Here is a 57,671-nt window from a genome sequence, read left to right on the forward strand (position 1 = left end):
CGATCATCTATCCGTTCTTTGCCGGCGGCTATCAGCTGACGGTGATCCGCGACGCGCTGATCTTCGGCCTTTTCGCGGCGAGCCTCGACTTCTTCTGGGGCCGCACCGGAATCCTGTGTTTCGGCCACGCCGCCTTTTTCGGCATCGGCGGCTACATCATGGCGCTGGTCACACTCAATGATGCCATCCCCTTTGGAAGCTTACTCGGCATCATGGGTGCGGTGGCGGGTGCGGCCTTCGTCGCCGCCATCATCGGCTACTTCCTGTTCTTCGGCGGCATCCGTGGCAGCTATTTCACCATCGTCACGCTGGCCATGGGCGTCATCTGCCAGCAGGCCGCGGTCTCCTGGAGCTCGGTTACCGGCGGCGACAGCGGCCTGATCGGCATCCCGCCGATCGAGTTCGATCTTGGCGGGCTGCACGTCGATCTCAGCCAGGATCTGCCCAGCTACATCTTCGTCTCGGCCATCGTCGCCATGACGGTGCTGGCGCTCTGGTTGATCAGCCGTGGCCGCTGGGGCACGGTGCTGACCGCCATTCAAGACAATGAAATCCGGGCGGCCGCGCTCGGCCACAATGCGCCGTTGCGGCTGCTTGTCACTTTCGTCCTGTCGGCGGCGATCGCCGGCCTTGCCGGCGCCCTCTATGTCTGCATGGCCGGGCTGGTGGCACCCGATCTGTCCGGGCTGCTTCTGTCGACGGAAGTTGTCGTCTGGGTGGCGGTCGGCGGACGCGGCACGCTGCTTGGGCCAGTACTGGGCGCCATCTTCATTCAGCGCGCGCAGCAGACGATCAGCAGCTTCAACCCGAGCCTATGGCCCCTTCTGCTCGGCTGTGTCTTCGTCATCATCGTCTTCGTCCTGCCGGATGGCATCCTGTCGATCTACGCGCGGCTGAAAGGCCTGTTCAAGGGCAGGAGGCGCGCGCAATGAGCGACATCCTGCTGCAGGCTGAAAATGTCGGTATCCGCTTTGGCGGACTGCAGGCGCTGGAGGCTCTGAACCTCACCGTACGAGACAAGGAGCTTTGCTGCATCATCGGGCCGAACGGCGCTGGCAAGAGCACTTTCCTCAACGTGCTGACGGGCACGCTGCGTCCGACCAGCGGCAGCGTGCGCTTCCTCGGCCATGACATCGCCGGACTGCCGCTGCATCGCATCGCCCGGCTCGGCATCGCCCGCAAATTCCAGATACCCTCGGTCTTCCCGAACCTCTCGGTGGAGGACAATCTGAAGGTCGCGCGCTGGGGCGCGCCTTCGCCTGTGCACCCGGTTGGTGAACTCTTGGAACTGGTCGCGCTCGGTAACCGTGCCGCCACGCTGGCCGGCGAGCTCGCGCACGGCCAGAAGCAATGGCTGGAGATCGGGATGGCGTTGGCGATAGAGCCGCGCCTGCTGTTGCTCGATGAACCCACTGCCGGCATGACGCCGCAGGAGACGCTGGCGACGGCGCAGATGCTGCTGCGCCTCAAGGGCGAGTTCTCGATTGTTGCCGTCGAGCACGACATCCGCTTCGTGCGGGCGCTGAACTGCGAGACGTTGGTGCTGCATCAGGGACGCCGGCTGCGCAGCGGTCCTTTCCATGACATCGAGACCGACGAGATGGTCCGCGATGTCTATCTGGGGAGGCGCTGATCATGCTGCGAACAATGGCGGTGTCGGCCGGCTACGGTCTGCTCCCCGTGCTGAACGGCATCGACCTCAGCGTCGCGCCGGGCGAAGTGATCGGCTTGCTCGGCCGCAACGGCGCCGGCAAGACGACGCTGTTGCGCGTCATCGCCGGCGGCTTGCGGGCAAGCGGCGGCGCCATAATCCTCCGCGACCAGGACCTCACCAACGCTCCGGCTTTCCGCCGCGCGCGCGCAGGCATCGCGCATGTGCCCCAGGGGCGCGGGATCTTTAACCAGCTGACGGTGCGGCAAAACCTGGAAGTCGGCACCCGCGCCGCCAAGGACCGTGGCGACGGCGGCATTCCGGCCGACATCTTCGGCTATTTTCCAATCCTGCGCGAACGCGAAGCGCAGGTCGCCGGCACGCTTTCGGGCGGCCAGCAGCAGATGCTGGCGATCGGCCGCGCACTCTGCGGTCTGCCGTCGGTGCTGCTGCTCGACGAGCCCTCGGAAGGCATCCAGCCGAACATCGTGCAGTCGATCGCCGAACTGGTGCCGCGCATAGCCCGCGAGCGCGGCATCGCGATCGTTCTGGTCGAACAGAATCTCGATCTCGTTCTCAAGGCATCGGACCGTTGTCTGGTGATGGAGAAGGGCAGGATCGTCCATGAAGGCGCGCCGGAGGCGTTCGCCGACGAGACCCTGCTCAAGGATTTGTTGGCTTTATAGGGCCCGCCCGAAGCGCGCCTGGACCTGTTGGCTTTGTAAGGCGTGCATGGGGCGCGCCTGGGACTGGAAGGGAACACAACAATGATAAGCAGAAGAACTGTCTTGAAATCCGGCGGCGCCGCGGCCGCCTTCGCCATCGTCGGCGCGCCGTCGATCCTGCGCGCCGCCGACACCGTCAAGGTCGGCCTGTCGATCCCGATCACCGGGCTGCAGGCGATCCTCGGCGAGACGCTGCTCAATTGCTACAAGCTGGCCGCCGCCGAGCTCAACGCCGCCAACGGCATTGGCGGACGCCAGGTCGAGCTCATCATCGAGGACAACCAGACCACGACCAAGGGCTCCATCGACAAGGCGCGCAAGCTCATCAACGAAGACAAGGTCGACGTGATCATGGGCACGATCATTTCGCCCGAACGCAGCGCCACGCTGTCGGTCACCTCGAAGGCCAAGAAGCTGTTCTTCTACCCGACCAATTTCGAAGGCGGCGAATGCAACCGCTACTTCGTCGCCACCGGCCCGATCCCGATGCAGCAGGTCGACCCGATGATGCCGTGGGTGGCCGAGAACCTCGGCAAGACGATCTATGTCATGGCTTCGGACTATGCCTGGCCGCAGAAGATGACCGAGGCGATCACGGCGGCCTATGAGAAGGCCGGCGGCAAGATCATCGGCGCCGACTACTATCCGTTCGGCACCACCGATTTCGGCCCGGCCTTCCAGAAGATCAAGTCACTGAAGCCCGATGTCGTCTGGTCGATGGTGGTCGGCAACGACGCCGTCACCCAGCTCAAGCAGTATCGCAGCTTCGACATCAAGCAGCCGCTGATCGCCCCGCTCGACGAGGTCTTCAACAAGGACGCGCTGCCGCCCGGCGTGGCGGCCGGCACCTATGCGCCGCAACCCTACTGGATGGCGCTCGACAACCCGGTCAACAAGAAGTTCATCTCGAGCTTCCGCGAGAAGTTCGGTCAGGAGAAGATGGTCAACGGCATCGGCGAGGCCGGCTACAACGGCCTGCATCTCTATGCGCTGGCCGCCGAGAAGGCTGGATCGTTGAAGGACGATGATGTGCTGGCCGCGCTGCCGTCGATCGAGTTCGACGCACCGCAAGGCAAGATTCGTGTCGACGCCACCAACAACCACACGCTGTGCCATTCCTATGTAGGCAAGGCGGCGGCCGACGGCATCGGCTACGAGATCGCTAAGGACTTCGGCACCATCGAGCCGGTGACGCCTTACTGCAAGGTGTAGGGTCTTCCGCCCAAGCAATCCTGACGGCGGCTTGTCGCTGCCGTCAGGGCGTCTGCGGCGCTGGCAGCCGCTCGCGCAATTCGTCGACGAGCACCCTGGTGTTTTCGGAATAGTCGATGGGCACGACGACGAGATGCACGCCGCCGCCGGTGAAGGCCTTTTCAAGCGCCGGCCGCAAGTCGGCGATCTCCGCAACCCTGGTCCCCTTGGCGCCATAGGCCTCGGCATACTTGACGAAATCGGGATTGCCGAAGGTCATGCCGAAATCCGGAAATTCGTCAACCGCCTGCTTCCAGCGGATCATGCCGTAGGCATGGTCTTCGAGCAGCAGGACGACGAGGTTGAGCTTGAGCCTGACGGCGGTTTCCAGTTCCTGGCTGTTCATCATGAACCCGCCATCGCCACAGATGGCCATGACACGGCGCTGCGGATAGAGTAGTGCCGCCATCATCGCCGACGGCAAGCCCGCGCCCATGGTGGCCAGCGCATTGTCGAGCAGGATCGTGTTTGCCATGCGCGTCCGGTAGTTGCGCGCAAACCAGATCTTGTACATGCCGTTGTCGAGGGCGAGAATCCCGTCGGCCGGCATCACGGCGCGCACGTCGTGCACGATGCGCTGCGGCGTGAAGCGATCTTCGGTGGCGCGCGCGGCGATCCGGCTCAGAATGCCTTCGCGCAGCGGCAGCAGGGCCTGCGCGTTGGGGATCTTGCCCTCGATGCGGTCGGCCAGCAGCGCCAGCGAAGGGCCGAGGTCGCCGACGATTTCGGCTTGCGGGAAATAGACCTGCTCGACATCGGCTGATTGGTAGCCAACATGAATGACCTTCGGCCCCTTCGCTCCCATGATGAAGGGCGGCTTCTCCACGGTGTCGTGACCGATGGTGATGATCAGATCGGCCTGCTCGATGGCCTCGTGCACATAGTCGCGCTCCGAAAGGGCTGCCGTTCCCATATAGAGCTCCGTGCCGCCGGGCACGGTTCCCTTGCCCATCTGCGTGGTGAAATAGGGAATTTGCGTGCGCAGCACGAACTGCGCGACATCGGGGGTCACGCGCGGTCGCGACGCCGCCGCGCCGAACATCAACAGCGGACGCCTGGCTTCCATGATCATACGGGCGGCGCGATCAAGCGCGCCCGGGCTGGCCAGCGGCAGTTCGACGGGGTGCGTCGGCACCAGCGCGATCGGTTCACACTCGGCCGCCGCAATGTCTTCCGGCAGTTCAAGATGTACGGGGCCGGGACGCTCTTCCTGGGCGACACGGAAAGCTTCGCGCACCAGCGAGGGGATCATCTTCGGCGAGACGATCTGGCGCGACAGCTTGGTCAGCGGCTTCATCGCCGCGACGATATCGACGATCTGGAAGCGCGCTTGCCGGGATGACAGGATGCCCTTCTGGCCGGTGATCATGATCATCGGCATCGCGCCGAGCAGCGCATAGGCCGAACCGGTCGAAAGATTGAGCGCGCCTGGGCCAAGCGTGGTGATGCACACACCTGCCTTGCCGGTGAGCCTGCCATAGGTGGCGGCCATGAAAGCGGCTGCCTGCTCGTGGCGGGTCAGGATCAGCTGGATCGAGGAGCGGCGGATGGATTCGACGATATCGAGATTTTCTTCGCCGGGAATGCCGAAAATCCGTTCGACCCCTTCGTTCTCGAGGGCCGCGACGAACAAGTCCGAACCTTTGGTCATAAACTGTCTCTCCCGCAACATTCCGTCGGCCACCTTCATATGGCATCGGAATGCGACGCCTCAAAGAGGCATCTTCGGCCGCGGGTCAGAGCCGCGTGTTGCAGCTCGCCGCCTTCGGCGATGCGAAAAGTTCCTTCGGCGCGGACCACTGGCTGACGGTCGCGCCGCGCGTGCCGGTGATCAGCGAGCGCAGTTCCGACAGATAGGTCTGCACGAAGAACGAGGTCTGGCTTTCCAGCGGCGTGTAGGGGCCTGGCCGGTAGGCACGGGACATAATGCCGTCGGCATTGTCCTCGGTGATCTTCTTGTCCTGCACCGTGGTGACGTCCCACATCCAGCTGATCGCATCGGCGTCGATGTCGTTATCGGCATCCTTGTCGACGAGCCAGGTCAGGATGACGTCTGTTTCCATGGCGTTGCGCGGTATCATCTGGAACAGCGTGACATAATCATTGGCAGCACTTGCAAACGACAGGCGTCCGAGGCGAAAGCCGCTTTCGCCGCCATCATAGGCGTGACGACCACCCATCAGGCACGAGAGCCCCTCGCCCGTATTGGACAGCGTGTTACGGCCGGAGCCGATCGGCTTGCGGTGCATGGCAAACGGCATCGTGTCGAGGTCGCCTGCTTGCCATGCGCCCTTGTGGAACTCGGCATCGCCGATGACGCTGTGCCAGGCCTCGATTTCGTTCTGCCACTCGACCGCCTTGTCGGCATCGCGGGTCGCGGTCACTTTGACATGGCCGTTGACGCGGTAATATTCGGGATGAGCCGGCCGGCAGTGATAGCATTCGAGAAAATTCTCGAGCACCAGCTTCCAGTTCGCCTTGGTCAGATAATTCTTGCGGGCGACGATGCGTGCACGGTCGAGGCCGTTTTCGCGCAAGCCGCCCGTCAGCCCGTCCGCGACAGGCTGGATGTCGGGCAGCGAACTAGCATCGAGGCCGCAGAAGACGAGGCCGCCGAAACCCTTGCAGGGCACGCGGTGCAGTCCCAGCGCTTCCGGATCGACGCTTGCCGGCAGATCCTGCCGCGACTGCAATTCACCGGTCAGCCTGAACGACCAGGCATGATAGGGGCAGACCAGAAGCTTGCCGCGACCATCTTTGGCGCAGAGCCGCGAGCCGCGATGGGTGCAGACATTGTAATAGGCCGCGATGTCGTCCTCGCCATCGCCGAAGCGCACGACGATGATCTCCTCGTCGAACAGCTGGCGCACGATGTAGCGGCCCTTTTCAGGCACCTCGCTGGCATGGGCGACAAGCATCCATTGGCGTGGGAACCACAAGTCACGCTCCAGCGCGAAGATCGCAGGGTCGGCATAGAAGGCCTGTTCCAGCGACCAGTCCGGACGTTGCCGGTCGATCAGCCTGACGGTCTCGCTTCTGTCGATAGGCTGGCTGTTCGGTGTGTAGGCCTGCACGGCAAACACCTTTCTGCTCGCTGGCGTTAGGATGATTTTTCGATAGAGTGTGCGATGCGGAAAGGCTTGCGGCAAATACAGAAATAATAGACCTCCATATCGAAAAGGCATGAATGCAGGTTCGGATCGTGAAAACCCTCAAGACATCGCTTCCCCTGCTGAACGCCATGGTCGTCTTCGAGGCTGCCGCCAGGCATGGCGGGCTGACGCTGGCCGCGCAGGAGCTCAACATCGCACAATCGGCGGTCAGCAGGCATGTCGCCAACCTCGAGCGCCAGTTGTCGGTCGAGCTGTTCACGCGCAAAGGCAACCGCGTCGCCGTCACCGGGGCCGGCAACACGCTGGCCGAAGCGATCCGCGAGGGTCTCGGCACCATCAGGCAAGCGGTCGAGGATTTGACCGCGCACGACAGCGATACATTCGTGGTCGGCTGCAGCCACGATTTCGCGCAGGCATGGCTGATGCCACGCTTCGACCTCATCACATCGCGGGTGGCCGGCGACCGGGTGCTTTTGCAGACTTCCACCGATTACAGGGATTTCGACCAGCCCGAAGTGGCGCTGTCGATCCGTTTCGGCGAAGCCGGGCAATGGCCCGAATTCGTGGCCGACAAACTGCTCGACGGCGAATGGTTCCCGGTTTGCGCACCGGCGTTCCTGGCGCGTTACCCGGGGCTCGCCTCGGAGGACCCCGAGGCTTTCCTGGCGGTGCCGCTGCTGCACCAAGTGACGCCGCCCGGCGCGATCGACAGTTGGCAGTCATGGATCGGAACCGAGCGGAAACTCGATGGGCCTCGGTTCACCAGCTACATGTCGATGATCCATGAAACCATCGCCGGGCGCGGAGCTGCGCTCGCCTGGGCGGGGTTTGCCGACGAGCATCTGCGTCGCGGCCAGCTCGTCCGGCTGACGAAAACCTCGCGTCGCCACGCCGGCTCCTTCCACATCGTCATGAGGAAGAATGCCGGCCCGGTGGTCAGGGCGGTGGCGCAGGCGCTGCTGGCCAGCGTCGGCGACAGCTAACAGATCAGGCCTCGCGACCAAACCGCGACGCTTCATGACGCGCGCCCCAGGCCGGCATGGCGGCCTCGATCTCGGCCTCCGACTTGAAGGCATCGGAGGCGTAGCGATCGACACGGAACCGCTCGGCGGAAACGAACGGGGTGTGCCCGAGGACCAGTTCGCAGGATAGCCGGCCAAGACCCGGTCCATGGGTGACGCCGCTCTCATTGTCGCCGCCGACGACCACGACATTGTCGCTGCCGGGCACCTTGCCGACGACAAGGCCGTTGTCGGGCGTGTAGCACGGCACGCCTTGCGCCCAGCTCGCGATCGTCGAACCGCGCAGCGGCGGGAACACAGTCTGCAACTCGGCAAGCTCCTGCTCGGAGGTCTCCCGCATCAGCTCGATATTGTGCGGCTGGCCAGGTTCGATCTCGTTGTCGTCGGTCTTGTAGAGAGGTTTGTAATGCCGGCCGGTTCCCCACATGACGGCGCCGAATGTTTCGCGCAGCCACAGCCGCAATTCGCGGCACTGGACCGTGGGAATGGTCGACGGCAGCCCGCGATCGTCGGTGACGATGCGCGTTGCGACGACGCGCAGCAGCGGCAACTTCCAGCCGAGGCCTGACATGACCTGGTTGTTCCAGGCGCCGGCGGCAACGATCACGCCGTCAGCCTCAAGGCTGCCCTGATCGGTCTCGATGGTCACCCGATCGCCGGCATCATGGACGGCCGTTACGCGTGTGCCGCTGCGAAAAACACCGCCGAGCTCGCTGATCTGGCCGGTCAGTACCCCCATCGCCAGCTTGGTGTCGAGCTGGATGCCATGCGGATTGTAGGCGGCCGAATGGACCCGCGCCGGATCGATGAGGCCCTGCATCTTCTGGCCGATCTGCGCGGCGTTCAAATCCTGCATTTCCGGCGGTGCATAAGGAGAGTCCAGCACCGGTCGGACGAAACGCTCGCGCCCGTCCTCGGTCAGCGCCATGACCAAGGTGCCGTTCGGCCGATAGCCGATCTCGACGCCGACCTCGTGCAGCCTGCGATAGAAATCGAGGCCATATTGCTGCAGCTGAAGGCCCTCTTCGCCAAGCGGGATCATGCCGGCGGACCAATGGGAGACGAAGCCAGCACCAGCGCTTGTGGTTGCGGCACCCGGCTGGCCGGCATCGATGACCGTCACTTGGCGCACGCCGGACCGCAGCAAATGGAAAGCCGCGCTGCAGCCGATAATGCCGCCGCCGATCACGGCGATATGCCTGCTATCGCTCCCGCCATGGCTTCCGTTTGAGCTCATCTTTGTTCTCCCTTTTGCCGATGGTCCGGTCGGAGCGACATGCAGCGACGGCGACCATATAGGCCCGTTCGGAGCTGTCTAGACACATGTGTCTGTGGCCTGATACTTGAGGCGCACTGCATCTGGATCGCACGTCCGGAACGCCGCTTGATCCGGCCTTCCGTCGTGTCGGCGTTGCCAAGAGAGTGAGGAAAAAGTGAGCGTTTCGACTGCCGCCAAGGCCATTTTCGACACTGAAATCATATGGGACGCACATTCCGGCTTCATGCCGGACCCAGCTGCGGACCTGAACAATCTGCAGATCTGGCGCGACGCCGGCATCGACTATCTGTCCATCGATGTCGGCTTCGACCTGTTGCCCTGGGAGCAGACAGTGCGGACGCTCGCAAATTTCCGTCACTGGATCCTTGCCAATCCCGAGCACTACACGCTGGTCTCCTCGGTCGCGGAAATCCGCAAGGCCAAGCTCGAGGGCAAACTGGCGATCACCTTCGACATCGAGGGCATGAACGCACTCGACGGCCGCATCGAGATGGTGGAGTTCTATCACCATCTGGGCGTGCGCCAGATCCTGTTCGCCTATAACAGGAACAACCTCGCCGGCGGCGGTTGCCACGATGTCGAGACCAGCCTGACGGCGTTCGGCCGCCAGGTCATCGACGAGATGAACCGACTCGGCATGTTCGTCGACGTCACCCACACCGGCTATCGCACCTCGATGGAGGTGATGGAGTACTCCAACCGCCCTGTTATTTTCTCGCACTCCAACGCCAAGGCCCTGTGCGGCCATGGCCGCAACATCACCGACGAGCAGATCAAGGCCTGCGCGCGCACCGGCGGCATAGTCGCGATCGTAGGGCTCAATCGTTTCCTGGGAGAGGGACGCACGGACTCGGACAGGCTGGCTGACCACATCGAATATCTCGTTGACATGGCTGGCCCAAATCATGTCGGCATCGGGCTGGACTACGCCTTCCCCGTCGACGTCAAAGGCATCGACCGTATCATTTCCGACAATCCGCAATTCTGGCCCAAGAGCGAATATCCGGAAGGGGCGACGACCTACGCGGCTCCAGGTCAGATGCGCGAACTGACCGAGGTTCTTCTGCGCCGCGGCCAGTCCGAGCAGACCGTGCGCGACGTCCTGGGCGGCAATTTCATGCGCCTGGCGGCTGAAATCTGGAAGTAAAGGGAAGCAGAGAGGCGCATCTCCGCTCAAGCACTTGATCCAGGTCCCACCGAATGGCGAGGCCAGGCCGCGCCGTGTGGGCGATCACATTTCGCCCGCCCGCTTGCCAAAGTCGACGCGCCGGCGGGGTCGGAACAGATGTGGAGATTTTCCGCAAGATCGCTCGTATCCAAGATTCGGACATGCCGGCAAAATTTTCGCTAGACATACGTGTCTATTATTAGCAGTTTTAGCTGACCGACACATTCGGCCCGGCTTGGAGAATGGCCAGCGGCCTGAAAACAAGACAACGAAAACAGCAGAGGGGTAGAGCATGTCCATCCTAGCCAACGCCAAGGTTTCGCGCCGCAGCCTGCTTGCCGGAGCCGGCGCTTTCGGCCTCGCCTCAATGGTCAATCCACGAGTTTCCTGGTCGAGCGACGGGCCGATCCTTAAGGTGCGATCCTACGCCGACATCCAGACGCTCGACCCTTGTTTCCGGTTGGCGGCACCCGAAGGCGACATCACCAGCGTCATCTTCGCCGGCCTCGTCGTCACCACGCCGGGCGACAGCTGGGGCTGGCGGCCGATGGCGGCAGAGACGATCAAGCAGCTCGATCCGCTGACCGTCGCCTTCCAGTTGCGTGACAATATCGGCTTCACCGACGGCTACGGCCAGATGACGGCCGAAGACGTCAAGTTTTCGATCGAACGCATCGCCGACCCCGCCAACAAAAGCCCCTATTCCGGCGACTGGGCAACGCTCAAGGAAGTCGAGGTCAAGGACAAGCTGTCGGGGCTGATCCACCTGAAGCAGGCCTTCGCGCCGCTGTGGACGTCGACCTTGCCGACGCCGTCCGGCACCATCCTGTCGAAGCGCGCCATCACCGAACTCGGTGGCAAGATGGGCGTCAAGCCGGTGGCCCAGTCGGGCCCCTACATCCTGAAGGAATGGCTGCCCAAGCAGCGCACCGTGCTGGTGCGCAATCCCGACTGGAAGTACGAGCAAGGCGCCTTCGCAGAAATCCACATCCATCCGATCGAGGATGAGAAGACCGCCGAACTCGGCTACGAAGCCGGCGACCTCGATTACACCTGGACCGCGGTCTCCTCCATCTCGCGGCTAAAGCAGACACCGCCGCCAAAGACGACCGTGGTCGAGAAGCCTTCGCTGGCCTTTGTCTGGCTCGGCATGAACCAGGATGTCGCTCCCTTCAACAATCCCAACATGCGCCGCGCGGTTCAGTACGCCGTGGATCGCAAGGCGGTGGTCGACGCCGCCTATTTCGGCGCCGCCGCAACGGCCACCGGCATCATCGCGCCCGGCCTGCCCGGCCATCGCGAGAAGAACCTGTTCGATTTCGATCCGGACCGTGCCCGCGACATGATCGCCAAGGAAGGACTGGCCGGCGCGACGATCACGCTCGACATTCTCAACAAGACGGAGCGCCTGACCGCGGCGCAGGTCGTGCAGTCGAACCTGCAGGATGTGGGCCTCACCGTGGAGATCAAGCAGAACGACAGCGGCACCTTCTGGACGCTGGGCGCCAAGGAAGGCGACTACTACAAGAAGCTGCAGATGATCATCAGCCGCTTCTCCATGCAGCCGGACCCGAGCTGGGCGACAGCCTGGTTCACGCGCGACCAGATCGGCGTCTGGAACTGGGAGCGTTTTTCCAGCGAGGAGTTCGACAAGCTCAATGCCGAAGGCATGGTCGAGCTCGACCCGGCAAAGCGCGATGTCATCTACAAGAAGCTGCAGGACCTGATGGAGGAGAACGGCAATTATGTTTTCCTCACGCATGAGGTCACTGGCATCATGAATCGAGACACGCTTGTGGCCGGCCTGAAGCCGAATGGCGAACCCGTGTTCACCGATTTCAAACCGGCATGATATCGGCGGGCGGGACTCGTCCCCGCCAAAGACCATCCGACAGGTACCGAAAATGATCCGCTACGCCCTCAAGCGTCTGTGGCTTGGCGCCATCATCATCAGCGTCGCCATGATGATGATGTTCGCCATGGTTTACCTCATTCCGGGCGACCCGGCCTCCGTCGCGCTGGGGCCGCGCGCGACGCCGGAGATGATGGAGGCGCTGCGCGTACGCATGGGCCTCGACCAGCCGGTGTGGCGGCAGTTCCTGCACTTCTACGGATCGGTCCTGCGCGGCGACCTCGGCACCGAGGTTCTGTCGAACCGGCCGGTGCTGGATGTGGTGATGGAACAGCTTCCGTTCACGCTGGCGCTGGTGGTCGGCGGCATCACCTGGTCGGTGGCGCTCGGCATCCCGCTTGGCTGCATCGCGGCAGTGCGGCGCGGGGGCTTTGTCGATCAGGTGATCGGCGTGCTGTCGGTGGCGATGATCGCCGTGCCGTCCTTCGTCGTCGCCATCTATTCGCTGCTGGTGTTTGCGGTCGCGCTGCAATGGCTGCCGGCGATCGGCGCCGGCGAACCGGGCGACCTCGCCAGCCGGCTCCAGCACCTCATCCTGCCGTCGCTGGCGGTCGGGCTTGGCTGGATCGGCTACATCTCACGCATGGTGCGCGCCTCGATGCTGGAAACGCTGGAGGCCAGCCATATCCGCACGGCGCGCGCCTTCGGTCTGACCGAAAACAGGATCGTCTACACCTACGCGCTGCGCATCGCCGTGCTGCCGACGATCACCCTGCTCGGCGTCGGCATCGGCCACATGCTGTCATCTTCCGTCTTCGCCGAAATCGTCTTCGCCCGCCCCGGCATAGGCAAGCTGGTCTATGAGGCGATTTCGGTGCGCAACTACCCCATCGTTTCCGGAGCCGTGCTGGTCACCACGGTCTTCTTCGTCCTCGTCAACGTAGCGGCCGACATCCTGGTCGGCCTATTGGATCCCCGTGTCAGATCAAGTTTCAACTGAGCTGCCCTCCCGCAGCAGCCGTCTCGGCATGATCTGGCGCACCGTGCGCCGCATCATGCGCGAGCCGCTCGGCGCCGTCGGCCTGACGCTGGTGACGGTGGTGGTGCTGTCGGCGGTGTTCGCCAGCGCCCTGACCAGCTATGCGCCGAGCAAGATATCGCCGGCCGAACGCTTCGCTTCGCCCAGCCTCATTCACCTGCTCGGCACCGACCATCTCGGCCGCGATCTTCTCACTCGCGTCCTATACGGCGGACGCGTTGCATTGCTGATTGCGCTCGGCGCGACAGCGGTGTCGCTGGTTGTCGGCGTGGTGCTCGGGCTGATCGCCGGCTATGGGCCGCGCTGGCTCGACAATGTGCTGCTGCTGATCTTCGATGCAGTGAAGAGCTTTCCCACCGTCATGCTGGCGCTGACGCTGGTCACCCTGTTCGGCCCCTCCCTCTACGCGGTGGTGCTGGTGGTGATGCTGGTCAATGTGCCGGGTTATGCCCGCATCATCAGAACCCAGACGCTGGTGCTGAAGTCAGCCGAACATGTCATGGCGGCACGCTCGATGGGCGCCAGTGCGGGCCGCATCCTGCGTGTCCATATCCTGCCCAACATCATCGGCCCGATCCTGATCCTGATATCGATGGACATTCCCGTGGTGGTGGCGATCGAGGCCGGAATGAGTTTCCTCGGGCTCGGCGTGCGGCCGCCGACGCCGAGCTGGGGCGCAATCCTCAATGACGGCTTCGCCAACATCCGCGATTCCTACTGGATCGTGATTGCCGGCGGCCTGCCGATCGTGCTGACCACGCTCGGCTTCACCTTCTTCGGCGAGACGCTGCGCGACCTCTTCGATCCCCGGCTGAAGGGACGCTCATGACGGTTCTCGAGGTCAGAGATTTGAGCGTCGCCTTCCACACCGAGAACGGGTGGCTGGAAGCGCTGAAGCAGGTGAGCTTTTCCGTACCAGCCAACCGCAGCGTCGGCGTGGTCGGCGAATCCGGCTGCGGGAAATCGACGCTCATCAACGCCATTCTCGGCCTGCTCGCCGACAATGGTGAAATCACATCGGGCGAGATCATCTTCGAGGGCGACAAGGACCTTGCCCGGCTCGACCCGACCGCGATGCGCGGCCTGCGCGGGCAAAGGATCGCCACCGTGTTCCAGGATCCGATGGGTGCGCTCAACCCGGTGCTTTCGGTGGGGCGGCAGATGCGCGACATCCAGTATCGCTCCGGTCTGTCGAAGCGGGACAAGGATGCGCGTTCGGTCGCCATGCTGCGCAAGGTGCGGATTCCCGATCCGGAAAGCCGGCTGACACAGTTTCCGCACGAGTTCTCCGGCGGCATGAAGCAGCGCATCGCCATCGCCATGGCGCTGATGATGGAACCGGCGCTGCTGATCGCCGACGAGCCGACAACTGCGCTCGATGCCACGCTGGAGGTGGCCACCATCGAACTGCTCAAGGATCTGCAGCGCGACATCGGCTGCTCGGTGCTGTTCATCTCGCATCATCTGGGCGTGATTGCCGAACTCTGCGACGAGATGATCGTGATGTATGCCGGTGAGGTGGTGGAGAGCGGCACGACTCGCGAGATCTTCCACGATGCGCGCCATCCCTACACGCAGAAGCTTTTGGCCTGTGATCCCGCGCGGCTGTCGCAGCGGGTTGCCCGCCTGCCGACCATCGCCGGGACCTTGCCGGACCTGCGCCGCCGACCAAGCGGCTGCGTCTTCCAGCCGCGCTGCGATCGCGCCGACGCCCAATGCCTGACGACGCCTCCCAGCGCAATCCTCGGTGGGTCTCACATCGCCCACTGCTGGCATGCGGACATTCCCTTGGGAGCGATGAACGCATGAGCTCCGACGACCTGCTCCGCGTCAGCGATTTGCGAGTCTCGTTCCGGGTTGGCGGCCTGTCCGCCAGGCTCGCCGGGCGAGCCACCGAGATCGAAGCGGTGTCCGGTGTCAGCTTCACTCTTCAACGAGGCAGCACCTTCGCGCTGGTCGGCGAATCCGGCTCGGGCAAGACGACGCTGGCGCGCACCCTCAACGGTCTTCAGCCGGTGAAAGCGGGCACGATCCTGTTTGAAGGGCAGGAACTGCAAGGCCTGTCCAACACCGCCATGAAACCGGTGCGGCGGCGCATGCCGATGATGTTCCAGGATCCGGTCGGGTCGCTGTCACCACGGCTCAGCGTGCGCTCGCTGCTGTCGGAGCCTTTCGTCATCCACGGACTATCGGATCGCGATCTCAACGCCGAAGTCACACGGCTTCTTGCGCTGGTCGGACTGCCGCGCGATTTCGCCGACCGCTACCCGCACCAGCTTTCCGGCGGCCAGGCACGCCGCGTCGGTGTGGCGCGGGCGATCGCGCTGGACCCCGTGCTGGTCGTCGCCGACGAACCGACCGCCGGCCTCGACGTCTCGGTGCAGGGAGAGGTGCTGAACCTGCTCAACGATCTGCGCGACCGCATGGGCCTGTCGATGCTGATCATCACCCACAATCTGCATGTCGTGCGCCAGATCGCCGACCGCATGGCGGTGATGTATCTCGGACGCTTCGTCGAGCAGGGTGAAACCGAAGCGATCTTCCGCGCGCCGCATCATCCCTATACGGCGGCACTTCTGTCCGCCAATCCGGAGCCCGATCCCGACAGGGTGCATCAGCGCATCACGCTGCCGGCTGACGTTCCGTCCCTGCTGGCGCGCCCTTCAGGCTGCGAATTTCACACACGCTGTCCGCAGGCCCAGGGCCGTTGCGCGGTCGATGTCCCCGTCCCGGTCACGGTCGGAAACAGCCGCCTGACCTGCCATTTCCCGCTGAACACATAGGACCGCCACCGGCGCAAGTGTCGGCCGGGGCGTTGAGAGGAGCCGCCATGCAAGATATCCGCGTCGTCACCGATTTCCCGCGAAAAATCCGCGAGATCGAGAATCTTTGGATTCCGATGCCCGACGGCGTCAAGCTGGCGGCTAGAATCTGGCTGCCGGAAGACGCCGAGGCCGATCCGGTGCCGGCGATCCTCGAATATCTGCCCTATCGCAAGCGTGACGGAACGGTGGAGCGCGATGCGCTGACGCATCCCTATTTCGCCGGTCACGGCTATGCCGGCGTGCGGGTCGACATGCGCGGCTCGGGCGACAGCGAGGGGCTATGCAAGGGCGAATACCTGGAGCAGGAACAGGATGACTGCCTGGCGGTCATCGAATGGCTGGCCCGGCAGCCTTGGTGTTCGGGAAGCGTCGGCATGATCGGCATCTCCTGGGGCGGCTTCAACGGGCTGCAGGTCGCGGCCCGCCGGCCGCCGGCGCTGAAAGCCGTCGTCTCGCTGTGCTCGACCGACGACCGCTACAACGACGACGTGCATTATCTCGGCGGCGCGATGATGTGCGACAATCTGATGTGGGGCACCACCGCTTGGGCCATCGCCATGACCCCGCCGGATCCGCTTGTTGTCGGCGACCGCTGGCGCGATCTTTGGGAGCAGCGGCTGAACGGCAACGGCATCTGGATGCAGGACTGGTTCGAACACCAGCGCCGCGATGATTTCTACAAGCACGGCTCGATCTGCGAGGACTATTCCGATGTCGAAATCCCGGTCTATGCCGTCGGCGGCTGGGCCGACGGCTATCCCAATCCGATCTTCCGGATGCTGGAAAAGCTGAGCGGTCCTCGCAAGGGCCTGATCGGACCCTGGGGCCACAAATATCCGCACTTCGCCATGCCCGGCCCGCGTATCGGCTTCCTGCAGGAGTGCCTGCGCTGGTGGGATCAATATCTCAAGGGCATCGACACCGGCATTGCCGACGAGCCGATGCTGCGCGCCTGGATCCAGGATCCCGCACGGCCGGCGGCGATCTATGACGAGCGGCCCGGCCGCTGGGTGGCGGAACCGGCGTGGCCGGGACCCGGCGTCGGCGAAAAGGTGCTGAACCTTGCGCCGCATGTGCTGAGCGAAGCCAAGGGCGCAAACGCGATCCTGGAGGTTTCATCGCCACAGACGGCCGGCCTGTCGTCCGGCGCCTGGTGCGGCTATGGCGTGATGCCGACCTTGCCGGTCGACCAGCGCATGGAAGAAGGCAATGCCCTGATCTTCGAGACGGCGCCGTTGACCGATGCGGTCGAGATCCTTGGCTTCCCCGAATTCGAGGTCAAGCTCTCCTCCGACAAGCCCGTCGCCCTTCTGTCCGCCACGCTGTCGCAGGTATTTCCTGAAGGTGCCGCCTCGCGTATCAGCTACGGTATTCTCAATCTGAGCCATCGCAACGATGATCTGGACATCGCACCCATGGTGCCGGGCCAGGCGGAGACCGTCCGCGTCAAGCTGCGCTGCTGCGGGCAGCGTTTCGAGGTCGGCGAGCGTATCCGGCTGGCGCTTGCGACATCGCATTGGCCGATTGTCTTCCCGACCGCTGAGCAGGCGACGCTGTCGATCCATTGCGGCGACAGCCGGCTGATCCTGCCAGTGCGCCCACCGCAGAAGCTGGACGACACGCTGGGGGCTTTCTTGGGCGCGGAAAGCGCCGCGTCGATGGAGCAGGAGGTGCTGGCCAAGGGCGGCGGCTTCCAGCGCTCGGTGTCGACGGACCAGGTCACCGGCGAGACCGTCTATCAGGTCGTCAATGATGGCGGCACGGTGCGGCATCCACATACGCAGATGACCGTTGCGGCGAGGCATGTCGACCGGTTCACCATCCACCCCGACGATCCGAACTCGGCGGTCGGCACCTGCACATGGGACAAGTCCTATGGGCGCGGCGACTGGCAGGTGCGGCTTTCAGTGAAGGCGACGGTAAGGGCGCTGCGAAAGGTCTGGCGGATCGAGACCCACATCACCGCCCATGATGGTGATGAGCTGATCGTCGACCGCAACGAGGTCAAGGAGTATCCGCGCGATCTCAACTGAGAGCGACTGCGACGCTGCGGTTAGGCCATCGACTTCGGCAAGGCGGCGGCCAGCGCATCGACGGCCAACCGCACCTTCAGCGGCAGATGCGGCGTCTGCAGCCAAAGCGCATGGCAGTCGTAGAGATATCGAGGCTGGTCCGGCAACAGTGCGACCAGCGCGCCGGCTTCAATGCGCTCGCGCACCAGCCACCAGGGCAACCAGGCAAGGCCCATGCCGTCGGCAGCCGCGTCAGCGATGGCATCGAGATCGTCGAGCCGCAGCCGGCCGGTCGGTATGATCTCCTGCACCGGTTGCCCCTCTCGCGCAAATAGCCAGGGCTGAATGATCTGGCCGAGCCGGCGGTAGACAATTGCCTGATGGTCGGCGAGATCCTCGATCTGTCGCGGTTCGCCATGAATTCTAAGATAGGAAGGTGCGGCGCAGACGACCATGTCCTGGCGCGCGACGCGGCGTGCGATCACCCCCGCCTTGTCGCCCAGAGCACCGGTCCGAATGGCGAGATCGTAGCCATCCTCGGCAAGATCGGCGAAGCGATCGCTGAGAGATAGATCGAGTTCCAGCATCGGATATTGCCGGGCGAGTTTCAGCAGCACGGGCGTCACGCAGTGGCGACCGAAATGCGCCGGCATGGTGACGCGCAGTTTTCCGCGTGGCTCCGAAAACTGGTCGGCGGCGAGCGCATCTGCGGCGTCGGCCTCGGCCAGCACCACCCGACAGCGTTCATAGTAAGCGCGGCCGAAATCGGTCAGGCTCTGCCGGCGTGTGGTCCGGTTGAGCAGGCGAACGCCAAGCCGTTCTTCGAGAGACCGGACATGCTTGCCAACCATCGGTCCCGAGACGTCCAGGGCGACCGCTGCTGCCGCGAACGAGCCGAGATCGACGGCCTTGACGAACACAGCCATGCTTTCGAGCCGATCCATATTCGGAACTCCTGGTTTCTACTGTTCTTCTCGTGCAGCCATTTATCCCCGGGCAGCCTAGCTGCATAGCTCATTCGGTCCAGTTGATTTGGAGTATCCCGAATGACACGTGTGGTTCGCTTTCACCAGCATGGCGGCCCTGAGGTTCTGCGCATCGAGGATGCCGAGCTTCCCCCACCGGGCCCGTGCGAAGTTCAAATCCGCGTCAAGGCGCTCGGCCTCAACCGCGCCGACGCGCTGCTGCGCGCGGGTTCCTATATCGAGACGCCGAAGCTGCCCTCGGGGCTTGGTCTCGAAGCGGCGGGTGTCATCGAGGCTATAGGCGACGGCGTGAAGGAATTCGCGCCGGGCGACGGCGTCAGTGTCATCCCGCCGCAATCGATGATCCGCTGGCCGGCCTATGGCGAGCTTGCCACTTATCCCGCGGAACTTATCGTCAAGCACCCGCCGTCGCTCGACTGGCAAACGGCAGCGGCGGTCTGGATGCAATACCTCACCGCCTATGGCGCGCTGATCGATATCGCCGGGCTGCACAGCGGAGACCACGTGGTGATCACCGCGGCGTCGAGCAGTGTCGGGCTTGCCGCGATCCAGATCGCCAACAGTGTGGGCGCGACGACGATTGCGGTGACGCGAACATCGGCGAAGATGCGGGCGCTGCTCGACGCCGGTGCGGCCGAAGTCGTGGCCTCGACGGAGGAAGATCTGGCGGCGCGGTTGAACCAGATCGCCGGGCCGCGAGGCGTGCGCGTCGTGTTCGATGCGGTCGGCGGCCCGAGCTTCGAGCCGCTGACGGCGGCCATGTCGCATAGCGGCATCCTCATCGAATATGGCGGACTGAGCCACGCGCCGACACCGTTTCCGCTATTCGCCTTGCTGGCCAAGACACTGACGCTGCGCGGCTACCTCGTCCACGAGATCACCGGCAACCCGGCGAAACTGGAGGCCGCCAAGGCTTTCATCCTCGCAGGACTCGAGACCGGGACTCTAAAGCCGATCATCGATAGGACCTTCGCGTTCGACCAAATCGTCGAGGCACATCGCCACCTGGAGTCGAACGAGCAGTTCGGCAAGATCGTGGTGACGATCTGAAATCGTGGTGACGATTTGAAATCGTGGTCACGGTCTGAGCGAGATGGCGAACAAATCACTCTTGCGGGCAATATCGCCCCTTGAAGGCGCGGCGCTGCATTCCTAATTGTCCCCTGCGGGCCGGGCCCCTCTGACTGTCGCTTTTGGCGACTGTGATGTCGGACCGCTGTAACGGGCCCGTTTTCATCCTTTTCGGTCGAGCGGGTTCCTTCTTTTTTGGTTTGGAGCGCCGTATGACATCTACTTCTCTCCTTGGCATGACTTGCCCCTCCTGCCGCGTTGCGCTCGTGATGAGCGAACGCCAGGGTATCGAAATCGACTATTGTCCGCAGTGCCGCGGCGTCTGGCTTGATCGGGGAGAACTCGACAAGATCATCGAGCGTTCCGGCAGGGAAGCGGCGCCGGCGCCGCAGCCACAGCCGGCAGCATTCTCCCAGCCGCAACACGGCCAGGGCCGCGACGACGATTATTCCCGCTCCCACGGCCACCGCTATCCAAAGCGGAAGAAATCATTTTTCGAAGAGTTGTTCGATTGACCGCATGACGCCGGCACCCGGCGACGGCTGAAAATTTCCGAAACCGCAGAGACAAAGGTTCATCTCCGATGACTTCCCGTACAAGCCGATTTGCAGCCCTCTTTGCAGGACTGTTCCTGGCGTTTTCGATGGTCGCGATAGACCATGCCGAGGCGCGCCGCGGCGGCAGTTTCGGCAGTCGTGGCATGCGCACGTTCCAATCGGCACCGCCGACCAGGACCGCACCGGCTACGACCGCTCCGGTCGAGCGTTCGATGACGCCCAACACCGGTGTGAACAACGCGGCCCGGCAGCCGCAGGCCGGCCCGCAGAGGCCCGGCTTCATGAGCGGTTTCGGTGGAACGATGATGCGGGGCCTGCTGCTCGGCGGCCTGATCGGTCTGCTCGTCGGCCAAGGCTTCGGCGGCCTGGCCGGCATGTTCGGTTTCCTGCTTCAGGCCCTGCTCATCGGTGGCGCGATAATGCTGGCTATCCGCTTCTTCCGCTCGCAATCGGCGCGTGGTCCTGCGCCAGCGCTCGCCGGTGCCGGCAATGCCCAGGCTTCGAGATTTGAGAACCGCGCAACGGCAGGGCAGCAGACTGCAGGCTCCTTCACAATTCCCGGCTTTGGCGGTGGTTCGGGCGGAAGCTCTCCGGCCATCGGTTCTGATGAGATCACGCTGGCTCAGACCGACCTCGACGCATTCCAGCAGCTGTTGACCGATGTCCAGGAAGCATTCGGGCGCGAAGACCATGCCGCTCTGCGCCGGGCTGTTACCCCCGAAATGGTATCCTATCTGTCGGAAGAGCTGGCCGACAATGCCCAGAAAGGTCTCAGGAACGAGGTAACGGACATCACGTTGCTGCAGGCCGACGTCGCTGAAAGCTGGCGTGAGGATGACCGCGACTACGCCACGGCCGCATTGCGCTACGAGTCACGTGACGTGACGCGCGAACGGGCAAGCGGCAAGGTCGTCGCGGGCGACGATGATCATCCGACGGAGACGACCGAGCTGTGGACATTCGTGCGTGAGAATGGCTCGAACTGGAAGCTCTCGGCAATACAACAGGCTTGAGCCCGGGCGGATTTGCCCGAGGCTCGATGCGAGTTGTGGGCGTTCAGCGCACGATCTTGACGCACATCGGCGTGCCTATCTCGATGGCGCGCCCGGTGTCGCTGAGCATGCCGGTCTCGGCGTCGCGAGCGAAGATCGAGATGCGGTCGCCATTCTGGTTGGCGGAAAACAGATGGCCGCCTGACGGCGTCAGCGCGAGGTTGCGTGGCGTCGCACCGCCGCAAGGGACGTAGCCGACGAGGCTCAGCGATCCTGTCTGCTGGTCGACCGCCATGATGACGACGCTGTCGTGGCCACGGTTGGATCCGTAGACAAAACGGCCATCCGGGGAAATCTGTATGTCGGCGCAGTGGTTGCTGTCGCGTGCCTCGGCCGGCACCGCCGGCTTAGCATCGATGAACGAGAGCTTGCCCGTGGCTTCGTCCAGTGCCATCGACACGATGGTCGAATCCAATTCGTTCATGACAAAGACGAAACGTTCGTTCGGATGCAGCGCCAGATGGCGCGGGCCGGCGCCGGGCGGCAAAGCAGATTCGGCTAGCTTGGCCAGATTGCCGTCGCGCTCGATCCGGTAGGACACCAGCCGGTCGATGCCGAGATCGGCGACGATGGCTGTCCCGCCGGCAATGGTTTCGGTAATGCTGTGGGCGTGCGAGCGTTCCTGCCGCGCCGCATTCGGGCCGCTGCCCTCATGCGAAACGCTGGCGAGCGGCGCCGACAAGGCGCCGTTCTCTTCGAAGCCATAGACAGCCACGGCGCGATCCGGACCGCCCTCGCCCATGCCGTAATTGGCGACCAGCAGTTTTGTCCCGTCGCGGGTGATGGTGTTGTGGGCCGTGATGCTGCCGAGCGATGGCTGCTTGTTCAGATAAATGAGCGTACCCGAAGCACGATCGAAGCTGTAGGCGGAGACAGTTCCCTCGCGCCAGGTGAAAACTTCCGAATTGGCGTAGATGTGCGAGCCGTCCGGCGTCACCGAGAGGAAGGTCGGATTGTCAACGTCATTGGTCTCGGCCAGTTTTCGTGTTTCCAGCGTTTCCTCATCGAAGCTGTAGACGCCGAGACCGACGCCCCGAGCGCCCTGAAAATACGGTGCCTCACGGTTCAGGCTGCCGACAAAGACCAGACAATCCTTGCGCATGATTTTCTCCCCTGCCCGCCTGCGCTTCGGCGCGCGGGAGCAGCCAAAATTTCGCCTGTTCACGCTTGCAACGCAACCCCATATGTGAAAATACTATTTACAAAAGAAGATTGACGGGAGGAAACGTCTTGCATTTCGACGCTTTGATGCGTTTTCCGACAGCTGTGACGGGCCCCATACAAGGCTGGCGGTGCCGGCCATGAACGATTTCGCGCCCACCGTCGGCGTCGCCTCGACGTACCCAAAAAACATGCCCGAGGACCATGCCGCGCTGCCCGTGTGGAATGCCGAGAACTGGTTCTATGAGGACTGGCCCGTCGGCCAGAAGATCCGCTCGTTGCGGCGCACAATGGCCGAAGGCGACAGCCATTTGTTCAACACGCTGGTGCTCGACATCCACCCCTATGTGCAGGACCAGATGTTTGCCGAGAGCGAAGGCATTTTCGGCAAGCGGCTGATCGCCGGCGCCTTCGTCTTCTCGGCTGGCCTGGGACTGGTCGCCACCAACTGCGTCAACGCCTTTTCCTATGGCTACGACAAGCTCCGCTTCATAAAACCCGTCTTCATTGGCGACACGATCTATTCGATCCGCTCCAATCTCGACAAGAAGCCCCGCTATCAGGAGATGGGGTTGATCCGCGCCAGCTACGAGGTGTTCAAGGGCGAAGGCGAGCTGGTTCTCTATTGCGAGCATCTGCAGACGGTGAAGTACCGCAACCCGGCCGACTTCGTCGGCAAGACGGAGAAATAACGATGCCGGCAGCAGCCGAATTGCCGCTCGCCGGTCTCGTCGTCGTCGACATGAGCCAGTTCCTGTCCGGGCCTTATTGCTCGCTGAGGCTGCTCGATCTCGGCGCGCGCGTCATCAAGATCGAGCGCCCGGATGGCGGCGACCTGTCGCGCCGGCTCTATCTCAGCGACACCGAGATCGGCGGCGATTCCACCATCTTCCATGCCATCAACCGGGCCAAGGAAAGTCTTGCCATCGACCTCAAGAACGAGGCCGACCTCGAGGCGCTGCGCGGCCTTCTGGCCAAGGCCGACGTGCTGATCCAGAATTTCCGGCCGGGCGTCATCGAACGGCTCGGCCTGGACTATGAGGCGGTCCGCAAGATCAATCCACGCCTGGTCTATGCCTCGATCAGCGGCTATGGCGAGGACGGCCCGTGGGTCAAACGCCCGGGCCAGGATCTCCTGGCGCAGGCGCGTTCCGGCGTGATGTGGTTGAACGGCGACGAGGACCAGGGGCCGGTGCCATTCGGCCTTGCCATCGGCGACATGCTGGCCGGTGCGGCCTGTGCGCAGGGCATTCTGGCCGCACTGGTGCGGCGCGGTATCACCGGTCAGGGCAGCCACATCGAAACCAGCCTGCTGGAAGCGCTTGTCGATTTCCAGTTCGAGGTGCTGACCACGCATCTCAATGACGGCCGCCGGCTGCCCAGGCGCTCCAGTTTCCGCAGTGCGCATGCCTATCTGTCGGCGCCTTACGGTGTCTATCCGGCCAAGGATGGCTACCTCGCCATCGCCATGACGCCGATCCCCAAGCTAGCCGATCTCTTGTCGCTCAGCGAACTCGCACCCTATCGCGACAAGCCGGCATCCTGGTTCACCGCGCGCGACGACATCAAGGCGGTCGTCGCGCAGCGGATCGCGACCAAGACCATCGACGAATGGCTTGATATCCTCGAGCCGGCCGACATCTGGTGCGCCAAAGTGCTGACCTGGCCCGAGATGCTGGCAAGCGAGGGGTTCCAGTCGCTCGATATGCTGCAGACGGTGACGCGCGAGGATGATGTCTCGATCCTCACCACGAGTTCGCCGCTCCGGGTCGATGGCATCAGGGCCAAGGTCGACCGGGCAGCACCACGCATCGGCGAGCACAGTGCCGCCATCCGCGCGGAGTTCGGCCTGTGAGCGTGCCCATCCTCAAGGGCATGACCTGGAGCCATCCACGCGGCTACGATCCGATGGTCGCCTGCTCGGCGCTGTGGCAGCAGAAGACGGGTATTGCCATCGAGTGGGACAAGCGCTCGCTGCAGGATTTCGAATCCTTCGCGGTCGAGGAACTGGCGCGCGCCTATGACCTCATCGTCATCGACCATCCGCATGTCGGCCAGATCACCGCTGAACGCTGCCTGGAGCCGCTGGATGTCGCCGGCCGCGAGGCGGAGCGCACAGCCCTTGCCTCGGGCAGCGTCGGCCAGTCCTATCCGAGCTACAACTGGCAAGGACGGCAATGGGCTTTCCCGATCGATGCGGCGGCCCAAGTCCAGGCATGGCGGCCGGATGCGCTCGAGGCGCCGCCGGCGCGCTGGAGTGAGGTGCTCGATCTCGCCCGGCAAGGCCGCGTGCTGCTGCCGCTGCGGCCACCTCACGTCTTGATGGTGTTCTACACGCTTGCCGGCAATCTCGGGCATGCCTGCACGACCGATCCGTCCCACGATCTGATCGATGCGGAGATCGGTAGCCAAGTCTTCGAGGCAATGCGCGAGATTGCAGCGCTGGTCGATCCCGCCTGCTTCGAGATGGACCCGATTGCCGTCTCCGAACGTATGGCGGAGGCCGATTCCCAGATCGTCTGCGCGCCACTGATCTATGGCTACGTTTCCTATGCGACGGCTGGCTTTCGGGCGAACCGGCTGGCCTTTGCCGATGTTCCGGTCATCGGTTCCGGCGGCCCGGTCGGTTCGGCGCTTGGCGGCACCGGCATAGCCGTATCAGCCTTTTCCAAAGCCAGGGATGCCGCGATCGACTTCGCCTATTGGGTCGCGAGCGGCAATGTCCAGCGCGGCCCCTATGCCGCCGCCGGCGGCCAGCCCGGCCATGCAGCGGCCTGGGAAGATCAAGCCGTCAATGAAGCGACCGGCGACTTCTATCGGGATACGCGCGCGACGCTGGAGGGTGCATGGGTGCGGCCGCGCCATGACGGCTACATGGCGTTCCAGCAGGCCGCGTCCGAACGCATCCTTTCCGGCATGACCTCCCGGCATCAAGCCCGACAGGTCGTTGCCGATCTCAATCGCCTGTTTCGGGAGAGTTCCCCGGTGCAGGTGTCCGGCGCTGCCGGTGGAGGAGCCTGAACCAAACCGAACGGAGGAGAACAAGAATGACAGGAATGATCCGCGGCCTGCTGGCCGCAACGGCGCTTGCCTCGCTTGCAACGACCGCCTTTGCCCAGGATGTGCAAGGCGTCATCGGCGGGCTGCCGACCGAACTCAAGGCGCAGTATGACGGCGCGCCCCAGAAGGTGCTGCCCTCGGCCTGGGACAATTTCACCGCGCCGCCGAAGCCATGGAAATGGTGTCACTCGGAATCCTATCAGGGCAACCCGTGGCGGGTCACAGTGACCAAGGAGTTGAAGCGGCTTGTCGACGGACTGATCGCCGACGGCACCGTCTCCAGCTTCGAGGTGTCGGACTCCAACAACGACGCCAGCCAGCAGATCAATCAGATCCGCGCCTTCATCGACAAGAAGTGCTCGATCATCACCTCGATCCCGGGTTCGGCGACGGCGCTTGACGATGCGATCGACGCTGCCGCCAAGGCCGGCATCCCGTTCATCACCGCGGCCGGTTCGGTGACCAGCCCGAACGCGATCAATGTCGATTCCAACTATGCGCGCTGGGGCTATGACATGATGACGGCGATTGGCAAGGCGCAGCCGGACGGCGCCAGCATCCTGCTGGTCGAAGGCATTGCCGGTCACCCGATCGTGGTCCAGGAACGCCAGGGCGCGGACAGGGCGCTGGCCGAAAATCCGAAGCTGAAGATCTCGCGCAACGTCAACGGCAACTGGACGGCCAACGTCACCAAGACAGTGGTGCTGCAGGCGATCGCCACCAACCCGGCGCCGATCGATGCGGTGTGGACGACAGGCAGCGAGAGCCGTGTCGTTGCCGAAGCCTTCGCGGAAGCCGGCCGGCCGGCGCCATTGATCACCGGCTCGATCACCGGCGATGCGCTGGGCTACTGGAAGGCCAACCCCGACAAGTACCGCTTCGAAGGCCATGCGGTGCTGCCGCACTGGACCGCGCAAACGCTGTTCCGCGTCGGCGAGCGCATGCTCGACGGACAGAAGCCGAAGCTGAACACGCTGCTGATCCCGATCCCGCCTGTCCACACCGCCGATCTCGGTGCCTGGTACAAGGACTGCATGACGACCGATGCCGTGTCGATCTTCCCGATCCCGCCGAAAGATCCGATGCCGGAGGAATGGCTCGACGCCTATTTCTCGAACCCGGCGCCGACCAAGGGCTGGGATTATTCGAAGGTCCCCGACGCCTGCGCAAAATAACGCTGCGCGAACTAGCCTCTCAGCAGGCCGGCTCCTTTCGCGGAGCCGGCCTGCCAGCATCGAATTGTGACATGCTTGAAATCAAAACCATATCCAAACGCTATGGCGAGACGATCGCGCTCGCGGACGCATCGATCGCGTTCCGGGCGGGGACCATCCACACCATTCTGGGCGAGAACGGTTCGGGCAAGAGCACCATGGTCAAGCTGTTGTCCGGCATCGTCCAGCCGGACAGCGGTGTGATCCTGCTGCACGGCAAGCCATTCCCTGGCGCCAATCCATCGGCCTTCCAGGCGCAAGGCTTCGCCACGGTGTTCCAGGAGGTGCTGATCGCGCCGGATCGCAGCGTGACCGACAACATCCTGCTCGGCCTCGACGGACTGGTCCGGCGTGCCGTTCCCCGTCATGAGCGCCGTGACCGGGCGGAAGCTGCGCTGAAGCGCTTCGCGGTCACCGACGTCCCCCTCGACAAGCCAGCCGGCCTGCTGCCGCTTGCCGCGCAGCAATTGGTCGTTCTCGCCCGCGCGATCGTGCGCAACCCAAAGATCCTGATCCTCGACGAGGTCACCGCCGCGCTCGACTTCGCCGACCGCGAATCGGTTTTTTCGTTGATGCGTGCGCTTGCCGGCGAAGGCTGCCTGATCCTGTTCATCACCCACCGCATGGATGAGGTGATGTCGCTTTCGGACCGCATCTCGATCCTGCGGGGCGGCAGCGTCGTGCGCACCGAAGAGCGCGGCGCTTCCACGCCGGCGGAACTTCTCAAGGCGATGGCGCCACGTACCGCTGCGGAATTGGCGCATGGCTGATCGCACTGCTCTCGATTTTGGTGGTCTTGCCGTTCGCGAACTCGTCATCGCGCCCGGCGCCAGCCCGATCACGCAGGCCATCGCTCCGGGTGAGATCGTCGGGCTTGCCGGTCTCGATGGTCATGGCCAGGAGCTGTTTCTCAAGATGCTTGCCGGCCTGGAACCGCCCCATGGCGGCTCGATCGAACTCGGTTCATCGGGTGCCTCCCGCAAGATCACCGGGTTTCGCAAGGCTGTCGCCAGCGGCATCGCCTATTTGCCGCGCGACCGACGCGCCAACGGCATTTTCCCGACACAGTCGGTGCTCGACAATTTCGCCGTTTCGACTCTGTCGCGCGACACTCGGCTCGGGCTGATCAGCCCCGCGGCGCGCAAGGCGCGGTACGACATCTACCGCGAAAAACTGTCGATCGCCGCACCCCGGCCCGATGCGCCGATCACCACTCTTTCGGGCGGCAACCAGCAGAAGGTGCTGTTGGCGCGTGCCTTGGCGCTGGAGCCCGCGATCCTGCTCCTCAACGATCCCACGCGTGGCGTCGACGTGGCGACGCGGCATGTGCTCTACGACGTGTTTCGCGGGCTGGCGTCCGACGGCATGGGCCTCGTCATCCTATCCAGCGAAATCGAGGAGATTCTTCTCCTGTGCCAGCGCGTGCTGGTGTTCCGTGAGAATGAAGTCGCGGCCGAGATCTCTGGCGACGCGCTCACCACCGAAAGCGTGATATCAGCCATGTTCGGACGTGCGGCATGAACCCTGTTGCGCGCCTCCTGTCCCTTGGGCGAAATTTCGGCTTCGCGGTGGTGCTGCTGGTCGTGCTGCTTGCGATCAATCTTATCCTCAGCCCCGGGCGGTTCCAGCCGGGTTCCTGGGGCGCGCTGGTCGGATTGGCGGCGCCCTTGATCGGTGCGGCCATTGCGTCCACGCCTGTCATCCTCGCCGGGCGTGGCGGAATCGACATCTCGGTCGGGCCATTGATGGGCTTCGTCAACGCTTTGGCGATCCAGGTGCTGTTCCTCGGCGCCGGCATCTCATCACCCCTGGTGCTCGTTCTGGCGGCGTTGCTCGTCGGCGCGCTGGTGGGTGCTGCGAACGGCTTTCTCGCGACAATCGTGCGCATCCAGCCGATCGTCGCCACGCTCGGCACCTATCTGATCCTGACCGGCGTGACGCTGACGATCCTGCCGGCGCCGATCGGCCCGGCGCCGGCTTGGCTCAAGGCCTTGTCCGGCCCGCTCTCGATGCTTCCGCTGGCACTGATGTTCATCGCTTGGTGGCTGGTGCGGCGCACCCCCTACTACGACCAGCTGATGGCGGTCGGCAGCGACGACCGCGCGGCCTACACCGCCGGCGTCGATGTCACGCGCGTGCGCTTCATCGCCTATGTCATGACCGGCATCCTGGGCGGATGCGCCGGGCTGATGCTGACCGCGCTGATCGGCTCCGCCGACCCTAACATCGGGCCGACCTACACGCTGATCGCCATCGCCGCCGTAGCGCTCGGCGGCGTCAGCCTGGCCGGTGGGCGTGGCGGCGTCGCCGGTGCAGCCATTGGCGCCATCGACATCTTCCTGCTGCAAAGCGTGCTGACGACGTTCAACGTCTCGACCTTCGTGCTGCAGATCGCCTACGGCGCGATCCTGGTGCTGGCCGTGATGCTGACAGCGCTGCAGGAACGTCTTGCCACGAGGGGGCGCTAACATGACCGGGCGAAACCTGTTCGCGACAACCAACGCCCGCGTCGTTGGCGCCTTCTGCGTCGCCGCCCTTCTGCATCTCGCCGGCACGGTCCTCATTCCTGGCTACTCCGCGCCGTTTGCCATACGCGCCATGCTGGTGCTCGCCTCGCTGCTTGCCGTCGCCTCGATCGGCCAGACGCTGGTCGTCATCATGGGCGGCATCGACCTTTCAATCCCCTTCGTCATCGGCTTTGCCAATGTCGTGGCGGCGCAGCTCTATGGCGATGGCTGGAATTTTGTCCTGGTCTGCGGCCTTGTCGGCGTGCTGGCGCTCGTCATCGGCGGGCTGAACGGGCTGATCTCGCGCAGCCTCGACATCCAGCCGCTGATCGTCACGCTCGGCATCGGCATGGTCGTGCAAGGGCTGGTGCTGCTGTGGACAGCCGGCTTCCCGTCGGGCTCCGCGCCGCAAGCGGTTTCCAGCTTCGTGTCGATCGGCGGATCGGCCGGACCGCTGCCGGTGCCGTGGCTGGTGCCGAGCCTGGTCGTGCTGGCCGCACTCGTCGTGCTGGTGCTGGAGCGAACGCCCTATGGCCGCCGGCTCTACGCGCTGGGCAGCAATCCGGGCGCGGCGCCACTGGCGCTGATTGACCCGGTTCGCATGTGGGTCATCACCTATGCCGCAAGCGCCTTCTTCGCCGCTGTGGCAGGGGTGCTGCTGCTCGGCTTCACCGGTTCGGCCTATGGCGATGTCGGCCAGCCCTATCTGTTCCAGACCATCGCGGCGGTCGTCGTAGGAGGCGCAGCACTTGTCGGCGGCCGGGGAAGCTATCTCGGCACGATCGCCGGCGTGCTGGTGCTGACCGAGATCAACACGCTGCTGATCGGCCTCGGCTTCCAGCCCGCAGCGGTGCAGGCCGCGCTCGGCTTCGTCATCGTGCTGCTGGTTTCGCTCTATGGCCGCGAACGGCACGTCTCGACAACCATCTGAAAGGACCAGTCAGTCGAGCCGCCACAGCTTGCGGGCATTGCCGGACAACAGCCTGTCGCGCTCGGCAATGCTGCAGCCCGAGAGCAATGCATGGGTCGCCGCCACCCAGGTCGACAGGCCGCCGCCTAGCGTGCAGACCGGCCAGTCGCTGCCCCAGACGACGCGGTCCCAGCCGAATGAATTGATGGTATGCTCGACGTACGGCCGCAACGTCTCAACCGTCCAGCTGCCGGCATCGGCATAGGCGACGACACCGGAAATCTTGGCCATGACATTCGGGCGCCGGGCGATGTCGCTCATATGCTCGCGCCATGGATGTTCGCTCTTGCCTTTGATGTCGGGGACGCCGCAATGGTCGAGGATGAACGTCACATCGGGTGCCAGATCGGCCAGCGCGATCGCCTTGGGGATCTGGTGCGGCAGCACGACGAGATCGAAGGTCAGGCCGGTGCCGCCAAGCCGCTTTATGCTGTCGCGAAACACCGCACCTTCCGAGAGATCGTCGGGCACGACATGGAGGACGCGGCGAAAGCCTTTTACGAACGGGTTTGCCCGCTGCCGTTCGACATAGGCCGCGAAGTCCCCTTCCTCAGGGCGGCAGGACGCGATCACCCCGGCCAGCATGCTGCCGGACTGCCGTGACAGTCCTTCCACACGAGCGGTCTCGGCTTCGATGTCGGCCGCATCGACATCGACCTCCATATGCAGCACACGCCCGACGCCGACACGCTGCGCCTCCGTCGCGTAGTCTTCATAAGAGAAATCGCGGTTGAGCGCCGGCACGCCGGCGAGCCAGGGATAGCGCAGGGCCGAGCGATCGATCAGGTGAAGATGGGTATCGATGATCATGGTGAGGCTCCTCCCTCTGGCTTTTTAAATCATCTCACGGGGGAATTCTTCATTCAAATAAGAATTCATGCCGATGAGCCGACTGCTGATCCAGCGAGGTGCGACAGCTTTTCACACGTCGCCAGCAACAGTTCGATCGTCCTGGTGATGTCGGGCGCGGAAGGCGCGTTGACCACCGTGATGTAGGGAATCGACAGTGCGGCGATTGCCTTGCCGTCGGAACTGCGCACCGGGGCGGACAGGTTGAAGACGCCGGCTGTCTGCATCGAGGCCATCATCTCGTAGCCACGGTCGCGTATCTGGTCGAGACGGGTGAAGAACTCGGTCGATTGCGCCGTCTTGTCGGTGCTGCGGACGTGTTCGGAAATCATCATCTGGCGCTCTTCCGGTGAGCGGAAGGCGAGCAGCACATGTCCCGATCCGGTGTCGAACAAACTGATATGGGAGCCGACCCGGATCGATATGCCCCAGTAGTTCGGTGCTTCTTGCTGGCCGATGACGACGGCAGAACCTCGATCAAAAACAACGAGTTGGTTGGCCTGCTGCGATGTCTCGGCAAGTTCACGCATCAGCGGCGTCGCATAGGAGACCAGCCGCCGTACCGGCGCGTGCAACTGTGCCAGACCGAACAGTTTGAGCGTTAGCGAATAGCGGTCGCCGTCGAGGCGCGTGACGTAGCCGCGCCGCACCAGCCGGTCGAGCATGCGATAGAATTCGTTGGGACTGCGGTCGAGTTTCTTGGCGATTTCGGCCTGGGTCAGGCCGCCGTCGACGCCCGCCAGCAGTTCAAGGATATCGAGCCCCTTGTCGAGCGCCGGCGCGCGATAGCGCTCGTCTTCGCTGTCGTCCATGGGCTCATCCTCCAGTGAATTTCACCCTTCATATACGCAGGAACGTGCGCGGCGGAAACAAATTTCGCCTTGACGTGTCTATGAATGTTTTGTTTGTATATGAATGTAGCACTTCTTGTCATCAGACGAGTTGCGGTCGCCGCGGAGGCGGCACCAAGGGAGGATACCAATGAACAGACTGCTGTCCGGCGTGTGCGCCGGTGCATTGTTGCTCGCGTCAGGTGCGGGCGCTGCCCTTGCCGGCGACCTGCCCGGCAAGTTCGAAGGCGTGACCGTCGACGTGAAGCTGATCGGCGGCCAGCAATATGAAAAGCTCTACGAGCGCATTCCCGAATGGGAGAAGGCGACCGGCGCCAAGGCCAACATCCTGACCAAGAAGAACGGCTTCGACATCGACAAGGAGCTCAAGTCCGACATCGCCTCCGGCAGCACCAACTGGTGCGTCGGCTGGAACCATTCGTCCTTCGCGCCGCAATATACGGGCCTTTACACCGACCTCAGCAAATTGCTGCCCAAGGAAGAGATCGACGCTTTCGTGCCGTCGACGATCACGTCCGCAACCATCGACGGCAAGCTGGAGATGCTGCCGCGTGCGCAGTTCGACGTTTCGGCGCTCTACTACCAGAAGAGCCTGTACGAGAACGCCGACAACAAGACCAAGTTCAAGGCGAAATACGGCTATGATCTGGTGCCGCCGGACACCTGGAAGGAAGTGACCGACCAAGCCCAGTTCTTCGCCAACCCACCCAATTTCTACGGCACGCAGTTCGCCGGCAAAGAAGAGGCGATCAACGGCCGCTTCTACGAGATGGTTGTCGCTGAAGGCGGCGAGTATCTCGACAAGGATGGCAAGCCGGTCTTCAATTCCGACGCCGGCATCCGGGCGCTCGACTGGTTCGTTAACCTCTACAAGGCCAAGGCCGTACCGGCCGGCACGACCAACTACCTCTGGGACGATCTCGGCCAGGGCTTTGCGTCCGGCACCGTCGCTATCAACCTCGACTGGCCGGGCTGGGCCGGTTTCTTCAACGACCCGAAGTCGTCGAAGGTCGCCGGCAATGTCGGCGTCAAGGTCGCGCCGAAGGGCTCGTCCGGCAAGCGCACCGGCTGGTCCGGTTTCCATGGCTTCTCGGTGACCGAGAACTGCCCCAACAAGGAGGCCGCGGCTTCCCTGGTGTGGTGGCTGACCAACGAAGACAGCCAGAAGCTCGAGGCCGCCGCCGGGCCGCTGCCGACCCGTACCGCAGTGTGGGACTGGGTTTTGAAGCAGGCCGAAAACGATCCTTACAAGAAGGAGGTTCTTACCGCCTTCCAGGAAGAGGCCAAGCACGCCTTTGCCGTGCCGCAGACGCCTGAATGGATCGAGATCTCGAACGCCGTCTATCCCGAGTTGCAGGCGGCGATCCTCGGCGACAAGACCTCCAAGCAGGCACTGGACGATGCGGCCGCCAAGGCGACGCAAATCCTCCAGGACGCCGGCAAGCTCTAGAAACGGGCTCCCAGGGCTGCCTCCCCCATTGGTAATGGGGGAGGCGATCGCGTTTCGCGGCCAGCGGTTTGCGCTAACCCATCGCACCCGGCCCACCCACCGCCGTCCAAATGCAAACACCTCAAGGATTCTGATGAAGGGCTTCAAGCCATCCGCGCCATTCCTGCTGCTGCTTCCGGCCATGATCGTGCTGGCGGCAGTTGTCGTTGTGCCGTTGCTGTTGTCCCTTTACTCCAGCTTCACGCCGTTCCGCCTGACGCGGCCCGAAACGTTCTACGTCTTCATCGGCATCCGGAACTATCTTTCGATCCTGTCCAACACCGATTTCTGGTGGGCGTTCGGCCGCACGGTGCTGCTACTGACCATCGCGCTCAATCTCGAAATGCTGCTCGGCCTTGGGCTTGCCATGCTGGTCGAGAAAGCGACACGCGGCCAGCGCATCCTGCGCACGCTGATGATGTTCCCGATGATGTTCTCGCCAATCCTCGTCGGCTTCCAGTTCAAGTTCATGTTCAACGACAATATCGGCCTGGTGAACAATGCGCTGCAGTCGCTCGGCATTACGCAGGACGCCATACCGTGGTTGATCGAGGGCCATCTCGCCTTCATCGCGATTTCGATCGCCGAGATCTGGTCGTCGACGGCGATCTTCGCCATCCTGATCCTCGCCGGCCTGCTCGCCATGCCCAAGGAGCCGATCGAGGCGGCGCGTGTCGACGGCTGCACGCCGTGGCAGACATTCCGCTATGTGACGTGGCCGTTCGTCATGCCTTTCGCCTACATAGCCATGACTATCCGTTCGCTCGACGTGGCGCGCGCCTACGACATCGTCAAGATCATGACCGATGGCGGACCGGCGGGCCGCACCGAACTGCTATGGACCCTGGTGGCCCGCACCGCCTACAGCGACGGGCGCATGGGCATGGCCAACGCCATGGCCTATTTCTCGATCCTGCTGTCGATCGCCTTCACCGTCTACTTCTTCAACAAGCTCGCCGCGGCGCGCACGCAGATTGGTGCGGAGTGGTGAAGATGGACGAGAATTCTTCCGCCCGCCTGAAGCGCCGGCTGCTGGGCATCGTCTATCGCATTGGCCTGTTCCTGGCGATGCTGACGATCTGCCTGCCGGGCCTGTGGATCGTCCTCTCGTCGCTGCGGCCGGCGGTCGAGATCATGGCCAAGCCGCCGGTCTGGATCCCGCAGGAGATTTCGTTCGACGCCTATGTCGCCATGTTCAGCGGTATCGGCAAAGGCGGCATTCCAGTGATCGAATATTTCCGCAACTCGTTGATCATCTCGGTGACCTCGACGGTCATTGCAGTGGCCATCGGCATGGCCGGCGGCTATGCGTTCGCGCGCTACCGCTTCCGCGGCAAATCGAGCGTCTTCCTCGGGCTGATGCTGACGCGCACCGTGCCGGGCATTGCGCTCTCGCTGCCGCTGTTTTTCCTCTATGTGCGGCTTGGCATCATCGACACCCATTTCGGGCTTATCCTTGCCTATGTCGCGCTCAACGTGCCGTTCACGATCTGGCTGATCGACGGCTTCTTCCGTCAAGTGCCCAAGGACCTCGCGGAGGCCGCGCAGATCGATGGCTGCACGCGCTGGCAGGCGTTCTGGCAGGTCGAGTTCCCGCTTGCCGGGCCGGGCATCGCGTCGGCCGCGATCTTCGCCTTCCTGACCTGCTGGAATGAGTTCGCTCTTGCCTCGCAGCTGACCCGTTCGGTGAGCGCCAAGACGCTGCCGGTCGGCCTACTCGATTACACGGCCGAGTTCACCATCGACTGGCGCGGCATGTGCGCGCTGGCCGTGGTGATGATCATCCCGGCGCTCACCCTCACCTACGTCGTCCAGAAACACCTTGTCGGCGGCCTGACCTCCGGCGCGGTGAAAGGCTGATACCATGGCAACCGTTACCCTCACCAAGCTGACCAAGCGCTACGGCACTGTCGGGATCGTGCACGGCATCGATCTCGACATCGCCGACCGCGAGTTCATCGCGCTGGTCGGCCCCTCCGGCTGCGGCAAGTCGACGACGCTGCGGATGATCGCCGGGCTGGAAGAGATCAGCGCCGGCTCGATCGAGATCGGCGGGCGCATCGTCAACGATTTGCCGCCACGCTCGCGCAACATTTCGATGGTGTTCCAATCCTACGCGCTCTATCCGCACATGACGGTGCGCGAAAATCTCGGCTTCTCTCTGAAGATCGCCGGTGCCGCCAAGGAAGACATGGAGCGCCGCGTCGCCGAGGCCTCGGCCATCCTCGGCCTCGACACGCTGCTGGATCGCCGCCCCTCACAACTGTCCGGCGGCCAGCGCCAGCGCGTCGCCATGGGCCGCGCCATCGTGCGCGATCCAGACGTCTTCCTGTTCGACGAGCCGCTTTCCAATCTCGACGCCAAATTGCGAACGCAGATGCGCACCGAGATCAAGAAGCTGCATGCCAAGGTGCAGTCGACGGTGATCTACGTCACCCACGACCAGGTCGAGGCGATGACGCTGGCCGACCGCATCGTCATTATGCGCGACGGCCATATCGAACAGGTCGGCACGCCCGACGAGGTCTTTCGGCGGCCGGCAACCCGCTTCGTTGCCGGCTTCATCGGCTCGCCGCCGATGAATTTGCACGAGGCCACGATCGATGACGGCCAGATGGTTTTCGCCAACGGCGAAAAGCTGCCGCTGCCCGCTCAGTTCAAGGCCAATGTCACGACCGGCGACAAGGTTGTGTTCGGGCTACGGCCGGACGACATCTATCCGACCGGCCATGGCATCAGTTCCGGTGGCGCGGCAGACGTCCACCAGATCGAACTGCCGATCACCGTTACCGAACCGCTCGGGAACGAGACGCTGGTGTTCGTCGAATTCAACGGTACGGACTGGGTGTCGCGCATGCTGAACCCGAGGCCACTGCGGCCGAGCGAGCGCGTCGCCATGAGCCTCGACATGTCGCAGGCCCATCTGTTTGCCACCGAGACCGGAAAGACATTGCGGAGCTGATCGGCATGACCAAAATTGAGAAAGTCGACCTTCGGATGGTGGACCTTGTGCCCAAGGTCAAGCGCACCGACGCGATCCAGAGCTTCGTCAGCCAGGAAACGCCGATCGTCACCATCACCGATTCCGACGGCGCGGTCGGCACCGGCTACAGCTACACGATCGGCACCGGCGGCTCGTCGGTGATGCGGCTGTTGTCCGACCATCTGGTGCCGCGCCTGATCGGCCGCGACCCCGACATGATCGAGGCGATCTGGCACGATCTCGAATTCGCCACGCATGCCACAACCATCGGCGCCATCACCGCCATCGCCATCGCGGCCATCGATACAGCACTGTGGGACCTACGGGCAAAGAAGCAGAACCTGCCGTTGTGGAAACTGGCTGGCGGCGCCAAGGACCGGTGCCCGCTTTACACGACCGAAGGCGGCTGGCTGCACATCGAGACGGCAGCACTTGTCGATGACGCACTGGCCGCCAAGGCCAAGGGCTTTCGCGGCTCGAAGGTTAAGATCGGCAGGCCACACGGCTCGGAAGATCTTGCCCGTCTGTCGGCGGTGCGCAACGCGGTCGGCGACGGCTATGAGATCATGACCGACGCCAATCAGGGATTCTCGGTCGACGAGGCGATCCGGCGCGCGGCAAGGCTGCGTGAGCTCGATCTCGCCTGGATCGAAGAACCGCTGCCGGCCGACGATATCGATGGGCATATCAGGTTGTCGAACTCGACGCCGACGCCGATCGCGATCGGCGAGTCGCTCTACTCCATTCGCCATTTCCGCGAATACATGCAGAGAGGCGCCTGCTCGATCGTGCAGGTCGATGTCGGCCGCATCGGCGGCATCACGCCCTGGCTCAAGATCGCGCACGCGGCGGAGGCCTTCGACATTCCGGTCTGCCCGCATTTCCTGATGGAACTTCATGTCAGCCTGACCTGCGCTGTTCAGAACGGCCGATATGTCGAGTACATTCCGCAGCTCGACCAGTTGACCGGCAAGCGCCTCCGCATCGAGGATGGCCAGGCGCTGGCGCCCGACGAGCCGGGCATCGGCATCGATTGGGACTGGGACGCGGTCAAGGCCATGAGCATCGCCGAATTCACCACGGCGATCACGAAATAGGAGACTGATATGATGGGGATGGTTCTGGGGCTGAAGCCGGAAAAGGTCGAGGAGTATGTCCGCCTCCATGCCGCCGTCTGGCCCGACGTGCTGGCCATGATCTCCGCCTGCAACATCAAGAACTACTCGATCTACCTGAAGCGGCCGGAGAACCTGCTGTTCAGCACCTTCGAATACCACGGCAGCGACTACGAGGCCGACATGGCGAAGATGGCGGCCGATCCGAAGACGCAGGAATGGTGGGCGGTCTGCATGCCATGCCAGGAGCCGCTGGCGACGCGCAAAGAGGGCGAGTGGTGGGCCGAGATGGACGAGGTCTTCCATCATGATTGAAGGCGGTTTCGACCCTGCCTTGCTCGTTCAATCTTGGCCAAAACCCTCAAAACCCCGGCCGATCGTCACTTTCGGCGCCGGATCGATCGTCGGCGACGCGCATTTCCCGGCCTACAGGAAGGCCGGCTTTCCAGTAGCTGGGCTTTATGATCCTGATCATGCCAGGGCTGAAAAGCTGGCCAGCCAATGGGGCGTGACGGCCTTTGGCTCGGTCGAAGAAGCTGCCGCCGTCGAGGGCGCGATCTTCGACCTTGCCACGCCGCCGTCGCGTCATGCCGATGTGCTGAAGTCCTTGCCTGATGGCGCAGTGGCGCTGATCCAGAAGCCGATGGGCAGCAATCTTGCCGAGGCGACCGCGATCCTCGAGATCTGCCGTGCCCGGAAGCTGCACGCAGCGGTGAACTTCCAATTGCGCTTCGCGCCGATGATGCTGGCGCTCAAGGATGCCGTCGGCAAGGGCTGGCTCGGCGAGATCGTCGACTTCGATGCCTGGCTGGCGCTGGCGACACCGTGGCAGCTTTGGGAATTCCTGCTCAAGGCGCCGCGCGTCGAGATCGCCATGCATTCGATCCACTATCTCGACCTGATCAGGCAATTGCTCGGCGACCCCAAGGGTGTGCACGCCAAGACGCTCGGCCATCCCAACCATGCCGTGGCGCAGACGCGCACCAGCGCCATTCTCGACTATGGCGACACCGTGCGCTGCGCGCTGTCGATCAACCACGACCATAAGTTCGGCCGCCGGCACCAGGCCTGCGAGTTCCGCATCTGCGGCACAGAAGGTGCCGCCTATCTCAAGCTGGGTCTCAACCTCGATTATCCCACAGGTGAACCGGATGTGCTGGAGATTTACCCCAAGGGTGGAACGGACTGGGTCGCGGTGCCCTTGGCCGGCGAGTGGTTTCCAGACGCCTTCGTCGGCCGCATGGCCAATGTCCAGCGTTTTGCCACCGGAGAAGATGCCATGCTGATCAGTCCGGTCGAGGATGCCTGGAGCACGATGGCGCTGGTCGAGGCGGCGTATCAGTCGAGTGCGGCACCGGCGACGCCGATCGCGGAAAGACCCTGATGGAACAGATACAGTATTTCGAAGACTATGAGATTGGCGCGTCGCGCCTGACCAGCGGCCGCACCATCACCGAGACCGACTTCATCGTCCATGCCGGCCACACCGGCGATTTCTTCCCGCACCACATGGACGCCGAGTTCATGAAGACGACGCCATTCGGCCAGCGCATCGCGCACGGCACGCTGGTGTTCTCGGTCGGCATCGGGCTGACGGCAACCGTCATCAACCCTGTCGCCTTTTCCTACGGCTACGACCGGTTGCGCTTCATCAAGCCGGTGTTCATCGGCGACACGATCCGGACGCGCACCACAATTACGGCCAGGGAAGACGACCCGAAGAGGCCGGGGTCGGGACGGGTGATCGAACGCTGCGAGGTGATCAACCAGCGCGGCGAAGTGGTGCTGGCGGCCGACCACATCTACATCGTCGAACGCAGGCCGACGCAGGGCTGAGACTTGGGAAAGTCCTAGAGCATTTCATTATCGTACCCGCCAACCCTGAGTTCTTTTAAGGATACCTTTCGAAACAGCCACGTGAATGATCCGCGCGAATGCGTTGGTGTAGAAGATCATCATGCCCATGGCAGCAGCAGGCGCGGTGTCGCCAGCGTCGTCCATGTTGAGCACTGCAACCGAGGCGAGCGCCGTGTGTGTTGTATAGATGAAGACCACCGCGGAAACCGTCGTCATGGCGTTGACGAAAAGATAGATCGAGATGTCAAGGATTGCCGGCAGACAGATCGGCACTGTCACCCGCGTGAACAGGCGATAGAAAGGCTGCTTCAGCGAGGCCGCGACCGGCTCGAACTCACGATCGATCTGCTTCAGCGCCGTCAGGGCCGTCAAATGACCGACCGTGTAAAAGTGCGTCACGGTGCAGACGACCAGGATCGCCATTGTGCCGTAGATCGCGTGCAGCGGATTGGCCGGATTGTTGAAGAAGAAAATATAGGCCAGGCCAAGCACAAGCCCCGGCACCGCCATCGGCAGCATGGCGAGGAAGTGGAAGGCTGCCCGTCCGGTCCTGAAGCCTTCGGTCTTTTCGACAATGTAAGCGCCGACGAAGACGATGACGGTTCCAAACACAGCGGTCAGCAACGAGAGCGTGATCGAGTTGTAGTAAGAAGCCCAGCCCCCGCCATCCATGCGACCGAACGCGAAATTCTTCAGGCTGAGACTGAGGTCGTAGGGCCAAAACTTGACCAGCGCGGCGTACTGGCAAATGCCGATGATGCCGGCGATGAACAACGCGACCAGGCTGCAATAAGCCAGACAGACCAGGTCGAAGCGGCGATTGGGTTTTGCCTCGTAAGGCACCGAGCGGGCCGACAGGAGCGAAACCTGCCTGCGCTGGACCAGGCGGTCGACGACGAAGGCGGCGATGGCCGGGATCAGCAAGATGACCGAGACCACCGCCCCCATCTCGAAATTCTGCTGACCAATCACTTGCTTGTAGATATCGACGGCGAGCACGTTGAACTGGCCGCCGATGACCTTCGGCAAGCCGAAATCGGTGATGACGAGCGTAAACACGACAAACGCCGCGGAGATCAAACCGTAGCGCGCGCCCGGAATGGTAACGACCCAGAACGTCCGCCACTTGCTGGCGCGCAGCGAAGCGGCGGCTTCATATTGGCGCTGGTCGGAGATCGCCAGTGCCGTCGAGATAATGATCAGAGCATGGGGAAAGGTGAAGAATATCGAGCCGACGACAATCCCCAACGGACCGTAGATCGATATGCCGCCAAGCAGGCTTTTCAACAGGCCCTGGTTGCCGAACAGATAGATGAGGGCGATGCCGGGCAGTAGCGACGGCACCAGGATGGGAGCCATGGCGATGAGCCTGAATAGGCCCTTGAAGCGCATCTTGCTTCGGTTCAAAGCGTAGGCGAAGCCGAAGGCTATGCCGACCGTGATGATGGTGCTGATCAGCGCGATCAGGAAGGAGTTCTGGATCGAGCGGAACAGCGTTGGCGTCGAGAAGTAGGTTGTGTAGTTGTCCAACCCAAGCTCGCGCGCGGGCCTCAGCATAATGCGCCGAAAGGTGTTCGAGTCGACTTCCTGCCATTCGGTGCCGCGGTGGAGTTGCGTGCCGATCAGGAAATAAGCGTCATCGGTCGTGCCGCGGACCTTGTATTTGACCGGGCTGCGGAAACTGAAATCCGGAAAGAAGCTGGTGGCCGGCAGCCGACCATCGGAACTGGTCGCAAGCTTTTCTGGCGGGACCGCGGCGAGTTTCTCGTTCAGAGCGGCGGCCGTCACTGGCTCGCCGAAATTGCCGAGCTTGTCGCTGACCTGGAATTCGAACGCGCCAAGATCGAAGCTGTAGGTCGAGAACGATTTCGACAGCATCACGTAGAGCGGGGCTGCCAGCGACAGGACCAGATAGAACGAGATGACGACCAGCAGGCCGCGCTTGATCAACTCGTCCTTGTCGAGCGACTGTCGGAGCGCCCGACCGGACGGCATCAGGATATCAGTTGCCGCCGCCATGGCGCTCTCCTTGCGGGAAGACAAGCAGTCGGTCGGCGGGCAGTTCCACCGTTAGCGCTCCGCCTTCGGCGAGGCCGAGACGCCGCGTGGCGTTGACCGAGAAATCGGCGATCAGAATCTCGTCTCCAAGCTCTCCGCCGCGCAGCCGGGTGCGCCAGAACGAACCCAGGAATTCCATTTCACCGACGGTCACTTCGATCAGGTTTTCCGAAGTCTTCACCACATCGGGTGCTCCAGGCGAGCGCGAGCCCGGCCCGTGTGGAATCACGTCTTCCGGCCGAATGGCGGCGACGACTGCTTCGCCGTTCGCAAAGCTGTGCGGCGCGCATCTGAAAGCCTTCGTCCCGAAGCCTACCGAATCTGCTCCTACCGTCGCATCAAACTTGTTGGTCTCGCCGATGAAATCGGCGACGAACAGCGTCCTGGGATGGCGATAGATTTCAGTTGGGCTGCCGACCTGCTCGATGACGCCATGGTTCATAACGACAATGCGGTCGGCCAACGACAATGCTTCTTCCTGGTCGTGCGTAACCATGATCGTGGTGACGCCGAGCTTGCGCTGCAGCCCCTTGATCTCGTGGCGCAAGTGCACGCGCACCTTGGCGTCGAGCGCCGACAGCGGCTCGTCGAGCAGAAGCAGGCCGGGCGAGGTGGCGATGGCCCGGGCGAGCGCGATGCGCTGCTGCTGCCCGCCGGAAAGCTGCGCTGGGTATTTCTTCGCCTGATCGGGCAAGCCGACCAGCATGAGCAATTCCTTGACGCGGGCATCGATCTCGGCGCGCGGCCGTTTGGTGTTTTCCAGGCCAAAGGCGATGTTCCTTTCGATCGTCAGATTGGGAAACAGCGCGTAGGACTGAAACACGATGCCGTAGTCGCGTTTTGACGGCGGCAGCGTTGAGATATCCCTGCCCCCCTGGCGGACGACGCCTCTGGTCTGCAGGTCGAGGCCGGCGACGGCGCGCAGCAGCGTGGTCTTGCCGCAACCCGAAGGGCCGAGAAAGCAGATGAATTCGCCTTCGTTGATGTCGAGCGAGATGTCCTTCAGCGCATGGAACTCGCCGAAGGCCTTCCAGAGATGTTCGATCCGCAGGTAAGCCGTGTTGCCGGCAGCGGTCATGGGATGCACCTCGGCCAGCGTTGCCGATAGATCAGCGACGGGTTCGTGTCTCATTTTGACCATCCGGGAAGAGTTACGAGAAGGGCGCCGCTCTGACGGCGCCCTGTCGAAATGCTCTGCGTCTAGCTCTTGGGCTCAGACTTGGCGTCGTAGCGCTTCGTCCACTCGTCGAGAATGGCCTTGCGGTGGTTGGCCGCCCACTCGAAGTCATTATCGATCATCTTGGACTCGATATCTGCGGGCAGGAATTCGACCGGCTTGGCGACATTCGGCATAGCCAGAACCGCATAACCTACATTGTACATCTCGTTGGCCTCCTTGCTGATCGACCAGTCGAGCAGCGTTTTGGCGGCTTCGAGATTTTTCGTTCCCGCAACGATCGCGGATGCCTCCATGTCCCAGCCGATGCCTTCGGACGGGATGACGATATCGAGGGGGGCGCCCTCCTTCTTCGATTTCGCGGCGCGGAACTCGAACGAGATGCCGATTACGGTTTCACCGGCGGCGGCCATTTTGCACGGCTTCGAACCTGAATGCGTGTAGGCATCAATATTCTGATGCAGGGCGTCCATATAGGCCCAACCATCCTTCTCGCCGAACAACTGCAGCCAGCTCGATACATCGAGGAAGCCGGTGCCGGACGAGGCCGGGTTCGGCATCACGATGTGACCCTTGTATTCCGGCTTGGTAAGATCTTTCCAGCTGGTCGGCTCGGTGAGGCCAAGCTTTTTGCCCTCCACGGTGTTGAAGCAGATCGAAGCCGCCCAGGCGTCCATGCCAACCCAGGCCGGTGGCGTGTCCTTGTCGACAAACTTCGGCTTGAGCAATTCGACGCCTTTTGGCGCATAGGGCTCAAGCATGCCTTCGGTCTTCAGCACCAGAAGCGATGTAGCGGCAAGGCCCCAGACAACGTCGGCCTGCGGATTGTCCTTTTCGGCCAACAGCTTGGCGGTAACGACACCCGTGGAGTCGCGGACAAAGTTCAGTTTGATGTCGGGATGGCTCTTTGTGAAAGTCTCGGCGTAGCGGGCGAGATCTTCGGCTTCAATGGCGGTATAGACTGTCAGTTCGGAGGTTTCGGCAAAGGCGGCGGATGACATCAATGCCGCGGCGAAGGCCATTGCGATAGTTGCGTTGCGCGATTTCATGCTCAGTTCCCCTTTGATTGTTGGCACATTCTGCGATGCACTGTGACGATCGCGCCGGTGGACATTGCGGCCCTGTAGCGCTTGTGGATTTCGTCGTTGGGTCAACTCTGGGGATTGGTGATCGATAAGTAAAATCTATTTATTTTATGACAGACAAACTTCTCCTGATAGTTGTCATGGAACTGTCGCATGCCTGTTGCGGCCGCGATTCCGCGCTTGCGAAAGCCCACGATTGGCAACGGAGACGGTTATGGTCAGCCGAACGAAACGCCCGTTGTCTGTGCCCGCAAACGCGGGTCGGACGAGCGGACAGTCACCACCAGATCGCCCCCCCTCGCCCGCAAGCCCGCGTCGATTTCAGGGCATTCGAGCTCGCGGTCGGTGCGCACGGCCTTCATGGTCAGGCCGCCAGCACGGCGGTCTCGAGGATGTCGAACGCACGATCGAGATCAGCTTTCGAAATGACCAGCGGCGGCGACAGCGTCAGCACATTGCCCTGGCTGACCTTGAAGCTCAGCCCCTGCCCCAGGCAAGCATAGAAGACGCGTTCGGCGAGATCGCGCGCCGGCTCGCGCGTATCGCGATCCTCGACGAGCTCGACGCCGACCATCAGTCCCCTGCCCCTGACGTCGCCGACATGGGGCGAGCGCGCCATCAGGTGCTGCATACGCTCCAGCATGTGCCGGCCAAGTTCGGCCGCGCGTTCGACCAATCCTTCCTCCAGGATGATGTCGATCGTCGTCAGTGCGGCGCGGGTCGTCACCGGGTTCTTCTCGTGGGTGTAGTGGCCGATCGCGAAGCCACCGGTGACGTCGAGGTCGCGGCGCGCGATGACGGCGGCGATCGGCAGGATGCCGCCGCCGAGCGACTTGCCGAGGACGACGATGTCGGGCGTCACATCATCATGCTCGTGGGCGAAGAATTTTCCCGTCTTGCCCAGCCCGGTCGGGATCTCGTCGAAGATCAGCAGCGTGCCGTGCCGGTCGCAGGCTTCGCGAACCCGCTTCCAGAAACCGGGCGGCGGCGGGTTGGGCGTCGCCCGCATCGGTTCTGCGACGACCGCCGCCACGTCCTGTTCGCGGCCGAGCACATAGGCGATCATGTTGGCGCAAGCGAGCCCCGAGGTTTCGAGGGAATCGTGGCCATAGGGACAGCGATAGCCGTCCCAGGGTGCGACGTGCTCGGTGCCGGTCATCATCGGGCCTGATATGTGCGAGCGGAAGGTCGCCTCGCCGCCGACGCTTGCAGCGCCGAAGCCGGCCCCGTGGAACGCATCCCAGAACGACACCGTCTTGAAGCGGCCGGTCGCGGCGCGGGCGATCTTCAGCGCGACCTCGATGGCATCCGAACCACCGGTGGTGAACAGCACCTTGCCGAGATCGCCGGGCGCCAATGCCGCCAGCTTCTCCGCCAGCTCGACAGCGGGCTCGCAGGTAAAGCGGCGCGGCGCAAAGCAGAGCTCATCGAGCTGCTTTTTGATCGCCGTGACCAGCCTTGGATGGCCGTAGCCGAGGTGATGCACGCTGTTGCCGTGGAAATCCATGAAGCGGCGGCCAGCGGTGTCCTCGATCCAGATGCCTTGCGCCTTCGCGATGGTCGAAAGGCAGGGGCTGGACAGACTCTGGTGCATGAAGGCAGCCGCGTCGCGATCGAGCAAGCCGCGGATCCGCGGATCGTCATGCCCGGCATCCCATCGGCCGCGAGCCGCTGTGGTGTTGGAATCGCCTTCGGTGTGCACAAGCTCTTTGATCGCGGCCATCATGGTCTCCGAAACGCGAATGAGGGAGCGGCGAACGCTCCCTCCATTGTTTATCCGTCAATGCCGCCCGGTCAGGACCAGGGCAGCGAAAATGTCTTCACATTGGTGTAGCTCTTCATCGCCTCGATGACGCCTTCCTTGTAGCCATTGCCCGAATCCTTGATGCCGCCGAAGGGCGACATCTCGATGCGGTAGCCCGGCACTTCCCAGATGTTGACGGTGCCGACCTGAAGGCCGGCGATGTATTTCTGCATGCGCGGAAAAGAGTTGGTGCAGACGCCCGACGACAGGCCGAAGGCGGTCGAGTTGGACAGTGCGATCAGCGCATCATCGTCGTCCGGCGCGCGAACGATCGGGATGATCGGGCCGAACGTCTCCTCCATCACCAATTCGGATGTGTGAGGAACGCGATCGACGACGATCGGCGGCAGCAACGCGCCCTGACGACCCGGATTGTAGAGGATTTCGGCGCCCTGCTCGGCGGCCATGTGGACGCGGGCTTCGAACAGCGCCGCCGCCTTCTCGTGCACGACGGTGCCAAGGTCGGTCGAGCGGTCCATCGGATCGCCGAAGCGGATTTTTTTCGCCCGCTCCAGCACCAGCGGCACGAAGCGGTCGGCGACGCTTTCCTGAACCAGGATGCGCTTGACCGCGGTGCAGCGCTGGCCGGAGTTCTTTGTCGCGCCGGCGACGGCCAGATCCGCGGCTCTGGCCAGATCCTCGTCGGAGAGATCGTTGAGGATGATCAGCGGGTCGTTGCCGCCGAGTTCCAGCACCTGGCGCTTGTAGCCGGCGGTGCGGGCGATCATCTTGCCGACCGGCACGCCGCCGGTGAAAGTGATCAGGTCGATATTGTCGTTGGTGATCATCTCGTTGCCGATGTCTGCGGGCCAGCCGGTCACCACCGACAGCATTTCGGGCGGCAGACCGGCTTCATAGAGAATGTCGGCCAGGAGAAGCGCCGTCATCGGCGTCAATTCGGTCGGCTTGACCACCACGCAATTGTTGGTGGCGATCGCCGGCGCCACCTTGTGCGAGACCATGTTGAGCGGGTGGTTGAACGGCGTGATCGCCGAGATCGCCTTCAACGGCTCGCGGGTGGTGAAGATCTTGCGCGCCTTGCCGTGCGGGGTGAGGTCGCAGGAGAAGATCTGGCCGTCGTCCTGGATGCACATCTGCGCCGACAGCGTGAACACGTCATAGGCACGGCCGACCTCATAGAGCGAGTCCGTCTTGGAGATGCCGAGCTCGAGCGTGATGAGATCGGAGATTTCTTCGCGGCGCGACGCCAATGCCTCGGCGGCGCGGAACAGGATCTGCTGACGCTCGTAGCGCGTCAGCTTCGATTTGTAGCTGGCGGCGATCTCGAATGCTTTTCGCGCGTGCTCGGCACGCCCGGCCGGCACGGTGCCGATGACGGTGTCGTTCCAGGGGTAGCGCACCTCGACGACGCCGTCGGCATCAACTTTCTTGCCGGCAATGCGCATCGGCTCGTGGCGGACTGTGATGGCTGGGTCGAGCTTGGTCATGGGTTCTGCTCCAGCAGATTCTTGGGTACGTCGCGGGGTCGACCCCCACTCCGGCCCTCCGGGCCACCTCTCCCCCGATCGACGGGGGAGAGGAAATCAGGCGAAGTCGGCGCCCCCACGTTTCCCGGCTAAGCCGCGGCTAACCCTGGCGCCTTTCTCTCCCCCGTCGATCGGGGGAGAGGTGCCGAGCGTAGCGAGGCGGAGTGGGGGGTCCACACTAGCGCTCAGCCCGCCAGTGCCGCCGCCATTGTGGCGTAGTAAAAGGCGTCGAAGTTTCTCAACACAGGTTCATCAGGCAATTCCGGCAGCACACGATTGACGATGAACGGCACCTCCTGCTCGGTCAGCCCACCATGCGACCGTAGCGGTTCGTTCAGAGCCGCCAGGTCATGGCGATGTTCTGAGGTGCCGATCGTCTTGTTCTCGGTCGAGATCAGCACGATGTCGCCGATGCGATCTGCCGGCAGCTCAAAGCGCTCGCACGCCGTCGGGCTGTCGACGACCAGCATGATGCCGTCGATCTTCGCCAGCCGGGCCATGATGCCGGCCTGATCTGCGCCATCAGGCAGATAGGCGGTGGCAAACGAGCCGAGCGCGCCGTGATGCACGACATAGGGGTCGGTGATCGGCAGGATGACGCGGGCGGCGTCCTTGCCCAGCCACTCGTCGAGAAGGTCCTGGACATAGACGACGTCGGGCGAACCGTCCGCCTTGTGCTTGGGCTTCATGCCATGGTCGGCGGTGACGACGATCGCCGCGCCCAGCGCATCAAGCTCGGTCAGGTATTTGTCGAACATCTCGTAGAAGGCGTTGGCCTGCGGCACGCCCGGCGCGTATTTGTGCTGCACATAGTCTGTGGTCGTCAGGTACATGATGTCGGGACGGAACTCCTTCAGCAGCTGCACACCGGCGGCAAAGACGAATTCCGAAAGTTCGGCCGAATAGACCTCCGGCACGGGCAGCCCAAAATGTTTCGAGGCATTGTCGATGCCGTGCTCGGCCCTGGTGGTGGTGTCGGATTTTTCCGCCGAGAAGCACAGCGCGCGGCCTTCATCGAAGGCAAGGCCCTTGCCAAGCAAAGCACGCAGCTTGTCCTTGGCGGTGACCACGGCGACCTTGGCGCCGGCATCATAGAAGGCCTGGAAGATGGTCGGCGCGCGCAGGAAGCGCGGGTCGTTCATCATCACTTCCTTGCCGGTCTCGCGCTCATAGAGATAGTTGCCACAGATGCCGTGCACCGACGGCGGCCGGCCGGTGGCGATCGACAGATTGTTGGGATTGGTGAAGCTCGGAATGACCGAGTGCGCAAAACGCACCGTGCCCTTCTGCTTGATCCTGACCAGAGCCGGCATCAGCCCGGCCTCGATCGCCTCGTCGAGATAGGCAGGCTCGCAGCCGTCAAGGCAGATGGCGATGGCCGGCACACGCGGCCAGGCGTAGGTGCGGCCGTTGACCGCGACGTTGATGGGAGACATCTGGTTCATCTGATATCCTCGAGATCGGCCGCTTCAGGCGGGGAGTTTGGCGCGTTCGGCGAGTGCCGCGGCGGGTGGGGCGGCGGTGTCGACGCCCATTTCATGAAGCGAGAAGGCCGCCGCCTCGACGACGCGGCGCATGACATGTTCGTCCATCTGGCCGATGCAGCCGACGCGGAAGCTATCGACGGCGGTCAGCTTGCCCGGATAGATGATGAAGCCCTTGTCCTTCATCAGATCGTAGAAGCGGTCGAAGGCGAAACTGGCATGGGCCGGGTTGAAGAAGGTGACGATGATCGGCGACAGCCAGCGATCCCCGAGCAGTGTCTCGAAACCGAGGTCGCGCATGCCGGCCACCATGACGTCGCGGTTCCTCGTATAGCGAGCGCCACGGCCGGCGACGCCGCCTTCGGCCTCGTGCTGGCGCAGTGCTTCGAGGAAGGCAGCGACGACGTGCGTCGGCGGCGTGTAGCGCCACTGGCCGGTTTTGTTGAGGTGCGCCCACTGGGCGTGGACATCGAGCGACAGCGAATGGCTCCTGCCTTTGGCAGCCTCCAGCTCGCTCTTGCGGGCGATGATGAAGCCGAAGCCCGGAACGCCCTCAATGCACTTGTTGGCGGACGAGACCATCGCCTCATAGCGGATATCGTTGACGTCGAGCGCTACGGCGCCGAACGCGCTCATGGAATCGACCAGCAGCTTGCGACCCTTGGCATGGACGGCTTGCGCAATCTCGGCGACCGGATTGAGGATGCCGGAGCTGGTCTCGCAATGGATGGCGATGACATGGGTGATATCAGGGTCGGCCGCGAGGGCCGCCGCCACCTCGTCGCCGCGCGGCGGCAGATAGTCGCCCTTGTCGATCAGCGTGTAGGCGCGGCCGAGATACTGCATGGTCTGCGCGGCGCGCAGGCCGTAGGCGCCGTTGGCCAGCACCAGAACCTTGCCATCTCTGGGCACAAACGAACCCAGCATCGCTTCAACGCAGAAGGAACCGCTGCCTTGCATCGGCACGCAGTCGAACTCATCGTTCCTGTCCCCGGTCAGCGCCAGCAGGCGGCGACGCATATCCGATGTCATGGCGCGGAAGTCGCCGTCCCACGATCCCCAGTCGCGCAACATCGCCTCCTTGACCGAATAGGCCGTGGTAAGCGGCCCTGGGGTCAGAAGATACGGCTCGCCCAGCGCCGGACTGGCCAGCGGCTCCGCGGCAAATTTCGTCTCGGCGAGCATGTTGTCCTCCGCTCGATCTGCGTTCGATGTGGCCTTATTCTTGGCCTGAATGATCTATTTGTAAAATCGTTATTTTGTATCGATGTATCGATTCTAACGATGGCAAGGATTGCCACTCGCCAGCGGAGAATGTCGCCCGTCAGGCGAGCGCCGGAGCCATCGCTTCCGCTGCCCCTCTCGCCAGCCGGCTTTCGAGCAGATCACCGCTCTGCGTCAGCAAGGGATAGGCGACCCAGGCCATCAGCGAGTTGATCTCCTTCAGCGCCCGCACCGCCTCCAGGTGGATGTCGCTGGTGTCGATGCTCTGCGGCATTCCTGATTGCAGGCGCTTGAGGTGACGGTCATGGCTCATGCGTTCCAGTCTGCGCATCCGCTCCTTCTCGACGACGAGTTGCCGCGCCGACTCGAGATCGCTCGACACCAGCACATTGAGTGCAAGCTGCATGTTGGCCATGACACGGTTGTGAAGCCCGGCCAGTTCGCTCCAGCCGTCGCGTGAAAAGCGCAGGTTCTTGTCACGCAGCTCCTGGGTGAGCACGAGCAGGTTCTTGGCGACGATATCGCCGGCGCGTTCGAGATTGATGGCGAAGTCGGTGAGTTCTATGCCGCGCTGCGCCTCGGCCGCGCTCATGCTGCCGCGATTGACTTCGGCAATGTAGAGCTTGATCTCGGTGTGGGCGCGGTTGACCTCCTCATCAAGTTTTTGGGCTTGGCGTATCTAGTCGGCGGTGCCGGCGTCGAAGAAATCCATCACCGGGCGCAGCATCACCTCGACGACTTCGCCCACGCGCAGCAACTCGCGGGTCGCACTGGCCAGAGCGAGACCGGGTGTGCGCATGACGGTGCGGTCGAGCGCGCTGGTGCGGCGTGACATCAGGTCCCCAGCCTCCCCTGCCTTTGCCGCTGGCCTGTCGGGGATCAGCAAGGTGGCGAGCTTTTCCATCGTGCCGGTGAACGGCAAGCAGCAGATGACCAGCACCATATTGAAGGCAAGGTGCAGGTTGACCAGTTGGCGGCCTTCGGTTGCGCCGAACAGATGCGCCGGGAAGGTCACGGCCTGAAGCGCAAACAAGGCGGCGAGCGCCGTCGTGCCGCGAAAGATCAGATTGCCAAGCGGGACACGGCGCGCCTCGACGGCATCGCCGCGTGTCAGCCACACCGCAATCAGCGCACCACCGCAATTGGCGCCGAGGATGAAGAGCAGGCCGACCTCGACCGGCAAGACGCCTTGCGCGGCAAGCGTGACGAACAGCAGGATCGCCGCGACGCTGGAGTGGATCAGCCATGTGAACAGGGCAGCTGCGGCAAAGGCGGTGAAATAGTCCGTGCGCAGATAGGAAATCACCAGTGGCAGCAAATTGCTCTGCCGCATCGGAGCGGTCGCCTCGCCGATCATATGCAGCGACAACAGGACGAAGGCGACCCCCATCAGGATTCGCCCGCTCTGCCTGATGCCAGCCACCTCGAACTTCAGGACCATCGCGCCGCCGACCAGGATCAGCGCCGGCACCAGCCAGCTGAGATCGAACGACAGCACCTGCACGACCAGGGCGGAACCGAGATCGGCGCCCAGCAGGATCGCCAGCCCTGATGACACCGAAACCATGCCGCTGGCGGCAAACCCGGCCGCCAGGATCGCGACTGCGGTCGAGCTTTGCAGCAGCACGGCAAGCACGGTGCCGACGCCCGCCGACCTGATCCGTGCACCCCGGGCTTGCCTCAGGGCATCACGCAAAGCGGGGCCGCAGGCCCGCTCGACACCCGTACGCACCATATGCACGGCCCAGAGCAGCAGCATGACCGCACCCGCCAGATGCAGCAGGATGATGGAAAATTGCATGGCGACGCCTCCGGTGCCAACGGCCGGCAGGGATGTCGACCATGCTCAGGCTGAGGGTCGGCAAAACATAAGTCAAATCGTTCCTTTCGATCTTTTCCTAAGCCATCCTTATGATAGGATGTCGGCGATTTCAGAAGTGTCGGAGGCACGGCAGATGCGCTACGTCCAGTTGCGAGCCTTTCACCAGGTGGCCATCTGCGGTGGCTTTTCACGTGCCGCCGAGGCGCTCTTCCTGACCCAGCCGGCGATCTCGGACCAGGTGCGCAAGCTCGAGGAAGAGTATGACGTGCTGCTGTTCAACCGCAACAAGAAGCAGGTCACGCTGACCCATTCGGGCCAGAAATTGCTCGAAATAACCCACCGCATGTTCGATACCGAGCAACAGGCGCTGGAGTTGCTGACGGAGTCCCGCGCCCTGCGTTCCGGCACGCTGCGCATCGTCGCCGATGCCGCACATCATCTGCTTCACATTCTCGGCAGCTTCCGGGCTCGCTACCCCGGCGTCCAGGTTTCGGTGCGCGCCGGCAACACCGAGACGGTGATCAGCAGCCTCTACAGCTACGATGCCGACATCGGCGTGCTGGGCGAGGTGCCGACAGGGCGCGATTTCGAGGTGCTGAAACTCAACTCGACGCCGATCATCGCGTTTGCATCCGTCGACCACCCGCTGGCCGCGAAAAAGTCGCTCACCCTCAAGCAACTCGCGCAGGAATCGCTGGTCATGCGCGAGCGCGGTTCGAAGACGCGTCAGAAACTCGAAGATCTCGCAGCCGCCTCGAAAATCGAACTCAGGCCGGCGATCGAAGCCGAGGGCCGCGAAGCGGTCCGCGAGATCGTCGCATCGGGCGCCGGCATCGGCTTTGTCTCGGCGGCCGAATTCGGCCAGGATTCGCGGCTGGTGCCGATCACCATCGATGCTCCCGAGACCCTGATGGACGAAGCGCTGATCTGCCTGCGTGAACGCAGCGGCGGCAAACTGGTGCGGGCGTTCCTGGATATGGCAAGGTCCATGTCGGCGGATTAGGCGGCAGCGCGAACCTCCACCACATCAGCCTTCACCCGCTCCGACTTCGGATCGTAGGGGCTGCGCAGATGTGCTGTCGCGGCATGGCGAACGCCGGCAAGGTCGATCTCGAAACGACCACCGGTGAGAAACGCAGCATCGACGCCCGCCTCGTTCTCGATCAGCCCGAGCGCCACCGAGCGGCCAAGCGTGTGGCCGTAGGCGGCCGAGCGGACTTCGCCGACCGGCTTGCCGTCGCGCAGGATCAGTTCGCCGCCCCACAGCATCGGCTCGGCATCATCGAGCGTGCACAGCACGACGCGTCTTGCCGGTGCTGATGGCTTCGTCTCAACCAGCGCGTCGCGGCCGATAAAGCCACCCGGCTTGTCCATCGCCACAGCAAAGCCAAGCCCAGCCTGCCAAGGGCTGATATCTGGCGTCAGTTCACGACCCCAGGCGCGAAAACCCTTTTCGATACGCAAGGCGTCGAGCGCGTAGTAACCGGCATCGATCAGGCCAAACTCGCTGCCAGCCTCATGCAGTGCCTCATAGACACCGACGGCGAATTCGGTCGGCACGATCAGTTCCCAGCCCAGTTCGCCGACATAGGTCATGCGGTTGGCATAGGCGGTGGCATAGCCGATATCGATCTCGCGGATGGTGGCGAAGGGAAAGCCGGCGTTGGAGAGATCGGCCGAGGAGAGTTTGCCCAGCAGATCGCGCGAGCGCGGCCCCATCAATGCCAGTACCGCGTAGGACGAGGTGACATCGGTCAAGATTGCATGCGCGTCGGACGGGATGTTTTTGACGATCCAGTCGGCATCGTGGATGGCTTGCGCCGAACCGGTGACGATAAGGAATTTCTCCACGCCAAGCCGCATCACGGTGAAATCGCTTTCATAGCCGCCACGTGCATTGAGCACGCCCGTATAAACAGATGTACCGACCGGTACGTCGATATTTCCGGCGCAGATCCAGTTGAGCGCGGCGCAGGCATCGTGGCCTTGCACGAGGAGCTTGGCGAAAGAGGTCTGGTCGAAGACGGCGACGGCTTCGCGTGTCGCCGTCATCTCGCGCTTGACCGCCTCGTGCCAGTTCTGACGGCCGAAGGCATAGTCGTTTTCGGCTTTTTCTCCCGGTGCCGCGAACCAGTTGGCGCGCTCCCAGCCCATTTTGGAACCGAAGCAGGCGCCCCTGGCGGCGAGCCGGTCGTAGAGCGGCGACCGGCGGAACGGCCGTGCGGTATCCAGTTCGCGGTTCGGCCACGGCATGGCGTAGTGCAGGCCGAGCGTTTCCTTGACACGGTCATGCAGCCAGCGCGGATTGTTGTTGAAGGGGGCGAAACGCCTGATATCGACCGGCCATAGATCCATGGTCGGCGCGGCGTTGACGATCCATTCCGCCAGCGCCCTACCCGCACCGCCGGCGCTGGCGATGCCCATCGAATTGAAGCCGGCGCCGACATAGAAATTCTTCAACTCCGGCGCCTCGCCAAGGAGAAAATTGTTGTCCGGCGTGAAGCTCTCGGGACCGTTGTAGAATTTCTTGACCTCGGCCTCGGCCAATTGCGGCACGCGGACCAGCGCGTTTTCCATCAGGATTTCGAACTGATCCCAATCGTCCGGCAACAGCGCGAACTCGAAATTTTCGGGAATGCCATTCATGCCCCACGGCTTGGCGTGCGGCTCAAAGCCGCCCATGACCAGGCCGCCGACCTCTTCCTTGAAATAGATGAAACCGTCGGGGTCGCGCATCACGGGCAGGTCCGGGTGCACGCCCTCGATCCTGCCGGTAACGATGTACATGTGCTCGGCCGAATGCAGCGGCACCGAGACACCGCACATCAGCCCGACCTTGCGCGCCCACTGGCCGGCGCAATTGACGACGATCTCGGCGGCAATGTTGCCGCGATCCGTCTCGACACCGCAGGCGACACCATTCCTCTGGCTGATACCAGTGACCTTGACCCGCTCGATAATTTTCGCGCCGCGATTGCGCGCACCCTTGGCGAGCGATTGCGTGAGATCGGTCGGATTGGCCTTGCCGTCGCCCGGCAGCCAGACGGCGCCGACCAGATCGTCGGTCGCCATGACCGGCCAGAGATCCGCCGCCTCCTTCGGCGAAATCACATCGATGTCGACCCCCTGGGCGCGTGCCGATGCGGCCGTGCGCTTCAGCACCGTCATGCGGTCGGCGGTGCGCGCCACCGACAGCGAGCCGCAATTCTTCCAACCGGTGGCGAGTCCGGTCTCCGCTTCCAGCTCGCCATAGAGCTGCGTAGAGTATTTGATCAGGCTGGTCATGTTGGAATGACTGCGCAACTGGCCGACAAGCCCTGCGGCGTGCCAGGTGGTGCCACCGCTGAGTTGCCCCTGTTCGAGCAGCACAACATCGGTCCAGCCGAGCTTCGTCAGGTGATATGCGACCGAGCAGCCGATGATACCGCCGCCGACGATGACGACGCGCGCCTGGGTGGGAAATTGGTTTGCCATGGGAGATCCTGCCGTTTTGACACGAGCCGGATCATAGCAGTCGAATTCCAAATATCAACACAAAATACCACAAAATATCACATCAAGATGCAACCATCAACTCAGGCCCCTTGCGCGCAAGCGCTTCGGCGATGTCGGCCTGCGGCTTCGCATCGACGATCACGCCGGCGGCGTGCTGAAAATTCGGGATCCTGAGCGGCGTCAGCTTTGCGAACTTGCTGCTGTCGAGAACGAAGTAGGTTTTGGCGGCAAGCGCGATCATGCGGCTGCGCTGTTCGGCGCCGGCGCGGGTGAAATCGGTCACCTCGCCGTCGGGCGACAGCGCGCCACCACCGAGGAAGGCGATGTCGACGCGAAAGCGCGCCATGGCTTCGAGCATGTCGATGCCGGAGGCTGCTTCTTCGCCGGGATCGACTTCGCCACCCAGCATATGCACGCGCATGCCTGAGACGTGGCACAGCAGAAGCGCGATCGGGAGGTTCGCCGTGCAGATGGTGAGATCGCGCAGGTCGGTCATGGCTTGTGCGACGGCCAGCGTGGTGGTGCCGGAATCGAGGAACACCACCATGCCGTCCTTCACAAGACCGGCAGCTATCCTGCCGATCGCAGCCTTGCCCCGGGCATTCTCCTGGCTGCGCAGGCTCATTGCCGGTTCGCTCGGCTCGAAACGGGCAGCGCCGCCATGGACGATGCCGAGCTGCCCTTTATCCGACAGCAGTTTCAGGTCGCGGCGGATGGTTTCGCGTGAGACATCGAAGAACCCGGCCAGTTCGGCGACACTGACAGACCCGTGAGCGCCCAGCCGCCGCAGGATCTCTTCGTGGCGACGTGGAGCAAGGGCGCGCGCCGGCAGGCTGCTGTCGGGGGACATGATGATCCTGGATCGAGTATCGATGTTGCAATATGTGGCAGTGATCGCGCGCAGAGGCAACCGGAGCTCAAGCCACGCCGTCAGGATTTTCGCGACAGACCATCTTCCCTGATCGCGCTGACCAGCGTCTCGCTTCCCTCGCGAAGATGCTGCCTCAGAATGCTTATGGCCTTGTCCTCCTTGCGCGCCCTGCAGGCGGCCAGCAGGTCGCGGTGCTCCGTCTGCGAGCGGCTGCGATAATCCAGGTTCGACAGGAGGATGCGGACGTAGCGATCTGCGGCATTGTGGTGCGCCTCGATCAGGCCGAGCAATCGACGGTTACCGCAGGCGTCGTAGAGAGCCAGATGAAAGGCACGGTTCAGCGCACCCCATCGGCCGACATTGCGCTCCGCGTCGATCTGGTCGAGCACCTGTTCCGCCTCGTCGAGCTTCGCGCCGGCGAGGTTGGGAAGCGAAAGCCGCACCGCCTCGCATTCAAGCAGTTCGCGCAGTGCGTAGATTTCACCGATCTCGGCGCCGTCCATCCGGGCGACCTGCGCGCCTTTTGTCGGATGAATGGAAACAATACCTTCGGCTTCCAATTGGCGAAGGGCGTCACGAATTGGCATGCGGCTGAAGCCAAACTGCTCGGCCAATTCATCCTGGCGCAGCGAAGTGCCCGCCTTGATGGTTCCACTGGCGATCGCTTCGCGCAGGACATTGGCGACCTGTGCGGCCACGGTCCGCGGCCCCTGCATCACGCTTTCCGCAAATCCTCGCAATCGATGCTCCCGCTCACATGGTGCCAGCCTAACTGAAGACTCCCCATGTGGATATATGTATGCCCGTATACATATTCGGCATCATTTGCGCGAATTGCCCGGTCGAACATGGCCGCTGACCTGCACGCCGTCCTCGGCACGCAGGTACAGGAAGCCGGGGACGGACAGCAGCGGGATGACCGCGGTCAGCAGGAACACCTGGTGGAAGCGTTCCGCTGTCACGTTGTGGGTTTCTCCTGCGACAAGGCCCAGCACCATGGCGGCGATCGAAACGCCCAGGGAAACGCTGAGTTGCTGCAGGACGCCGCCGAGACTGGTGGCGCGGCTGAGCTTGTCGTCCGGCAGGTCGGCATAGGACAGCGTGTTGGAGGTCATGAACTGCGCCGACCGGATGACCCCGAAGACAAAGACGTAAAGGCCGATCATCCAGTGCGGCGTATCGGCTTCGATCAAGGCGAAGCCCCCGACAGCGGCGGAGCCGACCACCGCGCTGCCGATGAGCACGACATTGAAGCCAAAGCGCCGCAACAGCGGCGACAGCAGCGGCCGAATGAGCAAGGTGCCGAAGCTGCCGACGAATGTCAGCGAGCCCGAGGTGACCGGGCTCATGCCAAAGCCGACCTGCAGCATCAGCGGCAACAGGAAAGGCACGCCATTGAGGCCAACGCGGCACAGGCCGCCTGCGAGCGTACCGACCCAGAACGAGCGAAATCGAAACAGTGTCAGATCGACTGCCGGTGCAACGACGCGGCGCGCATAGCGCCC

Annotated in this window: 50 protein-coding genes and 1 pseudogene (2 of these 51 running past the window's edge); 32 read left to right on the top strand and 19 right to left on the bottom strand. The window is 63.2% G+C overall.

Annotated features, from left to right (window positions below; genetic code table 11):
• From EJ079_RS31990 to EJ079_RS32005, 4 genes are all read left to right on the top strand, one after another.
• On the top strand, positions 1-932 hold the 3' portion of the coding sequence (locus tag EJ079_RS31990) for a branched-chain amino acid ABC transporter permease (protein WP_127811111.1). The gene continues 55 nt to the left of window position 1, outside the view; 932 of the gene's 987 nt are visible here — the last part of the coding sequence; its start codon lies beyond the left edge, outside the window; its stop codon occupies positions 930-932.
• Entirely contained in the window at positions 929-1,633 is a 705-nt protein-coding gene (locus tag EJ079_RS31995; protein WP_127811112.1) for an ATP-binding cassette domain-containing protein, read from the top strand. The genes EJ079_RS31990 and EJ079_RS31995 overlap by 4 nt, the downstream gene beginning before the upstream one ends.
• A gap of 2 nt (positions 1,634-1,635) precedes the next feature.
• Entirely contained in the window at positions 1,636-2,337 is a 702-nt protein-coding gene (locus EJ079_RS32000; RefSeq protein ID WP_127811113.1) for an ABC transporter ATP-binding protein, read from the top strand.
• A gap of 81 nt (positions 2,338-2,418) precedes the next feature.
• Entirely contained in the window at positions 2,419-3,588 is a 1,170-nt protein-coding gene (locus tag EJ079_RS32005) for a substrate-binding protein (RefSeq protein ID WP_127327020.1), read from the top strand.
• Positions 3,589-3,631: 43 nt separating this feature from the next.
• Here the strand turns inward: EJ079_RS32005 and EJ079_RS32010 are convergent, their stop codons facing one another.
• Together EJ079_RS32010 and EJ079_RS32015 are read right to left on the bottom strand one after the other, a co-directional pair.
• Positions 3,632-5,278, bottom strand: coding sequence for an acetolactate synthase large subunit (locus EJ079_RS32010; RefSeq protein WP_127811114.1), 1,647 nt, complete (start codon positions 5,276-5,278; stop codon positions 3,632-3,634).
• 85 nt (positions 5,279-5,363) lie between these two features.
• Positions 5,364-6,701, bottom strand: a complete 1,338-nt coding sequence (locus tag EJ079_RS32015; RefSeq protein WP_164873896.1) for an aromatic ring-hydroxylating dioxygenase subunit alpha — start codon at positions 6,699-6,701, stop codon at positions 5,364-5,366.
• 113 nt (positions 6,702-6,814) lie between these two features.
• On the opposite strand from EJ079_RS32015, the gene EJ079_RS32020 reads away from it, so the two are divergent.
• Positions 6,815-7,723, top strand: coding sequence for a LysR family transcriptional regulator (locus EJ079_RS32020; protein ID WP_164873897.1), 909 nt, complete (start codon positions 6,815-6,817; stop codon positions 7,721-7,723).
• Positions 7,724-7,727: 4 nt separating this feature from the next.
• Here the strand turns inward: EJ079_RS32020 and EJ079_RS32025 are convergent, their stop codons facing one another.
• A complete protein-coding gene (locus EJ079_RS32025) occupies positions 7,728-8,999 on the bottom strand; it encodes an FAD-binding oxidoreductase (protein ID WP_127811116.1) in 1,272 nt (423 codons plus the stop codon).
• 196 nt (positions 9,000-9,195) lie between these two features.
• On the opposite strand from EJ079_RS32025, the gene EJ079_RS32030 reads away from it, so the two are divergent.
• The 7 genes from EJ079_RS32030 to EJ079_RS32060 all read left to right on the top strand — a co-directional run bounded on the left by EJ079_RS32030 (position 9,196) and on the right by EJ079_RS32060 (position 17,958).
• Complete coding sequence (locus tag EJ079_RS32030; RefSeq protein ID WP_127811117.1) at positions 9,196-10,188, top strand: membrane dipeptidase; 993 nt, start codon at positions 9,196-9,198, stop codon at positions 10,186-10,188.
• Positions 10,189-10,501: 313 nt separating this feature from the next.
• Entirely contained in the window at positions 10,502-12,061 is a 1,560-nt protein-coding gene (locus EJ079_RS32035) for an ABC transporter substrate-binding protein (protein WP_127811118.1), read from the top strand.
• Between the two features lie 52 nt (positions 12,062-12,113).
• Entirely contained in the window at positions 12,114-13,061 is a 948-nt protein-coding gene (locus EJ079_RS32040) for an ABC transporter permease (RefSeq protein WP_127811119.1), read from the top strand.
• A 28-nt stretch (positions 13,062-13,089) separates the two neighbouring features.
• The gene (locus EJ079_RS32045) at positions 13,090-13,929 is read left to right on the top strand and encodes an ABC transporter permease (RefSeq protein ID WP_127811120.1); all 840 of its coding nucleotides are present in this window, start codon (positions 13,090-13,092) and stop codon (positions 13,927-13,929) included.
• Complete coding sequence (locus EJ079_RS32050; protein ID WP_127811121.1) at positions 13,926-14,909, top strand: ABC transporter ATP-binding protein; 984 nt, start codon at positions 13,926-13,928, stop codon at positions 14,907-14,909. The genes EJ079_RS32045 and EJ079_RS32050 overlap by 4 nt, the downstream gene beginning before the upstream one ends.
• A complete protein-coding gene (locus EJ079_RS32055; protein WP_127811122.1) occupies positions 14,906-15,883 on the top strand; it encodes an ABC transporter ATP-binding protein in 978 nt (325 codons plus the stop codon). Before EJ079_RS32050 ends, EJ079_RS32055 begins: the two co-directional genes overlap by 4 nt.
• A 47-nt stretch (positions 15,884-15,930) precedes the next feature.
• Positions 15,931-17,958 carry a CocE/NonD family hydrolase gene (locus EJ079_RS32060; RefSeq protein ID WP_127811123.1) on the top strand — a complete coding sequence of 676 codons (2,028 nt, stop codon included), beginning with the start codon at positions 15,931-15,933 and terminating at the stop codon, positions 17,956-17,958.
• 20 nt (positions 17,959-17,978) lie between these two features.
• Here the strand turns inward: EJ079_RS32060 and EJ079_RS32065 are convergent, their stop codons facing one another.
• Positions 17,979-18,881: a LysR family transcriptional regulator gene (locus EJ079_RS32065; protein ID WP_127398856.1), complete on the bottom strand. Its 903-nt coding sequence runs from the start codon at positions 18,879-18,881 to the stop codon at positions 17,979-17,981.
• A 102-nt stretch (positions 18,882-18,983) separates the two neighbouring features.
• Here EJ079_RS32065 and EJ079_RS32070 point away from each other — a divergent pair, with 102 nt between their 5' ends.
• From EJ079_RS32070 to EJ079_RS32080, 3 genes are all read left to right on the top strand, one after another.
• Positions 18,984-19,973, top strand: coding sequence for a zinc-dependent alcohol dehydrogenase family protein (locus tag EJ079_RS32070; protein ID WP_127811124.1), 990 nt, complete (start codon positions 18,984-18,986; stop codon positions 19,971-19,973).
• Between the two features lie 233 nt (positions 19,974-20,206).
• Positions 20,207-20,509, top strand: coding sequence for a zf-TFIIB domain-containing protein (locus EJ079_RS32075; protein WP_127397117.1), 303 nt, complete (start codon positions 20,207-20,209; stop codon positions 20,507-20,509).
• A gap of 68 nt (positions 20,510-20,577) precedes the next feature.
• Positions 20,578-21,564, top strand: a complete 987-nt coding sequence (locus tag EJ079_RS32080; protein WP_127811125.1) for a Tim44 domain-containing protein — start codon at positions 20,578-20,580, stop codon at positions 21,562-21,564.
• A 43-nt stretch (positions 21,565-21,607) separates the two neighbouring features.
• Here EJ079_RS32080 and EJ079_RS32085 read toward each other — a convergent pair whose 3' ends face one another.
• Complete coding sequence (locus EJ079_RS32085; protein WP_127811126.1) at positions 21,608-22,705, bottom strand: lactonase family protein; 1,098 nt, start codon at positions 22,703-22,705, stop codon at positions 21,608-21,610.
• A gap of 199 nt (positions 22,706-22,904) precedes the next feature.
• On the opposite strand from EJ079_RS32085, the gene EJ079_RS32090 reads away from it, so the two are divergent.
• From EJ079_RS32090 to EJ079_RS32125, 8 genes are all read left to right on the top strand, one after another.
• Positions 22,905-23,456 carry a MaoC family dehydratase gene (locus EJ079_RS32090; protein WP_127811127.1) on the top strand — a complete coding sequence of 184 codons (552 nt, stop codon included), beginning with the start codon at positions 22,905-22,907 and terminating at the stop codon, positions 23,454-23,456.
• 2 nt (positions 23,457-23,458) lie between these two features.
• On the top strand, positions 23,459-24,619 hold the full coding sequence (locus EJ079_RS32095; protein WP_127811128.1) for a CaiB/BaiF CoA-transferase family protein: 1,161 nt from the start codon (positions 23,459-23,461) through the stop codon (positions 24,617-24,619).
• Positions 24,616-25,785 (top strand): extracellular solute-binding protein, encoded by a 1,170-nt coding sequence (locus EJ079_RS32100; protein WP_127811129.1) that lies wholly within the window; start codon positions 24,616-24,618, stop codon positions 25,783-25,785. The genes EJ079_RS32095 and EJ079_RS32100 overlap by 4 nt, the downstream gene beginning before the upstream one ends.
• A 26-nt stretch (positions 25,786-25,811) precedes the next feature.
• Positions 25,812-26,999 carry an ABC transporter substrate-binding protein gene (locus EJ079_RS32105; protein ID WP_127811130.1) on the top strand — a complete coding sequence of 396 codons (1,188 nt, stop codon included), beginning with the start codon at positions 25,812-25,814 and terminating at the stop codon, positions 26,997-26,999.
• Positions 27,000-27,070: 71 nt separating this feature from the next.
• Complete coding sequence (locus tag EJ079_RS32110; protein WP_127267483.1) at positions 27,071-27,808, top strand: ATP-binding cassette domain-containing protein; 738 nt, start codon at positions 27,071-27,073, stop codon at positions 27,806-27,808.
• A complete protein-coding gene (locus EJ079_RS32115) occupies positions 27,801-28,559 on the top strand; it encodes an ATP-binding cassette domain-containing protein (RefSeq protein WP_127811131.1) in 759 nt (252 codons plus the stop codon). The genes EJ079_RS32110 and EJ079_RS32115 overlap by 8 nt, the downstream gene beginning before the upstream one ends.
• Positions 28,556-29,506 (top strand): ABC transporter permease, encoded by a 951-nt coding sequence (locus EJ079_RS32120; RefSeq protein ID WP_127811132.1) that lies wholly within the window; start codon positions 28,556-28,558, stop codon positions 29,504-29,506. The genes EJ079_RS32115 and EJ079_RS32120 overlap by 4 nt, the downstream gene beginning before the upstream one ends.
• A 1-nt stretch (position 29,507) precedes the next feature.
• The gene (locus EJ079_RS32125; protein WP_127811133.1) at positions 29,508-30,476 is read left to right on the top strand and encodes an ABC transporter permease; all 969 of its coding nucleotides are present in this window, start codon (positions 29,508-29,510) and stop codon (positions 30,474-30,476) included.
• Positions 30,477-30,485: 9 nt separating this feature from the next.
• Here the strand turns inward: EJ079_RS32125 and EJ079_RS32130 are convergent, their stop codons facing one another.
• Together EJ079_RS32130 and EJ079_RS32135 are read right to left on the bottom strand one after the other, a co-directional pair.
• Positions 30,486-31,325 (bottom strand): amidohydrolase, encoded by an 840-nt coding sequence (locus EJ079_RS32130; RefSeq protein WP_127811134.1) that lies wholly within the window; start codon positions 31,323-31,325, stop codon positions 30,486-30,488.
• Between the two features lie 65 nt (positions 31,326-31,390).
• A complete protein-coding gene (locus EJ079_RS32135; RefSeq protein ID WP_127267478.1) occupies positions 31,391-32,176 on the bottom strand; it encodes an IclR family transcriptional regulator in 786 nt (261 codons plus the stop codon).
• A 169-nt stretch (positions 32,177-32,345) separates the two neighbouring features.
• On the opposite strand from EJ079_RS32135, the gene EJ079_RS32140 reads away from it, so the two are divergent.
• From EJ079_RS32140 to EJ079_RS32175, 8 genes are all read left to right on the top strand, one after another.
• Positions 32,346-33,665, top strand: a complete 1,320-nt coding sequence (locus EJ079_RS32140; RefSeq protein WP_127811135.1) for a sugar ABC transporter substrate-binding protein — start codon at positions 32,346-32,348, stop codon at positions 33,663-33,665.
• Between the two features lie 133 nt (positions 33,666-33,798).
• Positions 33,799-34,695, top strand: a complete 897-nt coding sequence (locus EJ079_RS32145; RefSeq protein WP_023808865.1) for a sugar ABC transporter permease — start codon at positions 33,799-33,801, stop codon at positions 34,693-34,695.
• Between the two features lie 2 nt (positions 34,696-34,697).
• Positions 34,698-35,564, top strand: a complete 867-nt coding sequence (locus tag EJ079_RS32150) for a carbohydrate ABC transporter permease (RefSeq protein WP_127267476.1) — start codon at positions 34,698-34,700, stop codon at positions 35,562-35,564.
• A gap of 4 nt (positions 35,565-35,568) precedes the next feature.
• Positions 35,569-36,666, top strand: coding sequence for a sn-glycerol-3-phosphate ABC transporter ATP-binding protein UgpC (gene ugpC, locus EJ079_RS32155; protein WP_127811136.1), 1,098 nt, complete (start codon positions 35,569-35,571; stop codon positions 36,664-36,666).
• A gap of 5 nt (positions 36,667-36,671) precedes the next feature.
• Positions 36,672-37,784 carry a mandelate racemase/muconate lactonizing enzyme family protein gene (locus EJ079_RS32160; protein WP_127811137.1) on the top strand — a complete coding sequence of 371 codons (1,113 nt, stop codon included), beginning with the start codon at positions 36,672-36,674 and terminating at the stop codon, positions 37,782-37,784.
• Positions 37,785-37,796: 12 nt separating this feature from the next.
• A complete protein-coding gene (locus tag EJ079_RS32165; protein ID WP_127811431.1) occupies positions 37,797-38,117 on the top strand; it encodes an L-rhamnose mutarotase in 321 nt (106 codons plus the stop codon).
• Positions 38,113-39,186 (top strand): Gfo/Idh/MocA family oxidoreductase, encoded by a 1,074-nt coding sequence (locus tag EJ079_RS32170; protein ID WP_174800367.1) that lies wholly within the window; start codon positions 38,113-38,115, stop codon positions 39,184-39,186. The genes EJ079_RS32165 and EJ079_RS32170 overlap by 5 nt, the downstream gene beginning before the upstream one ends.
• Positions 39,183-39,638 carry a MaoC/PaaZ C-terminal domain-containing protein gene (locus EJ079_RS32175; RefSeq protein ID WP_164781743.1) on the top strand — a complete coding sequence of 152 codons (456 nt, stop codon included), beginning with the start codon at positions 39,183-39,185 and terminating at the stop codon, positions 39,636-39,638. Before EJ079_RS32170 ends, EJ079_RS32175 begins: the two co-directional genes overlap by 4 nt.
• A gap of 27 nt (positions 39,639-39,665) precedes the next feature.
• Here EJ079_RS32175 and EJ079_RS32180 read toward each other — a convergent pair whose 3' ends face one another.
• The 8 genes and pseudogenes from EJ079_RS32180 to EJ079_RS32215 all read right to left on the bottom strand — a co-directional run bounded on the left by EJ079_RS32180 (position 39,666) and on the right by EJ079_RS32215 (position 51,779).
• Positions 39,666-41,678, bottom strand: coding sequence for a putative 2-aminoethylphosphonate ABC transporter permease subunit (locus EJ079_RS32180; protein WP_127811139.1), 2,013 nt, complete (start codon positions 41,676-41,678; stop codon positions 39,666-39,668).
• A complete protein-coding gene (locus EJ079_RS32185; protein ID WP_127270136.1) occupies positions 41,662-42,795 on the bottom strand; it encodes a putative 2-aminoethylphosphonate ABC transporter ATP-binding protein in 1,134 nt (377 codons plus the stop codon). The genes EJ079_RS32180 and EJ079_RS32185 overlap by 17 nt, the downstream gene beginning before the upstream one ends.
• A gap of 122 nt (positions 42,796-42,917) precedes the next feature.
• Complete coding sequence (locus EJ079_RS32190; protein ID WP_127381958.1) at positions 42,918-43,943, bottom strand: putative 2-aminoethylphosphonate ABC transporter substrate-binding protein; 1,026 nt, start codon at positions 43,941-43,943, stop codon at positions 42,918-42,920.
• A gap of 400 nt (positions 43,944-44,343) precedes the next feature.
• Complete coding sequence (locus tag EJ079_RS32195) at positions 44,344-45,705, bottom strand: aspartate aminotransferase family protein (RefSeq protein WP_245481770.1); 1,362 nt, start codon at positions 45,703-45,705, stop codon at positions 44,344-44,346.
• A gap of 68 nt (positions 45,706-45,773) precedes the next feature.
• Positions 45,774-47,231: a phosphonoacetaldehyde dehydrogenase gene (phnY, locus tag EJ079_RS32200; protein WP_127811141.1), complete on the bottom strand. Its 1,458-nt coding sequence runs from the start codon at positions 47,229-47,231 to the stop codon at positions 45,774-45,776.
• Between the two features lie 224 nt (positions 47,232-47,455).
• Entirely contained in the window at positions 47,456-48,715 is a 1,260-nt protein-coding gene (gene phnA, locus EJ079_RS32205; RefSeq protein ID WP_127266988.1) for a phosphonoacetate hydrolase, read from the bottom strand.
• A gap of 24 nt (positions 48,716-48,739) precedes the next feature.
• Positions 48,740-49,939 (bottom strand): 2-aminoethylphosphonate--pyruvate transaminase, encoded by a 1,200-nt coding sequence (locus tag EJ079_RS32210; protein ID WP_127811142.1) that lies wholly within the window; start codon positions 49,937-49,939, stop codon positions 48,740-48,742.
• 139 nt (positions 49,940-50,078) lie between these two features.
• Positions 50,079-51,779 (bottom strand): annotated as a pseudogene (locus tag EJ079_RS32215) (Na/Pi cotransporter family protein).
• Positions 51,780-51,933: 154 nt separating this feature from the next.
• Here EJ079_RS32215 and EJ079_RS32220 point away from each other — a divergent pair.
• The gene (locus EJ079_RS32220) at positions 51,934-52,803 is read left to right on the top strand and encodes a LysR substrate-binding domain-containing protein (RefSeq protein ID WP_013533042.1); all 870 of its coding nucleotides are present in this window, start codon (positions 51,934-51,936) and stop codon (positions 52,801-52,803) included.
• Here EJ079_RS32220 and EJ079_RS32225 read toward each other — a convergent pair.
• From EJ079_RS32225 to EJ079_RS32240, 4 genes are all read right to left on the bottom strand, one after another.
• Positions 52,800-55,274 carry an FAD-dependent oxidoreductase gene (locus EJ079_RS32225; protein ID WP_127811143.1) on the bottom strand — a complete coding sequence of 825 codons (2,475 nt, stop codon included), beginning with the start codon at positions 55,272-55,274 and terminating at the stop codon, positions 52,800-52,802. The two genes, EJ079_RS32220 and EJ079_RS32225, sit on opposite strands and share 4 nt — an antisense overlap.
• Positions 55,275-55,356: 82 nt before the next feature.
• Positions 55,357-56,145, bottom strand: coding sequence for a DeoR/GlpR family DNA-binding transcription regulator (locus EJ079_RS32230; protein WP_127811144.1), 789 nt, complete (start codon positions 56,143-56,145; stop codon positions 55,357-55,359).
• Positions 56,146-56,225: 80 nt separating this feature from the next.
• Complete coding sequence (locus EJ079_RS32235; RefSeq protein WP_127811145.1) at positions 56,226-56,882, bottom strand: GntR family transcriptional regulator; 657 nt, start codon at positions 56,880-56,882, stop codon at positions 56,226-56,228.
• A gap of 105 nt (positions 56,883-56,987) precedes the next feature.
• Positions 56,988-57,671 carry the end of a DHA2 family efflux MFS transporter permease subunit gene (locus EJ079_RS32240; protein WP_127811146.1) on the bottom strand. It continues 759 nt past the right edge of the window, so 684 of the gene's 1,443 nt are visible here — the last part of the coding sequence; its start codon lies beyond the right edge, outside the window; its stop codon occupies positions 56,988-56,990.

It is taken from the genome of Mesorhizobium sp. M7A.F.Ce.TU.012.03.2.1 (assembly GCF_004006095.1).
Classification (GTDB): Bacteria; Pseudomonadota; Alphaproteobacteria; order Rhizobiales; family Rhizobiaceae; genus Mesorhizobium.

Coding starts and splice junctions, on each gene's coding strand:
- EJ079_RS31995 (WP_127811112.1), top strand. CDS start 929: ATGAGCGACATCCTGCTGCAGGCTGAAAATGTCGGTATCCGCTTTGGC.
- EJ079_RS32000 (WP_127811113.1), top strand. CDS start 1,636: ATGCTGCGAACAATGGCGGTGTCGGCCGGCTACGGTCTGCTCCCCGTG.
- EJ079_RS32005 (WP_127327020.1), top strand. CDS start 2,419: ATGATAAGCAGAAGAACTGTCTTGAAATCCGGCGGCGCCGCGGCCGCC.
- EJ079_RS32010 (WP_127811114.1), bottom strand. CDS start 5,278: ATGACCAAAGGTTCGGACTTGTTCGTCGCGGCCCTCGAGAACGAAGGG.
- EJ079_RS32020 (WP_164873897.1), top strand. CDS start 6,815: ATGCAGGTTCGGATCGTGAAAACCCTCAAGACATCGCTTCCCCTGCTG.
- EJ079_RS32025 (WP_127811116.1), bottom strand. CDS start 8,999: ATGAGCTCAAACGGAAGCCATGGCGGGAGCGATAGCAGGCATATCGCC.
- EJ079_RS32035 (WP_127811118.1), top strand. CDS start 10,502: ATGTCCATCCTAGCCAACGCCAAGGTTTCGCGCCGCAGCCTGCTTGCC.
- EJ079_RS32040 (WP_127811119.1), top strand. CDS start 12,114: ATGATCCGCTACGCCCTCAAGCGTCTGTGGCTTGGCGCCATCATCATC.
- EJ079_RS32045 (WP_127811120.1), top strand. CDS start 13,090: ATGATCTGGCGCACCGTGCGCCGCATCATGCGCGAGCCGCTCGGCGCC.
- EJ079_RS32050 (WP_127811121.1), top strand. CDS start 13,926: ATGACGGTTCTCGAGGTCAGAGATTTGAGCGTCGCCTTCCACACCGAG.
- EJ079_RS32055 (WP_127811122.1), top strand. CDS start 14,906: ATGAGCTCCGACGACCTGCTCCGCGTCAGCGATTTGCGAGTCTCGTTC.
- EJ079_RS32060 (WP_127811123.1), top strand. CDS start 15,931: ATGCAAGATATCCGCGTCGTCACCGATTTCCCGCGAAAAATCCGCGAG.
- EJ079_RS32065 (WP_127398856.1), bottom strand. CDS start 18,881: ATGGATCGGCTCGAAAGCATGGCTGTGTTCGTCAAGGCCGTCGATCTC.
- EJ079_RS32070 (WP_127811124.1), top strand. CDS start 18,984: ATGACACGTGTGGTTCGCTTTCACCAGCATGGCGGCCCTGAGGTTCTG.
- EJ079_RS32075 (WP_127397117.1), top strand. CDS start 20,207: ATGACATCTACTTCTCTCCTTGGCATGACTTGCCCCTCCTGCCGCGTT.
- EJ079_RS32080 (WP_127811125.1), top strand. CDS start 20,578: ATGACTTCCCGTACAAGCCGATTTGCAGCCCTCTTTGCAGGACTGTTC.
- EJ079_RS32085 (WP_127811126.1), bottom strand. CDS start 22,705: ATGCGCAAGGATTGTCTGGTCTTTGTCGGCAGCCTGAACCGTGAGGCA.
- EJ079_RS32090 (WP_127811127.1), top strand. CDS start 22,905: ATGAACGATTTCGCGCCCACCGTCGGCGTCGCCTCGACGTACCCAAAA.
- EJ079_RS32095 (WP_127811128.1), top strand. CDS start 23,459: ATGCCGGCAGCAGCCGAATTGCCGCTCGCCGGTCTCGTCGTCGTCGAC.
- EJ079_RS32105 (WP_127811130.1), top strand. CDS start 25,812: ATGACAGGAATGATCCGCGGCCTGCTGGCCGCAACGGCGCTTGCCTCG.
- EJ079_RS32110 (WP_127267483.1), top strand. CDS start 27,071: ATGCTTGAAATCAAAACCATATCCAAACGCTATGGCGAGACGATCGCG.
- EJ079_RS32115 (WP_127811131.1), top strand. CDS start 27,801: ATGGCTGATCGCACTGCTCTCGATTTTGGTGGTCTTGCCGTTCGCGAA.
- EJ079_RS32120 (WP_127811132.1), top strand. CDS start 28,556: ATGAACCCTGTTGCGCGCCTCCTGTCCCTTGGGCGAAATTTCGGCTTC.
- EJ079_RS32125 (WP_127811133.1), top strand. CDS start 29,508: ATGACCGGGCGAAACCTGTTCGCGACAACCAACGCCCGCGTCGTTGGC.
- EJ079_RS32130 (WP_127811134.1), bottom strand. CDS start 31,325: ATGATCATCGATACCCATCTTCACCTGATCGATCGCTCGGCCCTGCGC.
- EJ079_RS32135 (WP_127267478.1), bottom strand. CDS start 32,176: ATGGACGACAGCGAAGACGAGCGCTATCGCGCGCCGGCGCTCGACAAG.
- EJ079_RS32140 (WP_127811135.1), top strand. CDS start 32,346: ATGAACAGACTGCTGTCCGGCGTGTGCGCCGGTGCATTGTTGCTCGCG.
- EJ079_RS32145 (WP_023808865.1), top strand. CDS start 33,799: ATGAAGGGCTTCAAGCCATCCGCGCCATTCCTGCTGCTGCTTCCGGCC.
- EJ079_RS32150 (WP_127267476.1), top strand. CDS start 34,698: ATGGACGAGAATTCTTCCGCCCGCCTGAAGCGCCGGCTGCTGGGCATC.
- ugpC (WP_127811136.1), top strand. CDS start 35,569: ATGGCAACCGTTACCCTCACCAAGCTGACCAAGCGCTACGGCACTGTC.
- EJ079_RS32160 (WP_127811137.1), top strand. CDS start 36,672: ATGACCAAAATTGAGAAAGTCGACCTTCGGATGGTGGACCTTGTGCCC.
- EJ079_RS32165 (WP_127811431.1), top strand. CDS start 37,797: ATGGGGATGGTTCTGGGGCTGAAGCCGGAAAAGGTCGAGGAGTATGTC.
- EJ079_RS32180 (WP_127811139.1), bottom strand. CDS start 41,678: ATGGCGGCGGCAACTGATATCCTGATGCCGTCCGGTCGGGCGCTCCGA.
- EJ079_RS32185 (WP_127270136.1), bottom strand. CDS start 42,795: ATGACCGCTGCCGGCAACACGGCTTACCTGCGGATCGAACATCTCTGG.
- EJ079_RS32190 (WP_127381958.1), bottom strand. CDS start 43,943: ATGAAATCGCGCAACGCAACTATCGCAATGGCCTTCGCCGCGGCATTG.
- EJ079_RS32195 (WP_245481770.1), bottom strand. CDS start 45,705: ATGATGGCCGCGATCAAAGAGCTTGTGCACACCGAAGGCGATTCCAAC.
- phnY (WP_127811141.1), bottom strand. CDS start 47,231: ATGACCAAGCTCGACCCAGCCATCACAGTCCGCCACGAGCCGATGCGC.
- phnA (WP_127266988.1), bottom strand. CDS start 48,715: ATGAACCAGATGTCTCCCATCAACGTCGCGGTCAACGGCCGCACCTAC.
- EJ079_RS32210 (WP_127811142.1), bottom strand. CDS start 49,939: ATGCTCGCCGAGACGAAATTTGCCGCGGAGCCGCTGGCCAGTCCGGCG.
- EJ079_RS32220 (WP_013533042.1), top strand. CDS start 51,934: ATGCGCTACGTCCAGTTGCGAGCCTTTCACCAGGTGGCCATCTGCGGT.
- EJ079_RS32225 (WP_127811143.1), bottom strand. CDS start 55,274: ATGGCAAACCAATTTCCCACCCAGGCGCGCGTCGTCATCGTCGGCGGC.
- EJ079_RS32230 (WP_127811144.1), bottom strand. CDS start 56,145: ATGTCCCCCGACAGCAGCCTGCCGGCGCGCGCCCTTGCTCCACGTCGC.
- EJ079_RS32235 (WP_127811145.1), bottom strand. CDS start 56,882: ATGCAGGGGCCGCGGACCGTGGCCGCACAGGTCGCCAATGTCCTGCGC.